The sequence below is a fragment of the Yokenella regensburgei genome (assembly GCF_051486985.1).
In the GTDB taxonomy this organism is placed as follows: Bacteria; Pseudomonadota; Gammaproteobacteria; order Enterobacterales; family Enterobacteriaceae; genus CBFFRJ01.
Map to the genome: position 1 here is coordinate 1 of NZ_JAHVDV010000028.1, position 57671 is coordinate 57671.

The 57671-nt window shown below is 54.0% G+C and carries 46 protein-coding genes, 1 tRNA gene and 7 pseudogenes (1 of these 54 running past the window's edge); 33 read left to right on the forward strand and 21 right to left on the reverse strand.

The features are described 5' to 3' along the window. The 10 genes and pseudogenes from KXR87_RS17745 to ruvX all read left to right on the forward strand — a co-directional run. The coding region (locus KXR87_RS17745) for an RHS repeat-associated core domain-containing protein (protein ID WP_437433537.1) at nt 1-2383 on the forward strand (2383 nt) is incomplete at its 5' end. Beyond that, nucleotides 2380-2961, forward strand: coding sequence for a hypothetical protein (locus KXR87_RS17750; RefSeq protein ID WP_437433538.1), 582 nt, complete (start codon nt 2380-2382; stop codon nt 2959-2961). The genes KXR87_RS17745 and KXR87_RS17750, both read left to right, overlap by 4 nt. Nucleotides 2962-2992: 31 nt before the next feature. After that, a pseudogene (locus KXR87_RS17755) lies at nt 2993-3815 on the forward strand (RHS repeat-associated core domain-containing protein); the annotation flags it as partial. 2 nt (nt 3816-3817) lie between these two features. Then, nucleotides 3818-4336 carry a hypothetical protein gene (locus KXR87_RS17760; protein WP_437433539.1) on the forward strand — a complete coding sequence of 173 codons (519 nt, stop codon included), beginning with the start codon at nt 3818-3820 and terminating at the stop codon, nt 4334-4336. Between the two features lie 671 nt (nt 4337-5007). Continuing rightward, nucleotides 5008-5508 (forward strand): SprT family zinc-dependent metalloprotease, encoded by a 501-nt coding sequence (locus KXR87_RS17765; protein WP_437433540.1) that lies wholly within the window; start codon nt 5008-5010, stop codon nt 5506-5508. A 95-nt stretch (nt 5509-5603) separates the two neighbouring features. Then, on the forward strand, nt 5604-6302 hold the full coding sequence (gene endA, locus KXR87_RS17770) for a deoxyribonuclease I (RefSeq protein WP_437433541.1): 699 nt from the start codon (nt 5604-5606) through the stop codon (nt 6300-6302). A 113-nt stretch (nt 6303-6415) separates the two neighbouring features. Beyond that, entirely contained in the window at nt 6416-7147 is a 732-nt protein-coding gene (rsmE, locus tag KXR87_RS17775; protein WP_437433542.1) for a 16S rRNA (uracil(1498)-N(3))-methyltransferase, read from the forward strand. 13 nt (nt 7148-7160) lie between these two features. Next, nucleotides 7161-8108 (forward strand): glutathione synthase, encoded by a 948-nt coding sequence (gshB, locus tag KXR87_RS17780; protein WP_437433543.1) that lies wholly within the window; start codon nt 7161-7163, stop codon nt 8106-8108. A 300-nt stretch (nt 8109-8408) separates the two neighbouring features. Further along, complete coding sequence (locus KXR87_RS17785; RefSeq protein WP_437433544.1) at nt 8409-8972, forward strand: YqgE/AlgH family protein; 564 nt, start codon at nt 8409-8411, stop codon at nt 8970-8972. Next, nucleotides 8972-9388 (forward strand): Holliday junction resolvase RuvX, encoded by a 417-nt coding sequence (gene ruvX / locus KXR87_RS17790; RefSeq protein ID WP_437433545.1) that lies wholly within the window; start codon nt 8972-8974, stop codon nt 9386-9388. Before KXR87_RS17785 ends, ruvX begins: the two co-directional genes overlap by 1 nt. 137 nt (nt 9389-9525) lie before the next feature. Here the strand turns inward: ruvX and KXR87_RS17795 are convergent, their stop codons facing one another. After that, nucleotides 9526-10218, reverse strand: a complete 693-nt coding sequence (locus tag KXR87_RS17795; RefSeq protein WP_437433546.1) for an IclR family transcriptional regulator domain-containing protein — start codon at nt 10216-10218, stop codon at nt 9526-9528. Between the two features lie 64 nt (nt 10219-10282). Here KXR87_RS17795 and KXR87_RS17800 point away from each other — a divergent pair, with 64 nt between their 5' ends. Then, nucleotides 10283-12541 (forward strand): FAD-dependent oxidoreductase, encoded by a 2259-nt coding sequence (locus KXR87_RS17800; protein WP_437433547.1) that lies wholly within the window; start codon nt 10283-10285, stop codon nt 12539-12541. Here the strand turns inward: KXR87_RS17800 and KXR87_RS17805 are convergent. Further along, on the reverse strand, nt 12538-13518 hold the full coding sequence (locus KXR87_RS17805; RefSeq protein WP_437433548.1) for a type IV pilus twitching motility protein PilT: 981 nt from the start codon (nt 13516-13518) through the stop codon (nt 12538-12540). The two genes, KXR87_RS17800 and KXR87_RS17805, sit on opposite strands and share 4 nt — an antisense overlap. A gap of 17 nt (nt 13519-13535) precedes the next feature. Between KXR87_RS17805 and KXR87_RS17810 the strand changes: the two genes are divergently transcribed. From KXR87_RS17810 to KXR87_RS17835, 6 genes are all read left to right on the forward strand, one after another. Beyond that, nucleotides 13536-14240 (forward strand): YggS family pyridoxal phosphate-dependent enzyme, encoded by a 705-nt coding sequence (locus KXR87_RS17810; protein ID WP_437433549.1) that lies wholly within the window; start codon nt 13536-13538, stop codon nt 14238-14240. Between the two features lie 18 nt (nt 14241-14258). Continuing rightward, a complete protein-coding gene (locus tag KXR87_RS17815) occupies nt 14259-14822 on the forward strand; it encodes a YggT family protein (RefSeq protein ID WP_437433550.1) in 564 nt (187 codons plus the stop codon). After that, the gene (gene yggU / locus KXR87_RS17820) at nt 14819-15109 is read left to right on the forward strand and encodes a DUF167 family protein YggU (protein ID WP_437433551.1); all 291 of its coding nucleotides are present in this window, start codon (nt 14819-14821) and stop codon (nt 15107-15109) included. The genes KXR87_RS17815 and yggU overlap by 4 nt, the downstream gene beginning before the upstream one ends. An 8-nt stretch (nt 15110-15117) precedes the next feature. Beyond that, nucleotides 15118-15711 carry an XTP/dITP diphosphatase gene (locus KXR87_RS17825; protein ID WP_437433552.1) on the forward strand — a complete coding sequence of 198 codons (594 nt, stop codon included), beginning with the start codon at nt 15118-15120 and terminating at the stop codon, nt 15709-15711. Continuing rightward, nucleotides 15704-16846 (forward strand): radical SAM family heme chaperone HemW, encoded by a 1143-nt coding sequence (gene hemW, locus KXR87_RS17830; protein ID WP_437433553.1) that lies wholly within the window; start codon nt 15704-15706, stop codon nt 16844-16846. Before KXR87_RS17825 ends, hemW begins: the two co-directional genes overlap by 8 nt. Nucleotides 16847-16909: 63 nt before the next feature. Next, nucleotides 16910-17272, forward strand: coding sequence for a DUF559 domain-containing protein (locus KXR87_RS17835; RefSeq protein WP_437433554.1), 363 nt, complete (start codon nt 16910-16912; stop codon nt 17270-17272). 258 nt (nt 17273-17530) lie between these two features. On the opposite strand, the gene KXR87_RS17840 is transcribed toward KXR87_RS17835, so the two are convergent. Genes KXR87_RS17840 through trmB form a run of 3 tightly spaced genes read right to left on the reverse strand, consistent with a single transcriptional unit; the run spans nt 17531 to nt 19349 of the window. Beyond that, nucleotides 17531-18250, reverse strand: a complete 720-nt coding sequence (locus KXR87_RS17840) for a DUF2884 domain-containing protein (protein WP_437433555.1) — start codon at nt 18248-18250, stop codon at nt 17531-17533. Between the two features lie 53 nt (nt 18251-18303). Continuing rightward, nucleotides 18304-18630, reverse strand: a complete 327-nt coding sequence (locus KXR87_RS17845; RefSeq protein ID WP_437433556.1) for a YggL family protein — start codon at nt 18628-18630, stop codon at nt 18304-18306. Beyond that, nucleotides 18630-19349: a tRNA (guanosine(46)-N7)-methyltransferase TrmB gene (gene trmB, locus KXR87_RS17850; protein WP_437433557.1), complete on the reverse strand. Its 720-nt coding sequence runs from the start codon at nt 19347-19349 to the stop codon at nt 18630-18632. The genes KXR87_RS17845 and trmB overlap by 1 nt, the downstream gene beginning before the upstream one ends. A 143-nt stretch (nt 19350-19492) precedes the next feature. Between trmB and mutY the strand changes: the two genes are divergently transcribed. The 5 genes from mutY to KXR87_RS17875 all read left to right on the forward strand — a co-directional run bounded on the left by mutY (nt 19493) and on the right by KXR87_RS17875 (nt 24555). Beyond that, entirely contained in the window at nt 19493-20551 is a 1059-nt protein-coding gene (gene mutY / locus KXR87_RS17855) for an A/G-specific adenine glycosylase (protein ID WP_437433558.1), read from the forward strand. A gap of 27 nt (nt 20552-20578) precedes the next feature. After that, a complete protein-coding gene (locus KXR87_RS17860; RefSeq protein ID WP_437433559.1) occupies nt 20579-20854 on the forward strand; it encodes an oxidative damage protection protein in 276 nt (91 codons plus the stop codon). A gap of 88 nt (nt 20855-20942) precedes the next feature. After that, nucleotides 20943-22025 (forward strand): membrane-bound lytic murein transglycosylase MltC, encoded by a 1083-nt coding sequence (gene mltC, locus KXR87_RS17865; RefSeq protein ID WP_437433591.1) that lies wholly within the window; start codon nt 20943-20945, stop codon nt 22023-22025. 436 nt (nt 22026-22461) lie between these two features. Beyond that, the gene (locus tag KXR87_RS17870; protein WP_437433560.1) at nt 22462-23721 is read left to right on the forward strand and encodes a nucleoside permease; all 1260 of its coding nucleotides are present in this window, start codon (nt 22462-22464) and stop codon (nt 23719-23721) included. Nucleotides 23722-23880: 159 nt separating this feature from the next. Then, nucleotides 23881-24555: a class I SAM-dependent methyltransferase gene (locus KXR87_RS17875; protein ID WP_437433561.1), complete on the forward strand. Its 675-nt coding sequence runs from the start codon at nt 23881-23883 to the stop codon at nt 24553-24555. Nucleotides 24556-24594: 39 nt separating this feature from the next. Here the strand turns inward: KXR87_RS17875 and citG are convergent, their stop codons facing one another. From citG to KXR87_RS17915, 8 genes are read right to left on the reverse strand one after another with little or no spacing between them, the layout of a single operon-like run. After that, a complete protein-coding gene (gene citG, locus KXR87_RS17880) occupies nt 24595-25425 on the reverse strand; it encodes a triphosphoribosyl-dephospho-CoA synthase CitG (protein WP_437433562.1) in 831 nt (276 codons plus the stop codon). Continuing rightward, nucleotides 25403-25942 (reverse strand): citrate lyase holo-[acyl-carrier protein] synthase, encoded by a 540-nt coding sequence (citX, locus tag KXR87_RS17885; RefSeq protein WP_437433563.1) that lies wholly within the window; start codon nt 25940-25942, stop codon nt 25403-25405. Before citX ends, citG begins: the two co-directional genes overlap by 23 nt. Next, nucleotides 25939-27465: a citrate lyase subunit alpha gene (citF, locus tag KXR87_RS17890; RefSeq protein ID WP_437433564.1), complete on the reverse strand. Its 1527-nt coding sequence runs from the start codon at nt 27463-27465 to the stop codon at nt 25939-25941. Before citF ends, citX begins: the two co-directional genes overlap by 4 nt. Nucleotides 27466-27475: 10 nt before the next feature. After that, on the reverse strand, nt 27476-28351 hold the full coding sequence (gene citE, locus KXR87_RS17895; RefSeq protein ID WP_437433565.1) for a citrate (pro-3S)-lyase subunit beta: 876 nt from the start codon (nt 28349-28351) through the stop codon (nt 27476-27478). Continuing rightward, complete coding sequence (gene citD / locus KXR87_RS17900) at nt 28348-28641, reverse strand: citrate lyase acyl carrier protein (protein WP_437433566.1); 294 nt, start codon at nt 28639-28641, stop codon at nt 28348-28350. The genes citE and citD overlap by 4 nt, the downstream gene beginning before the upstream one ends. A gap of 19 nt (nt 28642-28660) precedes the next feature. Continuing rightward, nucleotides 28661-29680: a [citrate (pro-3S)-lyase] ligase gene (citC, locus tag KXR87_RS17905; protein ID WP_437433567.1), complete on the reverse strand. Its 1020-nt coding sequence runs from the start codon at nt 29678-29680 to the stop codon at nt 28661-28663. Between the two features lie 16 nt (nt 29681-29696). Continuing rightward, nucleotides 29697-30563 (reverse strand): fumarylacetoacetate hydrolase family protein, encoded by an 867-nt coding sequence (locus KXR87_RS17910; RefSeq protein ID WP_437433568.1) that lies wholly within the window; start codon nt 30561-30563, stop codon nt 29697-29699. 22 nt (nt 30564-30585) lie between these two features. After that, complete coding sequence (locus tag KXR87_RS17915) at nt 30586-31950, reverse strand: 2-hydroxycarboxylate transporter family protein (protein ID WP_437433569.1); 1365 nt, start codon at nt 31948-31950, stop codon at nt 30586-30588. Between the two features lie 330 nt (nt 31951-32280). Here KXR87_RS17915 and KXR87_RS17920 point away from each other — a divergent pair, with 330 nt between their 5' ends. Together KXR87_RS17920 and KXR87_RS17925 are read left to right on the forward strand one after the other, a co-directional pair. After that, nucleotides 32281-33912, forward strand: coding sequence for an ATP-binding protein (locus KXR87_RS17920; protein ID WP_437433592.1), 1632 nt, complete (start codon nt 32281-32283; stop codon nt 33910-33912). A 120-nt stretch (nt 33913-34032) separates the two neighbouring features. Further along, entirely contained in the window at nt 34033-34731 is a 699-nt protein-coding gene (locus KXR87_RS17925; protein ID WP_437433570.1) for a response regulator, read from the forward strand. Between the two features lie 146 nt (nt 34732-34877). On the opposite strand, the gene KXR87_RS17930 is transcribed toward KXR87_RS17925, so the two are convergent. Continuing rightward, on the reverse strand, nt 34878-37028 hold the full coding sequence (locus KXR87_RS17930) for an ornithine decarboxylase (RefSeq protein WP_437433571.1): 2151 nt from the start codon (nt 37026-37028) through the stop codon (nt 34878-34880). A gap of 493 nt (nt 37029-37521) precedes the next feature. Between KXR87_RS17930 and KXR87_RS17935 the strand changes: the two are divergent. The 3 genes and pseudogenes from KXR87_RS17935 (at nt 37522) to KXR87_RS17945 (ending at nt 39748) form a co-directional block, all read left to right on the forward strand. Further along, nucleotides 37522-38240, forward strand: a pseudogene (locus tag KXR87_RS17935) (DUF554 domain-containing protein). A gap of 105 nt (nt 38241-38345) precedes the next feature. Then, nucleotides 38346-38421: transfer RNA gene (locus KXR87_RS17940), tRNA-Phe, on the forward strand. 322 nt (nt 38422-38743) lie between these two features. Then, nucleotides 38744-39748, forward strand: a pseudogene (locus tag KXR87_RS17945) (tyrosine-type recombinase/integrase). Between the two features lie 187 nt (nt 39749-39935). On the opposite strand, the pseudogene KXR87_RS17950 reads toward KXR87_RS17945, so the two are convergent. Together KXR87_RS17950 and KXR87_RS17955 are read right to left on the reverse strand one after the other, a co-directional pair. Continuing rightward, nucleotides 39936-40622: pseudogene (locus KXR87_RS17950) on the reverse strand (integrase domain-containing protein); the annotation flags it as partial. A 1-nt stretch (nt 40623) separates the two neighbouring features. Beyond that, nucleotides 40624-40884: pseudogene (locus KXR87_RS17955) on the reverse strand (hypothetical protein); the annotation flags it as partial. Nucleotides 40885-41425: 541 nt separating this feature from the next. Here KXR87_RS17955 and KXR87_RS17960 point away from each other — a divergent pair. The 4 genes and pseudogenes from KXR87_RS17960 (at nt 41426) to KXR87_RS17975 (ending at nt 49724) form a co-directional block, all read left to right on the forward strand. Then, on the forward strand, nt 41426-43531 hold the full coding sequence (locus tag KXR87_RS17960) for a type VI secretion system Vgr family protein (RefSeq protein ID WP_437433572.1): 2106 nt from the start codon (nt 41426-41428) through the stop codon (nt 43529-43531). Nucleotides 43532-43597: 66 nt separating this feature from the next. After that, nucleotides 43598-47749, forward strand: coding sequence for an RHS element core protein (locus KXR87_RS17965; RefSeq protein ID WP_437433573.1), 4152 nt, complete (start codon nt 43598-43600; stop codon nt 47747-47749). Continuing rightward, the gene (locus KXR87_RS17970) at nt 47749-48429 is read left to right on the forward strand and encodes an ankyrin repeat domain-containing protein (protein WP_437433574.1); all 681 of its coding nucleotides are present in this window, start codon (nt 47749-47751) and stop codon (nt 48427-48429) included. The genes KXR87_RS17965 and KXR87_RS17970 overlap by 1 nt, the downstream gene beginning before the upstream one ends. A gap of 263 nt (nt 48430-48692) precedes the next feature. Then, nucleotides 48693-49724: pseudogene (locus KXR87_RS17975) on the forward strand (IS630 family transposase). Between the two features lie 65 nt (nt 49725-49789). Here the strand turns inward: KXR87_RS17975 and KXR87_RS17980 are convergent. The 3 genes and pseudogenes from KXR87_RS17980 to KXR87_RS17990 all read right to left on the reverse strand — a co-directional run bounded on the left by KXR87_RS17980 (nt 49790) and on the right by KXR87_RS17990 (nt 52168). After that, complete coding sequence (locus KXR87_RS17980) at nt 49790-50932, reverse strand: Fic family protein (protein ID WP_437433575.1); 1143 nt, start codon at nt 50930-50932, stop codon at nt 49790-49792. Between the two features lie 395 nt (nt 50933-51327). Continuing rightward, nucleotides 51328-51837 (reverse strand): annotated as a pseudogene (locus tag KXR87_RS17985) (Wadjet anti-phage system protein JetD domain-containing protein); the annotation flags it as partial. Further along, nucleotides 51803-52168, reverse strand: a complete 366-nt coding sequence (locus KXR87_RS17990) for a hypothetical protein (RefSeq protein ID WP_437433576.1) — start codon at nt 52166-52168, stop codon at nt 51803-51805. The pseudogene KXR87_RS17985 and the gene KXR87_RS17990, both read right to left, overlap by 35 nt. Before the next feature lie 538 nt (nt 52169-52706). Here KXR87_RS17990 and KXR87_RS17995 point away from each other — a divergent pair. Then, nucleotides 52707-54896 carry a TonB-dependent siderophore receptor gene (locus tag KXR87_RS17995; RefSeq protein ID WP_437433577.1) on the forward strand — a complete coding sequence of 730 codons (2190 nt, stop codon included), beginning with the start codon at nt 52707-52709 and terminating at the stop codon, nt 54894-54896. Nucleotides 54897-55792: 896 nt separating this feature from the next. On the opposite strand, the gene KXR87_RS18000 is transcribed toward KXR87_RS17995, so the two are convergent. Then, nucleotides 55793-56377 (reverse strand): NAD(P)H-dependent oxidoreductase, encoded by a 585-nt coding sequence (locus tag KXR87_RS18000; protein ID WP_437433578.1) that lies wholly within the window; start codon nt 56375-56377, stop codon nt 55793-55795. Nucleotides 56378-56491: 114 nt separating this feature from the next. Here KXR87_RS18000 and KXR87_RS18005 point away from each other — a divergent pair, with 114 nt between their 5' ends. Continuing rightward, the gene (locus KXR87_RS18005; RefSeq protein WP_437433579.1) at nt 56492-57085 is read left to right on the forward strand and encodes a TetR/AcrR family transcriptional regulator; all 594 of its coding nucleotides are present in this window, start codon (nt 56492-56494) and stop codon (nt 57083-57085) included. A 207-nt stretch (nt 57086-57292) separates the two neighbouring features. On the opposite strand, the gene KXR87_RS18010 is transcribed toward KXR87_RS18005, so the two are convergent. Next, on the reverse strand, nt 57293-57671 hold the 3' portion of the coding sequence (locus KXR87_RS18010; RefSeq protein ID WP_437433580.1) for a substrate-binding domain-containing protein. The gene runs 656 nt beyond the window's last position; the window shows 379 of its 1035 coding nt (coding positions 657-1035); its start codon lies off the right edge, out of view — the gene reads right to left on this strand; the stop codon is at nt 57293-57295.

Consider the following 57671-nt stretch of genomic DNA (forward strand, 5'->3'; position numbering starts at 1 on the left):
TGCCGCAGGCCATAAGACGCAGTATGACTACAACGCGGCGGGCGACCTCACCACCGTGATTCACCCGGACGGCAGCACACAGACCACGGAGTACGACGCCGCCGGACGCCCGGTCAGCACCACGCAGGGCGGGCTGACGCGGCGGATGGCATACGATGCGGCCGGGCGCGTCAGCGGGCTGGTCAACGAGAACGGCGGCCGCACAACCTTCACGTATGACGCGCTGGACAGGCGGGTGCAGGAGACCGGTTTTGACGGCCGGACGCAGCGTTACCACTACAGCGTCACTGGTCAGCTTATCTGCAGCGAGGATGAGGGCCTTGTGACCCGGTGGCACTATGATGCGTCGGACCGGCTCAGCCACCGCACCGTGGACGGTGAACCGGCAGAGCAGTGGCAGTACGATGAGCGTGGCTGGCTGACGGAAACCAGCCATGTCAGTGAAGGCCATCGCGTTGCCGTGCACTACGACTATCATGAAAACGGTCGCCTGTGCCGCGAGCGACAGACCGTCCATGCCCCGCAGACAGACGCCCTGCTCTGGCAGCACGTCACAAAACACGCCCACCACCACGGGCTGGCGAACCGGACCACCCCGGACCGTCTGCCACCCGTGGAATGGCTCACCTACGGCAGCGGTCATCTGGCCGGCATGAAGCTCGGGGAGACCCCGCTTATCAGCTTCACCCGCGACAGGCTGCACCGGGAAACGCAGCGTGACTTCGGCACTTATGAGCAGAACACGCACTACAGCGCCTCCGGGCAGCTGCTGAGCCACACGCTCAGTGACCCGGTGCTGAACCGGGAATACGGCTATAACGACAACGGGCAGCTGGTACGCATCAGCCAGGAAAACGCGGACCAGCATTACCGGTATGACGGCACGGGGCGACTCGTCGGTACACAGCACCCCGACCTGTTGCAGCGTTACGCCACCGACCCGGCCGGGAACCGTCTGGCTGACCGGGTCGCGCACCCCGCCCTGCCCGCCGTGTGGCCGGACAACCGTATCAGCGGGGATGCGGAGAGTTTTTACCATCATGACGGCCATGGCAGACTCACCGGGCGGGACGAGCGGATAATCCGCGACGGCGGCAGCCACTGCCACCGGTATCACTATGACCACCAGCACCGGCTGGTGCAGTACACCCGCAGCCAGCAGGACCACACTCTGACCACCGCCCGCTACCTGTACGACCCGCTGGGCCGTCGCACCGGCAAAGTGGTACGCGAAACACCCCGTGACGGCCGCCCGGAGCAGGTCAGCCGCGTCTGGTACGGCTGGGACGGCGACCGCCTGACCACCACGCAGACGGACACCACCCGCATCCAGACAGTGTACCTCCCGGGCAGCTTCACACCCCTGCTGCGCATCACAACCACCACGGATGAGCTGAACAAATCCCTGCGCCGCAGCCTGGCCGAAAAACTGCAGCAGGACGGCGGAGTCACCTTCCCGCCAGAGCTGGTCAGCCTGCTCGACCGGCTGGAAGGCGAACTGCGAAGCGGCAACCTCAGCGAACAGAGTCAGCAGTGGCTGGCACAGTGTGGTCTGACGGCAGAGCGGATGCAGAACCAGCTGGAACCGGTGCACACACCGCAGCGCACAATTCACCTGTACCACTGCGACCACCGCGGCCTGCCCCTGGCGCTCATCAACGGTGAGGGAAAAACAGACTGGTCAGCAGAATACGACGCCTGGGGGAATGTGCTCAGTGAAAATAACCCGCACAATCTGGAACAACACCTGCGCCTGCCGGGCCAGCAGTATGATGAAGAAACCGGGCTGCACTATAACCGTCACCGTTATTACGACCCGCGTCAGGGACGGTATATCACGCAGGATCCGATTGGGTTGATGGGAGGATGGAATTTGTATGCGTATCCTTTAAATCCCATTAGCTGGATTGATTCACTTGGGCTTGCATCTAAATATGGTCACTTAAAGAATGGTGGTTATGGAGCGAGACCTACCCCACCACCAAAGCCCAACCCGAGTAAACTGCCTGGCATAGCGGAAAAATTAATGCCGAAATATTCTATTGACCAGGCCAGCAGCGAGCCCAATGTTTTCAAAACATTTTTCACAGCATTCAGCCCTTACGACTACACACCGTATTGTAAAAAGTGGGTGAAACCAAATCTGACCTGTACACAGTGGGATGATCCCAACTATCCAGGGATGGATACAAAAACAGCACGCGACTACCTGTCAAAGGAGGAGTGGCCAATAGATAAATTGCCTGCGGGATATACCTGTGCAGAGCCTTATTTATTCCCAGACCTTGATGACCCCGGAGGACCAGCAACGGCAGGGATAGATGATTTGTCTGAGTTATTTATTAAAGGAATGCAGAGAACAGGAAGAGGAGTAAGGAAATGAAACGCGTTATATTATTGCTGACAGCCCTCATTAATTTTGATTTGCAAGCGTCTTGTGAAATACAGCCTGAAAATCAAGTTTGCCTTACCATGTTTACTAAGAGCAGCATTGCTTCCTCATTTCCCGTTTTAAACGTTAAACCGGTATGGAAATGGTATCAGCGTGAAGATATAGGAGAATACTATTGGCAAACAGAACTGGGTACATGTAAAAATAATAAATTTATGCCAAATAGCGCCAGGATACTAATTCGCCTTGGGTCGCTACGTATTAACGAAACTCCTCCAGCCGAAGGAGCCTTACAGGATTTGCTGGACGCCGCCGATAAAATAGCTTTTTTCGATAACAGGTCTATTAATAAGGATGTGATGAGCCATATAAGAGGGGCATTTGTACAAAAAAAGAGCAGCGACCCGGCACAGTTGCTGGCAATCCTTGATAATTCAATCATGGTAAAATACTTCAAAGCGGAGAAGTCAACTTATGCCCGCATGACAGCACATCTTCCTGAGAAAAATGAGTCTTACGAATGTGTAACGGAAATACAATATGGCGTGCTTCGTAGTGAAAGAAAATAAAATATATAACTGAGGAAATATACGTTAGACGCAGATGTTGCGGCTGGAAGGCGAACTGCGAAGCGGCAACCTCAGCGAACAGAGTCAGCAGTGGCTGGCACAGTGTGGTCTGACGGCAGAGCGGATGCAGAACCAGCTCGAACCGGTGCACACCCCGCAGCGCACTGTCCACCTGTACCACTGCGACCACCGCGGGCTGCCGCTGGCGCTCATCAACGGTGAGGAAAAAACAGACTGGTCAGCGGACTATGACGCCTGGGGGAAGGTGCTCAGTGAAAATAACCCGCATCATCTGGTACAACACCTGCGCCTGCCGGGCCAGCAGTATGACGAAGAAACCGGCCTGCATTACAACCGACACCGTTATTACGACCCCCATCAGAGGCGGTATATCACGCAGGATCCGATTGGGCTGGCGGGGGGGATGGAATTTGTACACGTATCCGCTGGACCCGGTTATGGGGGTGGATCCGCTGGGGTTGTGGGCTTTTGCTATTCCAGCCATACTTGAAGGAATTAACTGGTTATTCTGGGGAAGTGCGGCAGCAGGTGGTGCTGTTTTAGCTACATCTGGGGATTCGGAGCAGTCCAAAACAAATACAGAAAGCCTAACGAAATGTGAGGAGAAAAAAACATGTCCACCATGTATTCCCCCTACAGGAACTATTTGTGTCGGCTCAATTCATACTGAGCATGATCATAAAGGTAAAAAACCACATTTTCACACCTATAAGATGAATCAGAATCCCAAAAACTGTGAATGTAACTGGAATAAAAGAAAAAAAGATGAGCATACTTTAAACTCTCAACCGCCAGGAATTCAACCCTGTATAGCCTATGGGTATAAGGTGTAAAGATGGATGAATTAACTAACTACATATTGCTAGGCTTTGATGTTCGCCTGAATACAGATAGAATAAGAAGTGTAGATATTCTTGTTTGGCCACAAGCAGAAGATGTTATAAATAAACTATACAATCTGGGCTGTAAAGAAAATTTACTTCAACTCCTGGATTGTAGAGAGGATGAAATAGAAAGAGTAGTCGATAAAAATTCAATAGCTGTAGCTATTGCTGTTTCATCCGAAGGGTTAAAGAAAATGGAAGAAGTACTTTTTCACGATATGATAGAATCTCCTGGATCTCCAGTCTATCTACTGAACAGAGGATGGGAGTTTGCTGGTTATGATATCGCTGATGGAAATGGTTATTTCTCAATATTTGGGATTGATTCCTTATCACCTAAAATGAACATTCCTACTAATCTTTTCTCTCTGAAAAAAGATGCCGATTTTTTTATAGAGCCTGCCTCTGAACTATATCCAGAGCATATACCCTTTGTAAACTTTGCGGTTTTTACATACACAAATAGATAGTGTTTCGATAATAACCAGTGGCTTGTCAGGTTCAGATTAGTGCCGGAGCAGATGGAGGGACAATTGGAACTGACGTATGGGTCCCAAAGGAAATCATTCTGGCCCTCACGGTCTGCCGCTGGCGCTGGCGAAGCGGGACAGCAGTGTGATGAGGAAACAGGGCTGTATTATAACCGGCACCGGTATTATGACTGCAGTATGGTAAGTGATTTCTCAACTGAAATTGTGTTGTTCTTAGGCAAGTTAAAACTAACATTAAATCTAATAAGATAACGCCACTCCCGAAGTCATTTAATATTAAAAAATATTTTATGATCATCAATGCAATGGTACATTATAAAAAACATCCCTAAAAAAACTAAAAAGAAAAAGCACATTACCTTCTCGCCGTTAAAGACAATCAAGGTAAATTGTATAATACCTTTTAGGCAAATTTCCCAGTGAAATTAGTTTCAGGGCATTGCTAAGCGCATGTTACATAGAGGATCTGCTCGCAGCCTGCATCGCGCCTGGATTTCGCAGAGAAAAAAAAATTTTAATTCATGATCTTGCCCTACTGACTGCCGTTCCTATTGGTCCATGCTAAAACGCGATGAATCTTAAAAAGCCTCACCCAACCCGGTGAGGCTTTCTCTTGCACTCCCCTGCTCGGCCCCCTATCCTCTGCCGGTATGAAAACCACCCGTCTCCCCATCGCCACTCAGCAGGCCGTTATGCGTAGCCTGCGGGAAAAACTCGCCCTCGCAAACCATAAGCTGGAACGCAACTATCCTGAACCGAAGCTGCTTTACCAACAACGCGGCACGGCGGCGGGTACCGCCTGGCTCAATAGCTGGGAAATTCGCCTTAATCCGGTGCTTTTGCTGGAAAACGAGCAGGCATTTATCGATGAAGTCGTGCCGCATGAGCTGGCGCATCTGCTGGTGTGGAAGCATTTTGGTCGTGTCCCGCCCCACGGTAAAGCGTGGAAATGGATGATGGAGAGCGTGCTCGGCGTGCCCGCCAGGCGCACGCATCAGTTCGAGCTTGAGTCCGTTCAGCGCAATACGTTCCCGTATAAGTGCAAATGCCAACAGCACCAGTTAACCGTCCGCCGACATAACCGTGTGGTCCGTGGTGAAACGACTTATCGCTGCGTGCACTGCGGTGAAACCCTGGTGCCGGAGTGCTAATTACAAGAACCATTAAGAACGTTTTGTGCACCAACTGATTGCATCCCGGAACCGCTTCCGCTACGTTGCGCACTTCATTTGACAGGGAGTGCACCATGTTCCGTATCATCTTCTCTTTATTGTGGGTTCTTGTGGCCGTGCCAGCCTTTGCCGAGGGTATTAACAGCTTTTCTCAGGCCAAAGCGGCGGGCGTTAAAGTGAATGCAGACGTACCCGGCGATTTTTACTGCGGCTGTAAAATCAACTGGCAGGGCAAAAAAGGGGTCGTTGACCTGGCCTCCTGCGGCTATCAGGTGCGTAAAAATGAAAACCGCGCCAGCCGTATTGAGTGGGAGCATGTGGTTCCCGCCTGGCAGTTTGGTCATCAGCGCCAGTGCTGGCAGGACGGTGGGCGTAAGAACTGCGCCAAAGATCCGGTCTATCGCAAAATAGAAAGCGATATGCACAACCTGCAACCGGCGGTGGGTGAAGTGAATGCCGATCGCGGCAACTTTATGTACAGCCAGTGGAACGGCGGTGAAGGGCAATATGGTCGCTGCGAAATGAAGGTCGACTTCAAGGCTAAACTGGCCGAACCGCCTGCCCGCGCTCGTGGTGCAATTGCCCGCATCTACTTCTATATGCGCGATCAGTATCAGCTCACGCTCTCTCGTCAGCAGGCCCAGCTCTTTACCGCCTGGGATAAACTCTACCCGGTGACCGACTGGGAGTGCACCCGTGATGCGCGCATTGCCAACGTCCAGGGCAACCACAACCCGTACGTGCAGCGCGCTTGCATGGCGCGAAAGAGCTAACCTACACTAGCGGCAATTGTTAATCTGGTGCCGCCCTCCCCCTGAAGGCGGGGGGCACGGTCGCGCTACGGGTGAGAAGAAAGCACACCCCATTTCATACGGAACACTGAACTATGCGTATTCCCCGCATCTATCACCCTGAACCTGTTCAGACAGGCGCTGAAATCGCCCTTGACGACGACGCCGCAAACCACGTGGGCCGCGTCCTGCGCATGGTTCAGGGGCAGTCTCTCCAGCTGTTTGATGGCTCAAACCAGGTGTTTGACGCACAAATCCTCCGTGCCGATAAAAAAAACGTTATCGTTAAAATCAGTCACGGTGAAGTCGACGATCGGGAATCGCCGCTGCATATTCACCTGGGGCAGGTCATGTCCAGGGGTGAAAAAATGGAATTCACTATCCAGAAATCGATCGAACTGGGTGTAAGCCTCATTACGCCACTTTTTTCCGAGCGATGTGGCGTTAAACTGGATGCCGAGCGCCTGAATAAGAAGCTCGGGCAGTGGCAGAAAATTGCCATTGCCGCCTGTGAACAGTGTGGTCGTAACCGGGTGCCGGAAATTCGCCCGGCAATGGATCTCGAAGCCTGGTGTGCAGAAGAGGAAAACGGCCTTAAGCTTAACCTTCATCCTCGCGCCAGCCAGAGCATTAATACGCTGCCGTTACCGGTTGAGCGTGTACGCTTGTTGATTGGCCCGGAAGGCGGTCTGACCGCCGATGAGATTGCCATGACCGCACGTTACCAGTTTACTGATATTCTGTTGGGACCCCGCGTATTGCGCACTGAGACAACGGCCCTGACCGCCATCACCGCCCTGCAGGTACGTTTTGGCGATTTAGGTTAAACGGAGAAGCATAATGATTAAGCTCGGCATCGTGATGGACCCCATCGCGCAGATTAATATCAAAAAAGACTCCAGCTTTGCCATGCTGCTCGAAGCGCAGCGTCGCGGCTATGAACTGCACTACATGGAAATGGCAGATCTTTACCTTATCAATGGTGAAGCCCGTGCCCGTACCCGTCTGCTTAGCGTCGAGCAAAATTACGACAAATGGTACGACTTTAGTAGCGAGCAGGAGATTGAGCTCGCCTCGCTGGATGTCGTGCTGATGCGCAAAGACCCGCCGTTTGATACCGAATTTATCTACGCGACTTACATCCTTGAGCGCGCCGAAGAGAAAGGCACGCTGATCGTTAACAAACCGCAGAGCCTGCGCGACTGTAACGAAAAACTCTTCACCGCCTGGTTCCCTGAGCTGACGCCTGAAACCCTGGTCACGCGAAATAAAGCGCAGCTTAAGGCTTTCTGGCAAAAACATACCGATATCATCCTCAAACCGCTGGATGGTATGGGCGGTACCTCTATCTTCCGCGTGAAAGAGGGCGATCCTAACCTCGGCGTGATCGCTGAAACCCTGACCGAACTCGGCACCCGTTACTGTATGGCGCAAAACTACCTGCCAGCCATCAAAGACGGCGACAAACGCGTGTTAGTGGTCGATGGTGAGCCAGTACCGTACTGCCTGGCGCGCATCCCACAGGGCGGCGAAACACGTGGCAATCTGGCAGCCGGTGGCCGCGGTGAGCCGCGCCCCTTGACCGAGAGCGACTGGGCAATTGCCCGCCGTGTTGCACCGACGCTTAAAGCCAAAGGGCTGATTTTCGTGGGTCTGGATATCATTGGCGACCGTCTGACGGAGATTAACGTCACCAGTCCAACCTGCATTCGTGAAATCGAAGCGGAGTTCCCTGTCTCCATCACCGGTATGTTGATGGATGCCATTGAAGCGCGTCTGGCCAAATAATGATTAGGTGCATAACACGCTAAGCTATACCCTGAATAATTCGTCTTGCTGGCAGGCGGTAAGGCAGTGACAACTTCGTCAGATACGAATTTGAACCGCCAGAGGCTGCCGTGGTGAGGCCCTTAAACTCTCAGCCGCGTACTCTGGTAAGCGGCTGAGGTGAGCAAGGCGGGCCAACGCACCGGCAACGTGAAGTAGGACGGGTATATCGCATCCCCTTAAGTCTGGCAGTGACAGCGTGTTGCTTTCCCCGCATACTGGACTGCCGCTTTTTTGAACCAGGAAACAGAACCTCTGACAATGAATTTACAGCATCACTTTCTGATTGCCATGCCTGCTCTCCAGGATCCGCTGTTTCGCCGTTCCGTGGTTTACATCTGCGAATACAACGACGATGGAGCAATGGGGCTTATCATCAATAAACCTCTGGAAAACCTGAAAGTTGAAGGGGTTCTGGACAAACTAAAAATTCACCCGGAGGAGCGCGATCCGGCGATCCGTCTGGATAAACCCGTGCTGTTAGGTGGGCCGCTGGCGGAAGACCGCGGCTTTATACTGCACACGCCGCCGAACAACTTCTCCTCCAGCATCCGCGTGTCTGATAACACCATCATCACCACATCCCGTGATGTACTGGAGACGATGGGCACCGCCAGTCAGCCAAAAGAGGTGCTGGTCGCTCTCGGTTATTCTTCCTGGGAGAAGGGTCAGCTTGAGCAGGAAATTCTCGATAATGCCTGGCTGACGGCCCCGGCAGATTTGAACATTTTGTTTAAAACGCCCATTGCCGAGCGCTGGCGTGAAGCGGCGAAGCTCATCGGGATTGATATTCTGACCATGCCCGGCGTGGCAGGACATGCCTGATGAGTGGCACCTTACTGGCATTTGACTTCGGAACAAAGAGTATTGGCGTTGCTATCGGACAGCGCATTACCGGGACTGCGCGTCCGCTTAGTGCGCTGAAAGCCCAGGACGGCACGCCGGACTGGAATCTCATCGAAAAATTGATAAAAGAGTGGCAGCCGGAAGCGGTGATCGTCGGGCTCCCCTTAAACATGGACGGCACGGAGCAACCGCTTACCGCGCGTGCCCGTAAGTTTGCCAACCGTATTCATGGTCGTTTCGGCGTGACGGTTACCCTGCATGACGAGCGTCTGAGCACCGTTGAAGCCCGTGCGGGGCTGTTCGAACATGGCGGTTTTCGTGCCCTTAACAAAGGCAGCATTGATTCTGCCTCTGCGGTTATTATTCTCGAAAGCTATTTCGAACAGCACCTCTGACAGAACGGGCTGAGCACGCTTCAGCCCTTCTCTTCTCCTCACAACAGCAGCCATGCTCCCTCGATCGCCCTCACAGTTTTGAGGCGACTTTTTTGCATTCCGCTAATTGTTTCTATAAAAGAAACATAAGAAAGAAATTATGGCTGTTGCGTCAGTCGTCGTGCAAGGGTGTGAAGTTCGCTCAGTCGCTCATCGACGACCGTCGCATCGACCTGCCACATTCCGGCAAACGCCAGCGCGGCGGAGTGTGCGCCGAGAGGTTTTGCCATTGAGACTTCGCCGTCGTCGTGATGCCAGACCACGCGCCCTTCGGCCCGCTGTTGGGCAACATGCGGGGCCAGTTGCTGCCACTGTTCCGCAGTGAACCGCTTTTGCAGCGTCTCATCGGTTTCGGCGGCGAGCAGCGCCATACCGATAACCGATTGCCATGCAGGCAACATATGGAAGCCCGCCAGTGCCTGAGTGACCTGAGTACCGGGTTCAGAGTGATAAATGTAGATAACCTGATCCTCCCAGAGTACGCCCATCGCTACTACGATGTCTTTGGGGGCGTAAGTTTCCAGAAGTGGCAGGGCCTGGGAAAAGAGTGAAGAACCGCGAATGGCCTGGGCTGCCAGCGCGTGAATACCCGGCCCCGGCAGGTAGCGACGTTGTTCATCCTGCATGGTCAGCCCTATAGAAGCCATGGTCATCAGCAAACGGTTCACACGTGTCGTGTTGATGCCCATCAGTCTTGCCAGCTCGCGACAGCCAATCGCGCGGCCGCTGGAGACAAGGTACTGCAGGCAGCGAATTCCATCTATCAGGCTTTGGTTCGGTTGTGAGGACATACAGGCTTATCTCGCAGGTGACATTAAGCGTCGATTTTACCGACAGTAAAGAAGGATACAAGGCATGAACATCTATCCGCAAACCGGGACGAGAACCTTTCCGTCACTGCAGTCAAAGGCCGACCTGCTGGTCGCGGGAGGAGGACTGGCCGGGCTATGTGCCGCCCTTGCTGCCGCACGGGATGGGTTGCAGGTGATACTCGTACAGGACAGACCCGTTCTGGGGGGGAATGCCTCAAGCGAAGTGCGCCTGTGGGCTAACGGCGCCACCTCTCATATGGGGAACAATAACCGCTGGGCGCGCGAAGGCGGCATCATGGGTGAGATCCTGGAGGAGAACCTCTGGCGGAATAAAGAGGGTAACCCGGTGATGTTCGATCTGGTGCTGCTCGATCTTGCCAGAAGCCAGCCGGGCCTGACGCTGCTGCTTAACACCACCATTTACGCGCTGGAAAAAACGCAAAATGCCATCACGCAGGTGAGTGCATTTAACGCCATCAATGAGACGTTTTATACCATTGCTGCCGACCAGTTTTGCGATGCGACGGGCGATGGCGTGCTCGGTTTTCTGGCGGGAGCCGAATACCGCGACGGAGCAGAAGAGGTCGATGAGCTGGGAGAGAAAATGGCTCCCGGTGATAACTTCGGCCATAAGCTGGGTCACTCTATTTATTTCTACACCAAACAGACTTCAGGCCCGGTAAATTTCGTCCCACCCTCTTTTGCCCTGCAGGACATCACCACCATTCCCCGCTATAAGCGTCTGACGTCCACGCTCAACGGTTGCGATCTGTGGTGGCTGGAATGGGGCGGACGCCTGGACACCGTGCACGCGAGCGAAGAGATCAAATGGGAGTTGTGGAAAATCGTCTGGGGTGTCTGGGACTACATTAAAAACTCCGGCGACTTTCCGGAAGCCGCTAACATGACCATTGAATGGGTCGGCATGATACCCGGTAAACGCGAAAGCCGACGTTTCGTTGGAGAGCATCTGTTGTGCCAGCAGGATATCATTGAACAACGCGACCACTACGATGCCGTAGCCTACGGAGGCTGGTCGATTGACCTGCACCCCGCCGATGGCGTTTACAGCACCCACGACGGCTGTCGCCAGTTTCACAGCAAAGGCACTTACACCATCCCTTTGCGCAGTCTCTACAGCCGCTCTCTGGATAATCTCTTCCTGACAGGCCGGCTCATTTCTGCCTCCCACGTCGCTTTTGGCAGTGCACGCGTGATGTGCACCTGCGGCCTGCTGGGTGAAGTGGTCGGTCGCGCCGCCGCGCTCTGTAAAATCCACCAGCTCACCCCGGCGCAGCTGGCAGAGCGCGACCAGGTAAAATTATTACAACAGCAGTTGCAGGCCAGCGGCTGTTACATTCCCCGTCAGTGGCTGGATGACCCGGCGCAAGGCGCTACGGTGAGCGCCAGCAGTGAATATGCCCTCACCTCGCTTTTGCCCAGTGGCAACTGGCATTCGCTGAGCGAGCGAATGGCGGTTTTACTGCCGGTAAAAGCGGGCGAGTCGCTGGGCGAAATCAGTGTGCGCCTGCGTTCGCCTTCGCACCAGCCGCTTACCCTCTCTCTGCTGGGTAGTGCCCGTAGCGGGAACTTCACCCCCGATTATCAGTACGACAGCTGCACCCTCGACGTGGATGGCGAGCAGAACTACAGGTTTAGGTTCGCCTGGCAAAGCGATCGTGACCAGTACGTTTTCCTCGCCTTTGACGCCTGCGAAAAGGTGGAGATCGCGCTGACAGATACCCAACTGCCCGGCATTATGACGGTGTTCAACAGCCTGAACGCCCGCGTCGCTAAACACACCCGCCAGGTTGCAGATGGTGATTACGGCGTCGATGAGTTCGATTTCTGGCTGCCGCGCCGTCGCCCGCATCAGGTGATGCCTGCACTCACTTTTAGCCAGCCATTAACCGTTTTTCGGGCGGAGAATGTTCTAAACGGTCGCCTGCGCCCGGAACAGCAAACCAATGCCTGGGTACCTGCTGCGGATGACCCGCACCCGACGTTGCGCTGGCAGTGGAGTGAAGCTATCCCCTTCTCAGCGCTGACGCTTATTCAGGACAACGATTTCGATAACGCGATGGAAACGGTGCAGATGGGCCATCACCAGGCAGTGACTCCGCACTGCATCACCCATTATCGACTCTGGGCTGACGACAGGTTACTTGCAGAAGTGACCAGCAATCACCATTCCGTCTGCGGGCACCGCTTGCCTGAGCCTGTTACCGCGCACGAAGTGCGCCTGGAGATCCTCGCCACCGCGGGTGCGCTCCCCGCCGTCTATTCGCTGAACATCCGTTAAAGCCAGCCCTGGGCCTGCCGCTGTTGCAGACTCTGGGCAAAGGTCTGCATACCGGCCTGCTGCCCGGTTTGCAGCAGGCCGGGTAGCTGGTGGGTTTTTCCCTCACGGATGAGGTTCGCCACCGCCGGAGTATTAATCAGTAATTCAAACAGCGCCACACGACCGCCCTGCTTGTCCGCCTCCAGCCGCTGTGCCAGCACCCCCTGCAAACTGCCGGCAAGCTGGCTGCGTACCGGGTCTTTCTCCTGGGCGGGAAAGGTATCCACAAGGCGCTCTATAGCCTGATGGGCACCCCGGGTATGCAGCGTTGCCAGCACCAGGTGCCCGGTTTCTGCCGCCGTCAGCGCCAGACGAATGGTTTCGCTGTCGCGCAGTTCCCCCAGCAAAATGACATCCGGGTCCTCACGCAGCGCGGCCCGCAAACCTGCTGCGAAAGAGATACAGTGAGGGCCAATCTCCCGCTGCTGGATCAAACAGCGCTCGCTGGAGTGAATAAACTCCACCGGATCCTCGAGCGTCAGAATATGGCCGTCGAGTTGATGATTAAGATGGCTGACCATCGCCGAGAGCGTCGTCGATTTGCCGCTACCCGTCGCACCGGTCACCAGAATCAGTCCATTCTCCCGCGCCAGCAGGTCGGGTAACAGTGGCGGTGCATCGAGGTCGGCCAGCGTCGGGCAACGGGTCGGCAGCAGTCGCAAGGCCAGAGATAGCCCCCTCTCATGGCGAAATGCGCTGGCGCGCAGCCGCTGCTGGTTTTGGGTAGTGAGCGCAAAATCCGCCTGGCCCTCATGCAGCAACTGGCGCTGCTGGCTCTCGCTTAAGCACTGACTCAGCAAGGCGTTGATATCGGGAGAGTCAAAGGGGGCTATCTCAAGCCTTCCCTGCCTGCGCCAGCGCGGCGCGTGACGATCGCACAGGTGTAGATCCGAGACATTATGCTTTACACTAAGCTCCACGATTTTTTCCATATCCATAAAGCCATCCTGGGACTATGAACGATATAGCGCATAACCTGGCACAGGTCCGGGCCAAAATCTCAGCCGCGGCAACAGCTTGCGGCCGTGATCCAGAAGAAATTACGTTGCTTGCGGTCAGTAAAACCAAACCTGCGAGCGCCGTCGCAGAAGCATTTGAGGCAGGCCATCGGGCGTTTGGTGAGAACTACGTGCAGGAAGGCGTTGATAAAATCCTTCATTTTCGCGAACAGGGCGTGAAAGGTCTGCAATGGCACTTTATTGGCCCGCTGCAATCCAACAAAAGCCGCCTGGTGGCGGAACATTTTGACTGGTGCCATACCGTTGACCGGCTCAAAATTGCCACCCGTTTAAGCGAACAGCGCCCGGCCTCGATGCCGCCGCTGAACGTGCTCATTCAGGTCAACATCAGCGACGAGCAGAGTAAATCCGGCATTACGCCAGAGGAACTGGAAGCGCTGGCAGCCCAGGTGGTGGAACTGCCGGGCATACGGTTACGCGGGCTAATGGCGATCCCCGCCCCGGAAACCGATTACGAACGTCAGTTAGCCGTGGCGCGTCAAATGGCTGTCGCATTTGACGCGCTTAAGGTACGTTACCCTGGCGTAGATACCCTTTCTTTAGGGATGTCTGACGATATGGAAGCCGCGATTGCGGCCGGAAGCACCCTTGTGCGCATCGGAACCGCCATTTTTGGCGCGCGCGATTACACAAAAAACTAAGGAAACCTGAGGAACGCCATGAATACGTTGTCCACACTCCTTTCACTGCTCATCCAGGCTTACACCATGGTACTGCTGCTGCGTATCTGGATGCAGTGGGCGCGCTGTGATTTCTACAATCCCTTTTCGCAGTTTATTGTGAAGATAACCCAGCCGATTGTTGGCCCGCTGCGCCGCGTGCTTCCTTCTATGGGGCCAATAGACAGCGCATCACTGCTGATCGCGCTGGTGCTCTGCGTCATTAAGGTATTTTTAAACCCCTATGTCACTATGGACGGCGTGTTTATCGTACTGGCCGCGCTGCTCATCATCCTCAAAACCGTCGGCTCGCTGATTTTCTGGGTACTGCTGGCGATGGCGATCATGAGCTGGGTAAGCCAGGGGCGTAGCCCGGTTGAGTACGTGCTGCTGCAACTGACCGAACCACTGCTGCGTCCGATTCGTCGTCTGCTGCCGTCGATGGGCGGCATTGATTTCTCACCGATGATCCTCGTGCTGCTGATGTATGTCATCAACATGGGCGTGATGGAGTTTCTGGCCAACACTATCGTGCCGCTGGCCTACATCTGGAGCTGGGCGTGAGTGCTGTCACTTCTGGTGACGACGGGCTGGTACTGCGGCTGTATATACAGCCAAAGGCCAGCCGTGACACGATTGTTGGGCTGCATGGCGACGAGTTGAAAGTCGCCATCACCGCCCCGCCGGTGGATGGGCAGGCTAATGCGCATCTGGTGAAATATCTTGCGAAACAGTTTCGGGTAGCTAAAAACCAGGTGCTGATTGAAAAAGGCGAACTGGGCCGCCATAAACAGGTCAAAATTACCCATCCGCAACAGATTCCTTCGGCCATTACGGCCCTGATTAAGTAGGACCCATTATGCAAAAAGTTGTTCTCGCCACCGGTAATGCCGGTAAAGTGCGCGAGCTTGCCTCGCTGCTGAGTGATTTCGGTCTGGATATTGTCGCGCAAACTGAACTGGGCGTGGATTCGGCCGACGAGACCGGGCTGACGTTTATTGAAAACGCCATTTTAAAAGCGCGCCATGCCGCTAAGGTGACCGGCCTGCCAGCCATTGCCGATGATTCCGGGCTGGCCGTTGATGCGCTGGGGGGCGCACCGGGGATCTACTCCGCGCGTTACTCTGGTGTGGACGCCACTGACGAAGCCAATCTGCAAAAACTGCTCATCACCCTGGAGGCGGTGCCGGATGACAAACGTCAGGCTCAGTTCCACTGCGTGCTGGTCTATATGCGCCATGCCGACGACCCGACCCCGCTGGTTTGCCACGGCAGTTGGCCTGGCGTGATTACGCGCGCACCTGCTGGCCAGGGCGGGTTTGGTTACGATCCGATTTTCTATGTTCCGACGGAGGGTAAAACCGCCGCCGAGCTGACTCGCGAAGAGAAGAGCGCCATCTCCCACCGTGGGCAGGCGTTGAAACTGTTACTGGAAGCATTACGTAATGGCTAAGTTGCCACCTCTGAGTCTTTATATTCACATTCCGTGGTGCGTGCAGAAATGCCCCTACTGCGATTTCAATTCCCATGCGCTTAAAGGCGAGGTGCCGCACGACGATTACGTGCAGCATCTGCTTGCCGATCTTGATATCGATGTCCCTTACGCGCAGGGGCGTGAAGTAAAGACCATCTTTATTGGTGGCGGTACGCCGAGCCTGCTCTCCGGCCCGGCGATGCAGACGCTGCTGGACGGCGTGCGTGCGCGCCTGAACCTGGCAGCGGATGCGGAAATTACGATGGAAGCCAACCCCGGAACCGTCGAAGCGGACCGCTTTGTCGATTACCAGCGGGCCGGGGTCAACCGCATCTCCATCGGCGTGCAAAGCTTTAGCGAACAAAAGTTGCAGAAGCTGGGGCGCATTCACGGTCCGGATGAAGCAAAGCGTGCCGCACACCTGGCGACGGGCCTGGGTCTGCGCAGTTTTAACCTGGATTTGATGCACGGCCTGCCGGATCAGTCACTGGAAGAAGCGCTGGATGATTTGCGCCAGGCCATTGCACTGAACCCGCCGCACCTCTCCTGGTACCAGTTAACTATTGAACCTAACACCCTGTTTGGTTCGCGCCCACCCGTGCTGCCGGACGACGATGCCTTATGGGATATCTTCGAGCGTGGTCACCAGTTGCTGACCGCCGCCGGTTATCAGCAGTACGAGACCTCGGCCTATGCGAAACCGGGTTACCAGTGCCAGCATAACCTTAACTACTGGCGCTTTGGTGACTATCTCGGCATCGGCTGCGGCGCGCACGGCAAAGTCACCTTCCCGGACGGACGTATATTGCGCACGGCGAAAACGCGCCATCCGCGCGGTTATATGCAGGGGCGCTATCTGGAACGTCAGCACGACGTAGAGGCTGCAGATAAACCGTTCGAGTTCTTTATGAACCGCTTCCGTTTGCTGGAGGCCGCACCGCGTGAAGAGTTCACTCTGTTCACGGGGCTGGACGAAAGCGTGATTCGCCCGCAGCTTGATGAGGCGCTGGCAAAAGGCTACCTCACCGAGTGCGATAAATACTGGCAAATCACCGAACACGGTAAGCTGTTCCTCAACTCCCTGCTGGAGCTGTTCCTCGCCGAAGAGTCCTGAAGCCTGCTCCAGGTTTTTGCCTCCCGTTCAGCACGCTGTGGATAGAGCTGGCAGAGTGGCGGGATGGAAATCATACGCTCACATGCAAAGCAGCTCAGGCGCGAACTGACACAAGAAGAACGACGGCTTTGGTATCTGTTACGCAGCCGTCGGTTTTCTCGTTACAAGTTTCGTCGCCAACACCCCGTTGGTCATTACATCCTTGATTTCGCTTTCTGCGAAGCGCGACTTGCCATTGAACTGGATGGTGGTCAGCATGATGAAAGGCACGAATATGATGTTCAGCGAACGGTCTGGTTGAACCAAAAAGGCTGGCACATCATTCGTTTCTGGAATAATGAATTCAGGGGAAATGAAGAGGCCGTGCTGGAGAAGATATTTGAGGTGCTGCAAACGCTGTTACCCTCACCCCGGCCCTCTCCCTGAAAGGGAGAGGGAGAAAAGCCGCACTCGCCTCGCTCTGTGCCCGGGCCTGCCTGGAGAGAGAGGGAAACGGCACCTCGAGCAGCCCCCTCGCCTTTTAGGGAGAGGGGGAAAGCGGCACTACTGCCTGACACGCCTCGATCGGTCCCCTCGCCTTTTGGGGAGAGGCGGAAAGCGGCACTACTGCCTGACACGCCTCGATCGGTCCCCTCGCCCCTTTGGGGAGAGGGTTAGGGTGAGGGGAAGAGACAGCGCAAAACTTTATTTCAGCCCTTTAACCAGCGCCTTACGGCTCTCTTCCAGTGACACGACACGGCTACAGACATCCTTACCGAACTGCTGGAAATCGGCTTCCTGATTTTTCCACTCGTTCTGAATGGCAGTCTGCAAACCGCCGAGGCTACCCAGCACGCTCTGGAGCGGGTTACCGCCGCCTTTGAGCACCGCTTTGGCCCCCATCTCATTGATGCTGTCCTGCAAAATGCCGCCCATCGCCTGGTTTACCAGCTGCTGGCCGTTGGCCTGTACTTCATCAATGGCCTTGTAGTGGAACGTCAGGCCATCGCTGCGCCGCTCGATAATCTTGTTCATCTGTTCTTTAAGTTGCGCATCAAGCTTCGTCAGACGGCCGCGCATACTGCTGCTTTCACCCACTTCTTTGACGATGATGTTGTCGAGCGCAATACGGCCTTTTTCCACCCGAGCGCGCGCCCCCTCATCGATCCAGGGCAGTGCGGTACGCAATTCTGACTGATAGTCTTTCGCCTGCTCACGTTGCGCGGCGCTGAGCGAGTATTGTTTGCCGTTAAACATGACGTTGCCGTCCGGCGTCAGCACGAGATTGCCATTTTCACCCTTTACCTGGACGGTCTGGGGACTTAACACCACGTCATCACGAGGGTTAACGCTACACTTGTATTCCGCATTCGCAGCGAAAGTCGTCACCGTAAGTACCACCGCCAGTAGCGTTTTGCGCATCATTTCCACTCCTGTAGAGACAAAACGGGCCGGCAATTGCCGACCCTGATAACAACTTAGTCCCACCAAATATCGAAAAGTTCGCTGACGCTCACCTCTTCGAGTTTGTGGTCTTCAAGCCACTTACGCACAACCGCCTGATGCTCTGCGGTGCACTTGCCTATTTCCTGCTTACAAATCAGACCTTCCCACGCCAGATAGCCGCTGCCGCCAAAAGTCAGTTTTTGCGACTCCACAGCTTCAGCAATAAAGGCATCAACGACGTTGTCGATCTCTTCTTCAGTGGTGCCTTCCGGGAAACGCCAGTTAACGGAAAAACCAATTTCCTGGAATTCTTCGATGTGCATCTTCTTGCGAAGACGACGACTGCGGTTCGTTGCCATTATTTTACCCTCTCGAACATTAAGTCCCATACGCCGTGACCAAGACGATGGCCACGTTGTTCAAATTTGGTGACCGGGCGCGAATCCGGGCGCGGTACGTAATTTTGCGTGGCAGACTGGTTCTGATAGCCATCGATTGAGGACATCACTTCCAGCATGTGTTCAGCATAGGCCTCCCAGTCGGTTGCCATATGGAAGACACCGCCCAGTTTTAATTTGCTTTTCACCAGCTCAGCAAAAGGTACCTGAACAATACGGCGCTTATTATGACGCGCTTTATGCCAGGGGTCAGGGAAAAAGAGCTGCACCATGTTCAGTGAATTGTCAGGAATCATTTTATGCAGTACTTCCACCGCGTCGTGGCACATTACACGCAGGTTTTCGACCCCCTCTTCATGCGCGGATGAGAGACAAGCCCCCACGCCCGGAGAGTGGACTTCAATACCGAGGAAGTTCTGATGAGGGCGGATTTTCGCCATCTCGACCAGTGAGGCCCCCATTCCAAAACCAATCTCCAGCGTCACCGGCCCGGTGTTGCCAAACAGGGCAGCAAAATCCAGCGGCTGCTCAGCAAACTCAACGCCCATCACCGGCCAGTAGTTATCCAGCGCATGCTGTTGACCTTTGGTCAGGCGGCCCTGGCGGCGGACAAAGCTACGGATACGGCGCAGCGGGCGGCCGTTTTCATCAAATTCCGGTGAAATGACGTCGTTATTCATAAAAAAGTCTGCTCGTGAGAGTGTTCAGGAAACGGGCATTATCCAAAGTTAATTCCAGTATGCAAGCTGCAAGCACAGGAAAGTTCCGGTTTACACCCCGCTGGCGCTGTGCTGCAATCTGCCACCTTATTCAAGCGATGTTGGTGACCATGCAAGCGTCTCAATTTTCAGCCCAGGTTCTGGACTGGTACGATAAATACGGGCGCAAAACCCTGCCCTGGCAAATTGACAAGACGCCCTACAAAGTATGGCTGTCTGAAGTGATGTTGCAACAGACGCAGGTGACAACCGTTATCCCCTATTTCGAGCGCTTTATGGCGCGCTTCCCGACCGTGACCGCTCTGGCCGATGCACCGCTGGACGAAGTCCTGCATCTGTGGACCGGACTTGGCTACTACGCCCGCGCGCGCAACCTGCATAAGGCGGCAAAACAGGTGGCGGAAAAACATGGCGGCGAGTTTCCCGAGACCTTTGAGGAAGTAGAAGCGCTGCCGGGTGTCGGGCGCTCTACCGCCGGGGCGATTTTATCCCTTTCGCTCGGCAAACATTTTCCCATTCTCGATGGCAACGTGAAACGTGTGCTGGCCCGCTGTTATGCCGTTGACGGCTGGCCGGGCAAAAAAGAGGTTGAGAAACGGTTGTGGCGCATCGCTGAGGACGTCACCCCGGCAAAGGGCGTGGAGCGTTTCAATCAGGCGATGATGGATCTTGGGGCGATGGTCTGTACCCGATCCAAACCCAAATGTCAGCTCTGCCCGCTGCAGACCGGCTGTCTGGCTTATGCCAGTCACAGCTGGGCGAACTACCCGGGCAAAAAACCGAAGCAGACGCTGCCGGAGCGCACCGCTTATTTCCTGCTGATGCAGCAGGGTGAGCAGGTCTTTGTGCAGCAGCGACCGCCGGTGGGCCTGTGGGGCGGGTTGTACTGTTTCCCGCAGTTTGAAGATGAAGCCGCTTTACGGGACTGGCTGGCGCAACGTCAGATTAAGGCCGATACTCTCTGCCAACTTGTTGCGTTTCGCCATACGTTCAGCCATTTCCATCTGGATATTGTGCCTATGTGGCTAACCGTGTCCTCGGTCAGTTCATGCATGGATGAAGGAAGCGGTCTTTGGTATAACTTAGCGCAGCCGCAATCCGTCGGCCTGGCGGCCCCGGTGGAGCGCCTGTTGCAACAATTACGCGTCGGCGTGGCAGTGTAATGACACGCGGCCTACAGAGGATTTGTTATGAGTAGAACCATTTTTTGTACCTTCCTGCAACGTGACGCAGAAGGCCAGGACTTTCAGCTGTACCCCGGCGAGCTGGGTAAGCGCATTTTCAATGAGATCTCCAAAGAGGCATGGGGACAGTGGCAGAAAAAGCAGACCATGCTTATCAACGAAAAGAAGCTGAACATGATGAACGTTGAGCATCGCAAACTGCTTGAGCAGGAGATGGTCAACTACCTGTTCGAAGGGAAAGATGTGCATATCGAAGGCTATACGCCGGAAGATAAAAAATAAGAGCCTGGCCACACCTCACCCAGCCTGAGTGTGGCCCGCCTCAAGGGCCGGACAGCCCTTATGTGCAACCAACTGCATCCCCGGAATGATGAAAAAAATTTTAGCGCTTGCGATTATTGCGCCGTTGCTGATGTCGTGTTCCAGCTCCAATAAAAGTGGTGAAACTTACAATGAAGCCTGGGTTAAAGACACTAACGGTTTTGACATTCTTATGGGGCAGTTTGCCCACAACATCGAAAATTTATGGGGATTTAACGAAGTCCTGATTGCCGGCCCGAAAGACTACGTAAAATATACCGACCAGTATCAGACCCGTAGCCACATCAACTTTGATGAGGGTACGATCACCATTGAGACTATCGCCGGGACGGATCCGGCAAACCATCTGCGTCGGGCCATTATCACGACGCTCCTGATGGGCGACGATCCTGGCTCCATTGACCTTTACTCGGACGTTGATGACATCCAGATTTCCAAAGAACCGTTCCTGTACGGCCAGGTACTGGATAACACCGGGCAACCTATTCGCTGGGAAGGTCGCGCCACCCATTTTGCCGACTACCTGCTACAAAATCGCCTGAAGAGCCGCGCCAGCGGTCTGAAAATCATCTACAGCGTCACCATTAACCTGGTGCCGAACCACCTTGATAAACGTGCGCACAAATATGTGGGTATGGTGCGCCAGGCGTCACGCCGCTACGGGGTGGACGAAGCGCTGATTCTGGCCATTATGCAAACTGAGTCCTCCTTTAACCCGTATGCGGTAAGCCGTTCCGACGCGCTGGGCCTGATGCAGGTGGTGCAGCACAGCGCCGGGCGCGACGTCTTCCGCGCACAGGGCAAATCCGGTATGCCAAGCCGTAGCTTCCTCTTTGATCCTGAAAGCAACATTGATACCGGCACCGCCTATCTGGCGATGCTGAATAATATCTACCTTTCCGGTATCTCTAACCCGACCTCACGTCGCTATGCGGTGATCACTGCTTATAACGGTGGGGCAGGCAGCGTACTGCGCGTCTTCTCGGCAGATAAAGTGCAGGCCGCGAATATTATTAATACGATGTCGCCGGGTGATGTCTATTCAACCCTGACCAGCCGCCACCCGTCTGCGGAGTCCCGCCGCTACCTTTATAAAGTGAATACGGCGCAAAAAAGTTACCGTCGTAACTGAGTCAACGGCTTATCCTCTTTCGCCACTGGCGCGAAAGGGGATAAGCAATGCTTTTGGACGCAGGGTAGACGCCTCTCAAAATGTGACCAATATCACCGTATTTGACTGCAACCATACCAAGTTTGCATTTTTATGTCGGATGTAACAATTTCGCCTCAGCTTCGATGATAGAATCGCCACACATAACAACAGTAATTGTCTTAATTCCAACATCTATACCCCAACTAGGTCGAGTTGCAGGCAGGTGGTAACGCAGCGAATCCCCAAAAGCTTACTCTGGTAAGTGACTGAGGTGAGCGAGGACAAACTGGCGTAGCCCGTTTGAACAGCGCTTACGCTGGCCCCAAAGGGGCGAGGCCAAAAGCCGAGTAAAGCCAACGCACATGCAGCTTGAAGTATGACGGGTTTATCAGACTCCTTCGGTGAGGAAACTAACATGAATCTTAAGCTGCAGCTTAAAGTGATTATCTTCCTGCAGTTCTGCCTGTGGGGGAGCTGGCTGACTACGCTTGGCTCTTATATGTTCGTTACCCTGAAATTCCAGGGTGCAGAGATTGGCGCGGTCTACAGCTCTCTGGGTATCGCCTCTGTCTTTATGCCAGCCCTGCTCGGCATCGTGGCGGATAAGTGGCTTAGTGCAAAATGGGTTTACGCGATTTGCCACCTGATTGGTGCCATCACCCTGTGTATTGCGGCAACCGTGACCACCCCTGGCGCGATGTTTGCCATTATCCTGCTCAACTCCCTGGCATACATGCCAACCCTGGGTCTGGTAAACACCATCTCTTATGCCCGTCTGCAAAACGCCGGCTACGATATCGTTAAGGATTTCCCGCCGATCCGTATCTGGGGTACCATTGGCTTTATCCTGGCCATGTGGGCGGTGAGCTTCTCTGGCTTCGAACTGAGCCATATGCAGCTTTACATCGGTGCTGCACTCTCTCTGGCGCTGAGCCTCTTCTCTCTGACGCTGCCGCATATGCCGGTGAGCAATACGCAGAAGAACCAGACCTGGGTGGAAATGCTGGGCCTGAACGCCTTTGCGCTGTTCAAAAACAAACGCATGGCGATTTTCTTTATTTTCTCCATGCTGCTTGGCGCTGAACTGCAGATTACCAATATGTTTGGTAACACCTTCCTGCACAGCTTTGACGCTAACCCGCTGTTCGCGGACAGCTTTATCGTCACCCACGCCTCAGTGCTGATGTCTATTTCGCAGATCTCTGAAACCGTCTTCATCCTGGCGATTCCGTTCTTCCTTGGCCGCTACGGTATTAAGAACGTGATGCTGATGAGTATCGTTGCCTGGATGCTGCGTTTTGGCCTGTTCGCTTACGGCGACCCGACACCGTTTGGCACCGTGCTGCTGGTGCTCTCCATGATCGTATACGGTTGTGCGTTCGACTTCTTCAACATCTCCGGTTCCGTCTTCGTGGAGAAAGAGGTGAACCCGGCTATCCGCGCCAGCGCGCAGGGTATGCTGCTGATGATGACCAACGGCTTCGGTTGTATCCTTGGCGGTATGGCGAGCGGTAAAGTGGTGGAGATGTATACCGTTGCGGGTGTTACCGACTGGAAAACCGTGTGGCTGATTTTCGCAGCTTACTCCGTGGTACTGGCCTTCGCTTTCATGGCGCTGTTTAAATATAAACATGTGCCGCAGGCGACAGGTGCGCAGCAAACCGTCGCGCATTAATCCCTTCAGCCCTCTTCTCCGGAGGAGGGCTATTCCCCTTCAATCCCCACAAATAGGTCACAAAACCCGGCATATTTGCCCTCTTGTTCTGACCCCACAGTGCTAGATTCTTACCCTATCGCCATTCCGATATTTCGATTCCACAGAGAAGGTAAAACGATGTTAGAGATCGCCGACTTACGGGTTTTCTTTGAAGCACCTGAGATTAAGCACGTCATTGATACCACCTGGGACAAGGTGGGCGAAGCGCTCAGGCAGGCTCAGGCTGAACTGCCCGCCGAGTTAGCGATGCCACGTCGCGAGCTCTCTTTTCACGATCAGGTAAAAAGCCTGGGCTACCTTTGCTGGCTGCTTGAGCACAACAAGGTAGCGGGCGATATCATTGAAATCGGCGTCTGGAAGGGCAAATCCACCGCCTTTATGAACGAGATCTGCCAGCATAAGCGCCGGATTATCAGCGTTGATCCGATGGAGTTGCCGAATCAGGAAAACGAACTCCGTTTCTACCATGAGCGTATGTTCCCGCAGGTGAACCTGGTGCGTGGGTATTCGGAACTGAGTATTGAACGCGTGCTGGCCTTCAAACCACAGACCGTGCTGCTGCATATTGATGGTGGTCATGAGGGTCGCCATGTGCTGGTGGACTTCCTGCTCTATTCTCCGACCGTTGTCTCAGGCGGCTTTATCGTCTTTGACGATTACCGTGACTGGCAGTATTCACCGGAAGTCGGCCCGGCAGTCGATCTGCTGCGGGCGGGCGGTTATTTCAAGGATTTCGATGTTATCGGCAGCCTGCCTGGGTTCGAAAACAGCTATCTGCTGCAAAAGCGATAAACTCATTACAGCGGGGCCTCTGCGGCCCCTGTTTATGCCCTACCCCAGGGTCGCCAGCACATAAGAGACCGCCAGCAAATCGGCGCTGCCGCCTGGACTCAGGTTTCGGCTCATGAGCGCCCTGTCCATCGCGTGCAACCGTTCATTATCCCAGCCGTTTTTCAAAAGCGAGGCTGCATAGCGCTGTACAAAGTACAATCCATCAATGCCGCCGCGAGAGACCAGGTTACTGTCAAGATTTCCGGCCATCAGGCGCAGTAAGGCATGATGAAAACGCCGCTCGCCGGACTCTTTAAACCAGTACGGCAGCACGTGCTGTCGCACGGTCGGAAACCCGTTTTCAACCTCACCGCGCGCCCCCGTCAGGCCATACTGCTGGTACTGTATTTCCCCCGCCGTCACCGCATGGGTACGTGAGGCCAGCTCGCGCGCCACCAGCCCCTTACAGATTTCACTGACCTGCTGGCAGACGGATTCGGCACAGACGAGACGGTTTTGTCCGCGCAGACGGCCTGCGGCAAAACAGATAAGCCCAAGGGAAAAGATGCCGCCTTTATGGGTGTTCACGCCGTCGGTCGCTTCAAACATAGCCTGTTCACAGGCCATGCCCGCCGGGCGCAGCAGGCGCAATTGTTCACTGGCGGGTTTGAGCGCATGTTCATAACCGGCCTTTTCGAAGCGGCGAAACCAGGGGGCGATGGCCGCAATACTGCGTAAAAATAACGCATGATCCATATCGCTGTGCGAACCGTTATTCGCCAGATCCACTAGCCCCGGTTTGGGGGTGAGATTGAGTTCAAGACGTAACGCCATCACCGCCAGGGCAGCAACGTCAAAGCGGGCGAGTTTAGTCGCGAGCGAACCAGACATCGATCATCTTCTCCACGCGTCCCACCACCTCGTCGAGGGAATGACGGCGCGAGCGGGCGCAACCGTGACCCGGCTCGTCGCACACCAGACAGCGGCGGGTGGCGAGATCCAGCGACTGACGGCCAATCTGACCATTTTTCGGGCACAGGACGTCAAAGTCCCAGAGCCTGCCGAGCGGATGCGATTGTTCCATCTCCACGCACCGGGCTTTGATTTCCACCGCGGTATGGTCAACGCACCACAAGGCTTCGGGACCGGTCGGAAGCCACAATACCTGGCGGTCCAGTACCGACCAGTGATGTTGCCACAACAGCTGATCGCAGGCCTGCAGGGCAACACCCATCGTATTACGATAACGAATGCTGTCTTTATGGGCGCCCGGTGTCACCAGCGTCAGGGAGATAACCGGGTGTCGATAGTGAGTGAGCCAGTCAGCCTGGCGCGCTGCACGAGCCTCTTTTGAGGCCAGCAGCGCATCAAGGCTGACGCCCGGGCGTTCGGGCGTCAGTACGGTCATGCATTGTTCTCCTTCACCTGGCGAACAACATCAATCACGCTACCATCACGGTAGCGAATCACGCCGACAATACGGTCAGTGAATTCAATGGGTTTCGGTGTGCCGGTAAGGGAAATCGCGCGCTGATAAAGTACATCGATATCCACTACTTTAAGGCCCGCCGCCACCAGGCGCTCGCGAATTTCCGGCCGTGCGGGGTTGACCGCGATACCGTGGTCGGTGACCAGCACATCAATGCTCTCCCCCGGTGTCAGCAGCGTGGTCACACGCTTAACCACTGTCGGAATGCGGGTGCGCAGCAGCGGCGCCACTACAATGGTCAGGTTAGCAGACGCCGCCACGTCGCAGTGTCCACCGGACGCGCCGCGCATCACGCCGTCAGAGCCGGTAATGACGTTGACGTTAAAATCGACATCAATTTCCAGCGCGCTGAGGATAACCACATCCAGCTGGTCGCAACTGGCGGCTTTACTGCCGGGGTTAGCGTAGACGTTGGTGGAGATTTCCACGTGATTCGGATTACGCGCCAGCGAAGCCGCCGCTTCGCTGTCGAAGCACTGGGTGTCGAGCAGCTTCGCCACCAGCCCTTTTTCATGCAGCGAAACCAGACCCCCGGTGATGCCGCCCAGCGCAAAGTTTGCCTTTATGCCGCTGCGCTCCATCTTCTCTTCCATAAAGCGTGTGCAGGCCGTGGCCGCCGCGCCGGAACCGGTCTGCATGGAAAAACCGTTTTTGAAGTAGCCGGAGTGTTCGATAACGTCCGCCGCGTAGCGGGCTATCATCAGTTCACGCGGATTGCTGGTGACACGGGCCGCGCCAACGCTGATTTTCGCCGGGTCGCCCACGCTCTCTACCTGCACGATGTAGTCTACCTGATCCTGCACCAGGCTTGCCGGCATGTTGGGGAACGGCACCAGCTCTTCGGTCAGCAGTACCACGTTGCGGGCGAACTGCGCATCCACCATCGCATACCCCAGCGACCCGCAGGCGGATTTGCCGTGCGTGCCGTTGGCGTTGCCAAACTCATCGCTGCACGGCACCCCGAGAAATGCGACGTCAATGTTCAGCTCACCGTCCTGCAATAGCTTAACGCGACCGCCGTGAGAGTGAATTTGCACCGGCTCTTGCATCAGGCCGTGAGAGATAGCGTCGGCCAGCTTGCCGCGCATCCCGGAGGTATAAATCCGGCTAATTACGCCATTCTGAATATGCTCAATCAGGCTGTCGTTGCAGGTCATCAGCGAACTGGAGGCCAGGGTCAGGTGTTTAAAACCCAGGCGCGCCAGGGTCGCCACGACCGTGTTAATCACCCGGTCGCCTTCACGAAACGCATGATGGAACGAAATGGTCATCCCATCCTTCAGGCCGCTACGGGCAATGGCCTCTTCGAGCGTGGCGCACAGTTTACGGTGATGTTTACTCTCAACATCCGCAAGCCACGGCGTCGCCGTGTGGGCCGTATCAAAGGGTTTTAAGTCGCGCAGGTGCGGAAAATTAACGTGGAGAAGCTCTGTCTGATTCATTGTTCTGTCCTTACCGACGCACGCCGGACGCGGCGGCACGTTCGAGTACAACCTGCGCGTGGTTAATGATAGGGCCGTCGATCATTTTGCCGTTCAGGGAGACCACGCCAAGCCCGTTACGTTCGCCCTCCTGTGCCGCTTCGATCACGCGTTTCGCGTGATCGACTTCCTGCTGGGTAGGCGCATAGGCATTGTGCAGCAGATCGATCTGTCGGGGGTTGATCAAGGATTTACCGTTGAAGCCCATTTTGCGGATCAGCTCGACCTCTCGCAGGAAGCCCGCTTCGTCGTTCAAATCTGACCACACCACGTCAAAGGCATCGATGCCTGCGGCGCGCGCGGCATGCAGTACGGCACAACGGGCGTAGAACAGCTCAGTGCCGTCACCGCGTTCGGTCTGCATGTCCATCACATAGTCGAATGCCGCCAGCGCAATGCCGATCAGACGCTGAGAGCTACGGGCAATGGCCACCGCATTGATCACGCCAATTGCCGACTCGATAGCCGCCATCACACGCGTGGAGCCGATTTCACGGCCACATTCCAGTTCGATGCGTTCCAGGTGGCGTTCCAGTTCGTAGATATCGTCCGGCGTATCGGTCTTCGGCAGACGCACCACGTCCACCCCGGCGCGTACCACGGCTTCCAGATCTTGCAGGCCAAACGGGGTATTGAGCGGGTTAATGCGCACCACGGTTTCGATATCTTTGTACATCGGGTGTTGCAGGGCGTGGAATACCAGCACACGGGCAGTGTCTTTCTCACGCAGGGCTACCGCATCTTCCAGGTCGAACATAATCGAGTCCGGGCGGTAGATAAACGCCGTGGAGAGCATGGCGGCATTGGCACCGGGGAGGAACAGCATACTACGACGAAGTTTTTTCATAGCAGTTTCTCCCAGTTGATCTGGTCACTGTCGCTGGCACGCAGAAGAGCGCTTTGCAGACGGGCACGGATAACGCAGTCCAGCGCACCTTTATCTTCGATAATTACCACTCCCTGGTGGACGTCCAGATTACGCAGCGTGGTGACCACCACCTCACGAATCTGGTCGCCGAACTGCTTAATCACTTCACTGTGGATGACGATGTCCAGCTCCCCTTCGGCGGGGGCTATTTTCACCATCAGGTCGCTGGATTCCAGGGTCCCGGCCAGCGCCTCCCTAACAATTTTCATATTTTATGTCCTGAGTTTTTTAAGCGACTTCCGCGCTGTAGTACATTTCAAGGTGCGCGAAAGTGGTATCCGGTACGATTTCCCGAATACGGGAAAACTGCTGCGTTTTCAGTAAACGCCGAACTTCCGAGGCTGAAATGGCATTGCCCGTCGCTTTGATGCGCGGGATCTCAATTACCTCTACCGCGCCCGCCAGCAGACTGTGCATGGTCTGGTTGTACTGACGGGTGATATCGCAAAACGGCTCGGATCCGATAAAGCGATGGGTAATACCCAGCGCCGGGGCAATGTGGTTGCGGAAAATCAGCAGATCGATCTCGCTCCATGCCTGCTGCACTTTCCCGCTCTCTTTAAGAAAATAGGCCGGGAAGGTGGCGCGGGAGATGATGTACGCCGACCCTTCGTGCACGGTGACGTTGGGCAGATGGGCCACCCCGGCTCTCACCATCTTCATACGCGCGGTAAACGGGAAAAAGGAGGCATCCTCCTGCACCACGAACAGGTGTAAGTGATCACAGGATTTAGCGGCCTGTTCCACCAGGTGACGGTGTCCGAGCGTGAAGGGGTTCGCGTTCATGACGATCGCGCCGATTCGCGCGCCAGCCACGTGCGCACGCTGCAACGAACGGCAATAGCGGCTGATGCCAGACGGTGTGTTTTCCATTAACACGGCGTTATTGCCGCTCTGGGCAATCGGCCAGAATCCACTGCGCGCAAAGCGCTCCCGGTTACAGGGGCGTGTGCAGAGAAACAGATGAAAATGGCCTCTGGCGAGCGCCAGGTGCTCGACTTCCGCCAGCAACCGGGCGCTGAGATTTTCTCCACGCAGGGCTTCATCTACCGCCACACACTTGATGACGTTAGCGGTCAGACCCGCACAACCCACCAGCCGCGTACCGGACCAGGCTTCAACGAAGGTGGTGATATCGCTGTCCAGACCTAAGCCGCTGTCGGCGAGCAGTGAACGGATCTGCATAAAGCGCTGCGATCCGCTTGCCACGTCTGCCACGCGAAAATCGATGGGGAGTTGTGTTTGCATGATGCTGCCTGCTTCCTTAGTGCGCCGCCGCCAGGGTTTGCTGCATGGGTGCATCGGCGATCACATTGCTGAGGTGACCGATGTTTTCGATCTCCACTTCAATGCGATCCCCGGCATGCATGAACAGCGGAGGCGTGCGTTTTTTACCCACGCCGCCCGGAGAGCCCGTAATGATCACGTCGCCAGCGTTCAGGCGGGTAAAGGTACTGATGTACTCGATAAGCTCTGCCACCTTGTGGATCATGCTGGCGGTGTTGTCTTCCTGCACCATGCGACCATTCAGCCAGGTGCGGATGGCAAGACTATGCGGATCAGGGATCTCATCCGCCGTGGCCATCCAGGGGCCAAAGGCACCGGTCTGACGCCAGTTTTTACCGGCGGTAAACCAGGTGTGCTGCCAGTCGCGGGCGGAACCGTCCATGTAGCAGCTGTAGCCTGCGACAAAGTTCAGCGCCTCGTCGCGGGAGATGTCTTCTCCGCTTTTGCCGATGATCACCGCCAGCTCGCCCTCATAGTCAAACTCCCTGGAGTGGCGCGGCTTGAGGACGGGCGTCTGGTGTCCGGTTTGTGAATCAGCGAAGCGGATAAACAGCGTCGGCGCCGGATTGTGCTGGTCAAACTCTTTGCGTTTTTCGGCGTAGTTCATGCCAACGCAGAGAATTTTTCCTGGGTTATCAATCACCGGTAAAAATTCCAGTGCATCGAAGTGCAGATCCGCCTGGTCACCGGCAAACTGCCGGGCTTCGCTTAACGCGTCGGCGGCGAGCAGCGATTTCAAATCACTGTAACGGCTCCCCAGACGGCGTCCCAGATCGACCACACCATCCGCTTTCACGATCCCGTAACTGCGGATCCCCTGATGGACAAAGCTTGCGAGTTTCATATCAGTTCCTGTAACACATGAATCAAACGAGGAAGTTGCCAAGGACCAGCAGCGATACCGAGACATTGATTGCGCCGCCAATACGGGTGGCAATCTGCGCGAACGGCATCAGACTCATACGGTTACCCGCAGTGAGGATGGCAACATCCCCGGTGCCACCCTGCCCGCTCTGACAGCAGGAGACGATGGCAACATCAATCGGATGCATACCGATTTTTTCACCGACGAAGAAGCCGGTCGCGACAAGGGCAGACACGGTGCTGACGATAACCAGCAGGTTCGTCAGGGTGAAAGCGTGAACCAGCTCCTGCCACGGCGTGATAGCTACACCAACGGCAAAAAGGATGGGATAGGTCACGGAGGTCTGGAAGAATTTGTAAACGACCTGCGAGCCTTCAAGGATTTTCGGCGACACGCCGTGCACCAGCTTGACCAGCACCGCCATGAACAGCATGCCAACCGGTGCAGGCAGACCAATCAGCTTGTGGCCCAGCATACCCAGCATATAGAGCAGTACCGCCAGCAGCGCGCCGGAGGCAATGGTCGTGACGTCCGCTTTGCCGCTGAATGCCGGTGCAGGCGTTGACTTCTCAGCGCTGTTCGGTTGGTCAGGCATCAACTGGCCTTCGCCAGTCAGGTGCGGGAAGCGTTTACCCAGCTGGTTCAGGCAGCCGGAGATGATGATGGCGGTCAGCCCACCCAGCATCACCATCGGCAACACGCGACCGAGCGCAACACCCTGATCCATATGCAGAATAGTGGCGTAACCGATGGAGAGCGGAATAGCCCCTTCACCCACGCCGCCGGCCATAATAGGCAGAATAATAAAGAAGAAGATCTGGAAGGGTTCAAGACCGAGCAGCATACCGACGCTCATTCCCACGATCATGCCGACAATCTCGCCGCACAGCATCGGGAAGAAAATGCGCAGAAAGCCCTGAATCAGCGTGGTGCGGTTCATGCTCATGATACTGCCCACGATAATGCAGCAGATATAGAGATAGAGAATGTTGGTGGACTTGTAGAATTTGGTGGTGGACTCCACTACCACGTCGGGCAGCAGGCCATAATAGACCATTGCGGACGGGATAAAGGTGGCGCAAATTGCCGCCGCACCGAGTTTACCGATAATCGGCAGGCGTTTGCCAAATTCGCCGCAGGCGAAGCCGAAAAACGCGAGGGTAGCGACCATCACCACGATATCGCTCGGCAATTTCCCACCCAGACAGTCAACTGCTATCAATGCACCAGCGAGAACAAATAATGGCAATGGAATAATCCCGACCTTCCAGGTATCCATGATGTGCCACCATCTGTCTTTTAAAGATGTTTTTTGAATCGAGAGCGATTCAGAGGTAATAGAAAAAGAATCATCAGTTGTGCTCATAATTAAGCCCCTTGGTTATTTTGCAGCGTAAGAGTAAAGGGACAAGCGTTTACAATATGTGAGGGGTCGCATAATAAAACCAGAGTTTTAATGGCATCTATGGTTTTTATGGTTTCTATTTTTTAATGTGATTAACGCCGTAATTATTCCCGTGGTTTTTATGGTTTCTTTATATTAAAAAACAATTTAATAACATTTTCAGAAAATCTCTGTTTCTTTATCAGTATCACTGCCTGCCTGATGTGCAAAGGATCACAAGTTTCCGGTAAACTCGCCACCGCAGCGCTGAAAGATGTTACATTGCTGTTTTTCTCGCTCGCGCGTGGCCTCATGAAACTGTCGTTCCAGATTAAGCTGTTTATATCGCTGGTTCTTTTTTTCTCCGGTTTGTTTATCTTACTGGGTAGTTATTATTATATCGATGTGGGCCGCCAGCTTTATCAGGAAATGAGTGTCAGGGCAAAAATACAAGCAGAAGAAATAGCCATTATCCCAAGCTTACGCAAGTCGGTTGCTGAAAAAGATACGTCGGCTATTGCTAATTTTATGCAGAAGGTCGTCAAGCGCAGCGATGCCAGCTTTATTGTTATTGGTGATAATAAAGGCATTCATCTTTTTCATTCTGTTTACCAAGACAGAGTCGGCACATTATTGGTCGGCGGGGATAATCAGGAAGTGTTACAGGGGAAAAGCCTGACGACTATTCGTAAGGGCGGACTGGGTATTTCTTTACGCAGTAAAGCACCGATATTTAACGACGCAGGCCAGGTCATCGGCATTGTCTCGGTGGGCTATCTCACAAGCTACCTCGACACCATCACGCTTGGTAAAGCGATCAACATCTTTATTGCTGCCGTACTACTGCTGGCGGCGCTGTTTATCTTTTCGTGGTTCTTCACCCGCAGTATTAAAAAGCAGATCTTTTCTCTGGAGCCACGGGAAATTGGCCTGCTGGTACGCCAGCAAAAAGCGATGATGGAGTCAATTTATGAAGGGGTGATCGCTATCGACAGCAATCTGCGTATTGAAGTGATCAACCAGGCCGCCAGGAAACTGCTGAGTCTGAGCCAGCCGACGCGGGCGCTGCGCGGGCAGTTGATTACCGAATTGATCCCAGGCGTCCCCTTTTTCTCCCGTGAGCTGATGCTTGAAAAAGATACTCATGATGAGATTTGCCGCTTTAATCAGGTGACGGTGATCGCGAGCCGGGTACGCATCATGCTGGAAGACAAATTACAGGGCTGGGTTATCACCTTTCGCGATCGCAATGAGATAGACAGCCTCAGCGCCCAGCTCAGCCAGGTAAAACGCTACGTCGATAACCTGCGCATCATGCGCCACGAGCAGCTTAACCGGATGACGACCCTTTCCGGCCTGCTGCATATGGAGCGTTATGACGACGCCATACGCTACATACAGGCGCAGTCGGAACATGCCCAGGAGCTGCTCGACTTTATCTCGTCCCGTTTTCACTCGCCGACGCTGTGCGGTTTGCTGCTGGGCAAAGCAGCCCGCGCGCGGGAAAAGGGGGTTGAGCTGGCATTCGATCCTGGTTGCCAGATGGCAAGACCAGCCCACTCACTGGCCGAAGCCGAACTTATCTCGATCATTGGCAATTTGCTGGATAACGCCATCGAAGCAACCCAACGCGCAGCGCTGCCGCACGATCCGGTTGATGTGCTGATCCTGCAAAATGAACGCGAGCTTATCATCGAAGTGGCCGATCGCGGTGTGGGGATCGCCCCGGATCTACGGCATCACATTTTTGAACGCGGGATGACCACCAAGCGCAGTGGCGATCATGGCATTGGCCTCTATCTGATCGCAAGCTATGTCACCCAGGCAGGCGGCACGATCGAAGTGTCTGATAACACCCCGCGCGGCACGATTTTCTCTTTATTTATTCCTGAAACGGGCCACGTATACACAAAATCATTCAAGATGCATCAAGGCGGCAACTGAATGAATCCCCAGGAGCTTACATGAGTAAGTGACTGGGGTGAATAAAGGCAGCCAACGAAGAGGCAGTTTGAAGGATGAAGTGTATACAATGCCCCGCTACGACGCTGGAAAACCAGACTTATGCGACATGAACAGATAGGTGTACTGATAGTAGAAGATGAAAACGAGCTGGCGCAGCTCCATGCTGAACTTATCGGTAAACATCCGCGCTTGCGGCTGGTAGGCATTGCCACGTCTCTGACAGAGGCGAAGGCGCTGCTCACCAGTAAACAGCCACAGCTGGTGCTGCTGGATAACTATCTGCCGGATGGCAAGGGCATCACCCTGATTAGCGATCCGATGATTATCCGCGCTAACTGTTCGGTGATTTTTATCACCGCCGCCAGCGACATGGACACCTGTAGTCAGGCGATTCGCAACGGCGCCTTCGATTATATTCTCAAGCCGGTGTCGTGGAAGCGGCTTAGCCAGTCGCTGGAGCGTTTTGTGCAGTTCACCGAGCAGCAGCGGGTGTGGAAGATTGTCGACCAGCAGAACGTGGATTCGCTCTACCAGCTACAGGCGAAAAATTACAAGCTGGATAACGGCAGCAAAGGGATTGAGGAGAACACCTTGTCTCGCGTGCAGACGCTGTTTGCCGATGCCGGTGAGCGCTGTTTTTCGGTGGATGAGGTGGTGGTGGAGACGGGGTTAAGTAAAACCACCGCCCGCCGTTACCTGGAGCACGGCGTGGAGTCGGGCTTTTTAGCGGTGGAGATGCAGTACGGCAAGATTGGGCATCCAAGAAGGATGTACCGCCGGACGGCGGAGAGTGCATAGGGATTGTGCCCAGTTTTCCCCCTCACCCTCTCCCCAAAGGGGCGAGGGGACTGTTCAGTGCGATCTGGTAGACCTCACACTCCGCTTTTCTCCCTCTCCTCGTGGGAGAGGGCCGGGGTGAGGGCATCAGGCCGCAGAGGAAAGCATCAGGCCGCAGAGGACTGCTTCAGCACGTTCCCGTATAACCGCTTAATCCCGTCGGCATCCGTCTCGGAGTAGACCCCCTGCAACTCCGGTGAGAAGCCCGGTAGGAGGTTGACGCCCTCTTCCAGTGCCAGGAAGTAGCGCTGTACCGCTCCCCCCCACACTTCGCCGGGCACCACGCACAGCACACCCGGCGGATAGGGCAACGCGCCTTCGGCGGCAATGCGCCCTTCCGCTTCGCTGATACGAACCAGATCCACGTTGCCGCGAATATACTCCTGATGCGCGTCCTGGGGGTTAACCACCACTGCCGGGAAGCTCGCCTTGCGGAACATCTCTTTTTGCAGATCCTTCACATCAAAACTCACGTAAAGGTCGTGCATCTCCTGGCAAAGCTGGCGAAGTGTGTAATCGCGATAGCGTACCGGGTACTTGTTGTAGATGGTCGGTAGCACCGCGGCCAGTGGCGTGTCGTCTTCAATATGACGTTCAAACTGGGCAAGCATCGCCACCAGATGGGCCATTTTTGCCGTGCTCTCGGCCGGTGTCAGCAGGAACAGAATTGAATTGAGATCGCATTTTTCCGGCACGATGCCGTTCTCACGCAGGTAGTTCGCCAGGATCGTTGCCGGGATCCCAAATTCCGTGTACTCCCCCGTTTGCGCATCGATCCCAGGCGTGGTCAGCAGCAACTTGCAGGGATCGACAAAGTATTGATCCTGAGCATAGCCTTCAAAACCATGCCAGCGGGCACCCGGCTCAAAGCTGAAGAAGCGGCGCTCACGGGCAATCACCTCAGTTGGATGATCCTGCCACGGGCGACCGGCGATTTCCGGCGGCACGAACGGCTGGATCATTTTACAGTTGGCGATAATCGACTTGCGGGCTTCAATGCCCACCTCAACACACTCGGCCCACAGACGCCGCCCGCTCTCACCCTGATGGATTTTGGCGTTCACATCGAGTGCCGCGAAGAGCGGATAGAACGGGCTGGTCGAGGCATGCAGCATAAAGGCATTATTCAGCCGTTTGTGCGGGCAGAAACGGGCCTGTCCACGCAGGTGGTTATCCTTTTTATGGATCTGCGACGTCTGCGAGAAACCGGCCTGCTGTTTATGAACGGACTGGGTAACAAAGATCCCCGGATCGTTTTCGTTCAGATCCAGCAGCAGCGGCGAGGTGTCGGCCATCATCGGGATGAACTGTTCATAGCCTACCCAGGCAGAGTCAAACAGGATGTAGTCGCAGAGCGTGCCGATCTTGTCGATCACCTGCCGGGCGTTGTAAATCGTGCCGTCGTAAGTGCCGAGCTGAATAATCGCCAGGCGGAACGGGCGCGGCTGGTTGGCTTTTTCCGGCGCCACGTCGCGGATCAGTTCACGCAGGTATGCCTCATCAAAGCAGTGATCGTCAATGCCGCCAATAAAACCGAACGGGTTACGTGAGGCTTCCAGATAGACCGGCGTGGCTCCGGCCTGGATCAACGCGCCGTGGTGATTAGATTTATGGTTGTTGCGGTCAAACAGCACCAGATCGCCCCGGGTCAGCAGCGCATTGGTCACCACTTTATTGGCGGCAGACGTACCGTTCAGCACAAAGTAGGTTTTATCGGCGTTAAAGACTTTTGCCGCAAACTTCTGTGCGTGCTTCGCAGAGCCTTCGTGGATAAGCAGGTCGCCCAGCTTAACGTCGGCGTTGCACATGTCGGCACGAAAGACATTCTCGCCGAAGAAGTCGTAGAACTGCCTGCCAGCCGGGTGTTTCTTGAAGAATTCCCCGTGCTGATGGCCCGGACAGGCGAAGGTTTCGTTTTTCATCTCAACGTACTGGCGCAGGGTATCAAAAAAGGGCGGCAGCAGATCCTCTTCATAGGCGCAGGCGGCGGTTTCAATCTCCAGCCAGTCCTGATCCTGACCGTTAATAATCGCGGTAACCCCGTCCGGCAGCGCCTCGGTTTCATTGTCGAATAAAAACACCGGCAGGTTAAAGCCTGTCCGTTTGAGCAACGCCAGAATACCGCTACGGCTCTCTGCCAGGGTAATGACGACTGCCGCCACATCCGTGAAGTCGGTACTGTCCAGCGTCACCTTTTCGCGGTGCGTAGACAGGGTGGATATCAGCTCGCGGCTGACGGCAATTTTCATTGTTTTCATAAGCACACATACCCGTTACAGGGGGAAAAAGGCCCCGGATGAAGCGTTTGCCTCACCCCACGAAGGTGTCTGACTGGAACCCGCTCCGACCGCCAGACATCAGTAAAATCAGACAAGATCTGGTTTTAATGTTGTCCTGAAGTGAGCGTACGGTAGCCTCACCGCATGGTGAGTGAAGTATGGGATAAAATTGAACGGGTGAACATGCGCACGGGTGTGCGATGCTGATGTCTGAGTGAGGAGAGTCGCGTCATCCCAGGCCGTCCCGTGTGGTTGAGAGGAAAATCCGCGCAATCATGTCATCATTTATTAACAGCTGCAACCAACGAGACAACGGCAAACTTTAGCCTCATGCAGACGCATTTTCATTGGTTCACATAAGTAACTATATTCAAAAGATTAATACTCACCAGCACCGCATTATTCGGGCATAATAATGTGCATTACAGCGCCATACTATGCAGTTGCTCACGCCAGGTATCAGGAGAAAAACGTGTTTACTGGACCCTTTATCAATGCTGCCGCCGTTCTTTTAGGCGGCGTTCTGGGGGCGGTCCTTAGCCAGCGCTTGCCGGAACGTATTCGCGCCAATATGCCGTCGATTTTTGGCCTCGCATCCCTGGGGATCGGCATTCTGCTGGTGATTAAATGCGTCAATCTCCCCGTGATGGTGCTCTCTACTCTTGTCGGCACGCTAATTGGTGAACTCTGCTACGTGGAGCGCGGCATCAGCGGTAGCGTAAATGGCCTGCGCAACGTGCTGCAAAAGCGTCGTGGCGGTGAACACGCCCTCACTGGGCATGAGGCGTTTATTCAGAGTCTGGTGGCGATCATTATTCTGTTTTGTGCGAGCGGACCGGTATCTTCGGCGCGATGCGTGAAGGCATGACCGGGGATAACAGTATCCTCATTGCAAAAGCCTTTCTCGATTTCTTTACTGCATTAATTTTTGCCACCTCGCTGGGCATTGCCGTCGCCGCGATCAGCGTGCCAATGCTGGCGATTCAGCTCACCCTCGCTTACAGCGCCACGCTGATTATGCCGTTAACCACGCCTGCGATGATGGGCGATTTTACCGCCGTGGGCGGTGTGCTCCTGTTAGCTACGGGCTTAAGAATTTGTGGCATCAAGATGTTTGCAGTAGCGAACATGCTGCCTGCCCTCGTTCTGGCCATGCCGCTTTCCGCCCTGTGGACCGCCTTTTTTGCCTGAAGATACGTGCATCTCCTCTTTTCTGGTGATAGATTGTGCAGTCTGCAACGATTTGAAGAAATTTCGTTGACGAGGCGAGGCGAATCGGTTTTAATGCCCGCCGTTGCCCGGATAGCTCAGTCGGTAGAGCAGGGGATTGAAAATCCCCGTGTCCTTGGTTCGATTCCGAGTCCGGGCACCACTTATTCAGAGAACCCAGCCTATGGCTGGGTTTTTGCTTTTAGAGATGTGGACTCTCCATCGAACTTCGTTCGATTATTCGCCGCACGCGGCTCACCCCTTTGGGGCCAGCGCGACAAGCGCGCTGTTCAACGCCTGCGGCGTTAGTCCGAGCCCGGGCACCACCTTTCCTTTTTTATGCTTCCTTATGAATTCCTATGTGTATGCAATTCAATTAGTTAGCGTAAAAATCTTTCCGGATACGTTTTGATTTATCCCTGTGTATCCGGAAAATTGTGAGTCAGATTGAGGGTTCATTCAGTTCGATGAACGGAGAGACCCTCATGCTAACTGACAGTAAAATTCGCGCCGCGAACCCCCTCGCAAAGTCCTACAAAATCACCGATTCACGAGGTCTGTACCTGACGGTATCCACCAGCGGCGCTAAGTTATGGTATTTCCGCTATCGCTTCGATGACAAAGAAAATTGTCTAGCCTTTGGCGCTTATCCTCTGGTGACGCTGGCGGAAGCCCGCGAAAAACGCGATGCAGCGCGTAAGCTGCTGGCGTCCGGTATTTGTCCTTCGCAGATCCGCAAGGCGGATAACGCCGCCGTGGGTACATCCCGCACGTTTACCTTTATCGCCACCGCGTGGCACACCAGTTGCCTTAAGCTCTGGTCGGAAGGCCACGCCGATAACATCCTCACCTGTCTTCATCGCTACGTCTTTCCCGATATTGGCACGATGGATATCGCCAAAATTGAAACCCGCCATCTGGCGCTGGAGCTGAGCCTGCACGTCTTTCTGCGCTCCAGTGAGCTGCGCCTCGCCCACTGGGATGAGTTCAACCTGAAAGCCCATATCTGGACGGTGCCAGCACAGCGGGAAGCGGTTAAGGGCGTGAGATTTTCATCGCGTGGCGCAAAGATGAAAGATGAGCATCTGGTGCCGTTATCCGCACAGGCCGTCGCTCTGCTGGAGCAGATAAAGGAAATTACTGGAGAGTCGGTATTTGTCTTTGCGGGTGCGCATTCGATGAACAAGCCGATGAGTGAAAACACCATCAACAAAGCGCTACGGGTGATTGGCTACGACACCAAAACCGAGGTTTGCGGTCATGGTTTCAGAACAATGGCCTGTAGCGCCCTGAACGAGTCCGCACTGTGGTCGCAGGACGCCATCGAGCGCCAGATGAGCCACAAAGAGCGCAACGGCGTGCGATGTGCATAAGGCGGAGCATCTGGAAGCCGTATGGAGATGATGGAGTGGTGGTCGAATTATCTCGACGTGAGCCGCGAAGGGTACGTTGCGCCGTATATTTATGCGCGACAGCATAAGGCGGCCTGAGTCAGCGGCAATATAATTTGTTGAAAATGAAAACGCTGATCCTGATTGAGTCGGATCTGCGTTTCTGTATTAAAAGGTTTTGTATTTAATATCCCGGTGATTAATCGGAAAGCATACAAAAAATTTTGTCCTCAAAATTTTTTGTATGAAAACCAATCAATAATTCAATTTTTCAAGGTAGTAGCTATCAACCAGTCTTTTCCTGTCGCCCGTAAACCTGCGCCACATACCGTCCGCGCCCATCGCCGTGGCCCAAATCCATTGCCGTCAACGCCAGCGCTTCCTTCTCGCTGAATCCCTGCGCCAGGTAATGACGAATGGCATCCTGCGCCCACGCATAACGCAACGAGTGTGGGGAATAGGCGCCAGTTAAGTCAAGACCCGACGCCTGGCTGTGGCAGTATTTCATCGCGCTTTTCAGGTCAGGCTTATCGATCAGCCTGCCGTGGCGATCTTCTGCCACCGCCAGCGCATTATCCAGCGCTTTTCTGACAGCTATAGCATCAAGAATAACGGTTTCACGCGGACGGCCGTCTTTGGTGCCGAATACCACAGTCAGCCGGGACTCCTCCCGCTCCAGCGACTGTTTCCACGTTCTTAATGACTGCGCACTCTGTACCGCTTCCTGCGAGCGTAATCCCATCAGCCTTGCAAGTTCCAGCGTTGCCGCCAGCCCCGGCTCTCTGACTCTGGCGGTTTCCAGCCCCTGTCGGTAATGCTCCGGCGTGATGGCCCGTTTCGTACCGCTACGGGATGCGCCGGACAACCCCAGTGAATGGTTGTTTATCCGGTCACCGTCTGCCAGTTTTGCACGCCCGGCCTGTTTCAGGATACAGCGCACCGCCGCCATCTCATTTTGCAGGGAACGCTTTGTGGTGCGGTGGGATCGGATCGAATAATCCCGGTCTCAGCAGGGTGAGCGCAGCGGCCAGTCGTCCGCAGAATGCCATGCGCAGTGCCGGATCGTTGCATTCCGCCAGGGCAAGCGCGAGTTTGTCGCAGGGGGTGGCGAGGACGGTAAAATCGGTGTCGGCGCTGAAAGGGATGGAAAGTAACGGGTGTGTCGGGCTGAGGATTGTCGCCGTAAGGCAGCCTCCAGTGAGTAGCGAGTTACGCCCACCACCAGAGGTTCCAATCTCATGGGTGGTGGAACCGGACAGGGTTGGAACTACCAGCCTCACTGACACTGGCGCATCTTACGATGCCCCCGCCCGGCCCCACCATTGATATGTAGCAAAGCGCACGACACAAAAAAAGCGCAGACGCGCCTCGTGTCGTCAGTGAAGTCATTCAGGGTTCCAATCCCGGCACCTGATTTTGCAGATGCCAGTAAAAGATACGGCGATTGATGAACGCCGACAAGGGGGCAGAAACGCAGGCAAGATGCTCCCCACTGCCCGACAGCATTTCAGTAGCTCACCGGATGTAAAATAATACAGGCCATATATTCATGTGACGGATATAAATATAAAATACATTTTTAATAAAAATAAAACACAATTCACCATTCATTGACAGAAATCATAAAACAGGACAGGGAGTCGTTTTTAAATGGGACATTATTTATCAGTGATGCTAATCATTTCCCCGGTTATTCGCAGATAAGTCAGAAGACCAGATAACGCCTGTTGCGATGCCTGCGGAAATGCCCCGTTTTATTGATTCAGGGAGGCACTTATGTCGACAGGTTTACGTTTCACACTGGACGTGGATGGTCTGGGGTCAAAAACCTTCGCCGTGGTGAGCTTTCTGCTGAAACAGCGTTATTCATCCCCGTTTACTCTGGACATTGAAGTCGCCAGTGACGCTTTCGGACAGGCAGCGGAAAACGTACTGGAAAAGAACGCCACCCTGACTGTCTGGCAGGGAGATACACCACAGCGCCATATCAGCGGCATTGTCACCCGCTTCGGGATGAAAGAGTACAACGGCTGGCAGATGTGCTACAGCCTGACCATCAACCCTCCCCTGTGGCGCGCCGGGCTGCGACAAAATTTCCGTATCTTCCAGCAGCAGGATATTCAGACCATTTCCACCACGCTGCTGGAAGAAAACGGTATCACAGGCTGGGAATCGCTGTTTTATGAAGATCACCCGGCGCGGGAATTTTGCGTGCAGTATGGCGAGACCGACCTGGCGTTTCTCATCCGCCTGTGGTCGGAGGAAGGGATTTTCTTTTTTGACCGGCACGTTGCCGACACGCAAACATTAACGTTGTGCGATGACATGGCCGGGCTGTCCCGCACGGATGAAATCCCCTTTAACCCCAACCCCGCGACCACTCTTTTGCCCCTGACTGTCAGTACATTCAGTTACCAGGCGCAGATACGCCCCTCTTCGGTGGAAACCAAGGACTACACCTTTAAGGTGCCGGGATGGCCGGCGTATTACGGACGCGATGGCGAGCACCTTAACGGCCAGCGCACGCAGTATGAAGTTTTCGATTATCCGGGACGATTTAAGGATGAGCAACATGGGCAGGATTTCGCCCGCTATCAGATGGAGGGCTGGCGCAACAATGCGGAGACAGCCTCCTGCGTCAGCAATTCACCGACATTATGGCCGGGCGTCATTTTTACGCTTACCGGGCATCCGGTCAGAGAGCTTAACCGGCAATGGCAGGTTGTCAGCAGCGTTCTGACGGGCAAACAGCCGCAGGCGCTGAAAGGCAGTCAGGGGCCGGGCACCACGCTGGATAACCAGTTTGAGGTTATCCCCACTGACCGGACCTGGCGACCGCAGCCCCTGCTGAAACCGAAGGTGGATGGTCCGCAGAGCGCAATTGTGATGGGGCCGCCGGGAGAGGAAATCTTCTGCGATGAGCATGGCCGGGTGCGGGTGCGGTTTCACTGGGACCGTTACTGTCCGGGGAATGAGGACAGCTCCTGCTGGGTGCGGGTATCGCAGGCATGGGCAGGTGCCGGATTCGGCAATCTCGCCATTCCGCGCGTGGGTCAGGAGGTTATCGTGGACTTCCTCAATGGTGACCCTGACCAGCCCATCATCATGGGACGCACCTATCACCAGGACAACCGCTCTCCCGGCAGTCTGCCGGGAACGAAGACGCAGATGACCATCCGCTCAAAAACCTACAAAGGGGATGGTTTTAATGAGCTGCGCTTTGAGGATGCGACGGGGCAGGAGCAGGTTTATATCCATGCGCAGAAGGATATGGATACCGATGTGCTGAATAACCGCACCACCGATGTGACGGCAAACCACCGCGAAACCATCGGCGGCAATCAGCTCATCACCGTGAAGCAGAACCAGATACAGACGGTGGTACAGAATCAGAAAGAGACCGTGGGCCAGAACCAGAGCATTACCGTCGGCCAGAATCAGGCAGAAACGGTGGGCGTGGCGCGGGCGCTGACGGTCGGGGTGGCGTACCAGACCACGGTGGGCGGCGTGATGAATACCTCGGTGGCGCTGACGCAGTCCTCGCAGGTCGGTATTTATAAATCCCTGCTGGTTGGCAAAGGCTATGACGTCAGCGTGGGGGAAAACGTCACCTTCACGGTGGGCAAAAGCAAAACCGAAAACACAGGAAAGGTGGCGGTCTATTCCGCCGGGGAACATCTGGAACTGCGCTGCGGGCAGGCACGGCTGGTGCTGACGCAGGACGGAAAAATATTCCTTAACGGCACCGCCATTAACCTCCAGGGCGTCCAGACCCTCAGCGGCGATGCGCTGATGATTAACTGGAATTGCGGCGTAGCGGAAGATCCGCCGAAAGCACCGGAGGAAGACAGCAGCCAGCCGCCGGATATGCGGCAGTACTGAGCAATGTCACCGCAGCAACAGGGCAGTATGTTAAAGGAAAATAAAAATTTATAAAAGGACGGGAATATGAGCGGAAAACCGGCGGCGCGTCAGGGCGACGGCACCTTGAAGGGTGGCCCGATAATCCAGGGGTCGGCGGGTGTAATGATTGGCGCGCCCACCGGTGTCGCCTGTTCAGTATGCCCCGGTGGCATGACCTCCGGCAACCCGGTCAACCCATTGCTGGGGGCGAAAGTGCAGCCCGGCGAAACGGATTTTGCCCTGCCCGGCCCGATGCCGTTTGTGCTCTCTCGTTCTTACAGCAGTTACCGGACGAAAACGCCTGCGCCGGTGGGTATCTTTGGCCCCGGCTGGAAAGCGCCTTTTGATATCCGCTTACAGATTCGTGAAGATGAACTGATACTCAATGACAATGGCGGGCGCAGCATTCACTTTGACCCGTTGCTTCCCGGTGAAACGGCGTTCAGCCGCAGCGAATCGTTCTGGCTGGCGCGGGGCGGCGTTCCGGCGCTGCATGAAAGTAATCCGCTGCATACTCTCTGGCAGTCACTGCCCGAATCGCTCCGCGCCAGTCCACATATTTACTTCGCCACCAACAGCGTACAGGGGCCGTGGTGGATACTCGGCTGGTCTGAGCGCGTTCCTGAACCTGATGAAGCACTGCCCGCCCCGCTACCGCCGTACCGGGTGCTGACCGGGATTGTCGACAGATTCGGACACGCGCTGGCATTTCACCGGGATGTGTCAGGCGATTTTGCCGGAGATATCAACGGGGTGACAGATGGCGCAGGTCGCCGCTTCCGGCTGGTGCTGACCACCCAGGCACAGCGGGCAGAGCAGGTCCGCAAACAGGCCGCATCCGCAAAACAGCCCCCGGTGCCGGAGGTGCTGCCTGCCACGGAGTACGGCGCAGATGACGGTGTTCGCCTGGCAGAAGTGTGGCTTACCCGTGACCCGGCATACCCGGATAATTTGCCTGCTGCACCGCTGGCGCGTTATACCTACTCCCCGCGTGGCGAACTGGTGGCGGTATACGACCGCAGCAATACCGTGGTGCGTGATTTTGTTTATGACGCAAAACATCCGGGGCGAATGGTGGCGCACCACCACACCGGGCGTCCGCAGACTACATATCACTATGATGCCACAGGTCGGGTGACAGCGCAGCACAACCCGGCAGGCTTAAGCTACACCTATGCATACAAAAAAAACAGTATCACCATCACCGACAGTCTGAACCGCCGTGAAGTGCTGCACACTGAAGGTGACGGTGGACTGAAGCGGGTGGTGAAGCTGGAGCGCGCAGACGGCAGTGTCACGCAAAGCGAATATGACCCCGCAGGCAGGCTTATTGCGCAGACAGATGCGGCGGGCCGTAAAACGGAATATCGCCTGAGTCCCGGCTCCGGCCTGCTGAAAGAAATTATCACACCGGACGGCAGGCGCACCGAACTTTACCACAACAGCCAGCGCCAGCTGACCAGCACGCTGTACCCGGACGGGCTGAAAACCCGGCAGGAATACGATGACCTGGGCAGACTGATTGCCGAAACGACGCGCAACGGCGGTACAACCCGTTACTTTTATGCTGACTCGCGCAGTGAACATCCCTGCGCTACCGAAGACGCCACTGGCAGCAAAAAACAGATGGTGTGGAGCCGCTACGGGCAGTTGCTGACCTTCACCGACTGCTCTGGCTATGAAACCCGTTATGAATACGACCGTTTCGGGCAACTGACAGCCACACACCAGGAGGAAGGTATCAGCCTGTACCGCGCTTATGATAACCGTGGCAGGCTGGTCGGCCAGCGGAATACCGCAGAGCAGGAAACCCGTTACGAATACAATGTGGCGGGCGACCTGGCGGCAGTCATTTTTCCTGACGGTAGCCGCAGCGAAACCACCCACGATAACCGGGGCAACGCTATCAGCACCACGCAAGGCGGCCTGACGCGCCGGATGGAATACGACGCCGCAGGCCGGGTGACGCAACTCACCAGTGAAAACGGCAGCCATACGGCATTCACTTACGATGTGCTGGACAGGCTGACGCAGGAAACCGGTTTTGACGGCAGGGTGAAGCGTTACCGTTACAGCGCGACCGGACAGCTTGTGCGCAGCGAGGATGAAAGCCTTGTCACGGCGTGGCATTACGATGAATCTGACCGGCTGACATACAGAACCGTGAACGACGAACCGGCAGAACAGTGGTTCTACAACGAACGTGGCTGGCTGACAGACATCAGCCACCTCAGTGACGGACGGCGCGTCGCCGTGCATTACGGTCATGATAACCGGGGCCGCCTCATCAGCGAGCGCCAGACGGTACATCACCCGGAAACCGGTGAACTGCTGTGGCAGCATGAAACAAAGCAGGACTACAGCGATAAGGGACTGGCGACCATCACCACACCCGACCAACTGTCGCCGGTGGAATGGCTCACCTACGGCTCCGGCTATATTGCCGGAATGAAGCTCGGTGACGAACCGCTGGTTGATTTCATCCGCGACCGCCTGCACCGTGAAACGCTGCTCAGCTTTGGTCAGTATGAAAGAACCACAGCATACGCTGTCGCCGGGCAACCAGAGAGTTACCACTTTAACAAACCGCAGCTTAACCGCGACTATACCTGGAACGAAGCCGGGCAGCTTATCCGAATCAACGGCCCGCATGAACAGCGCGATTATCAGTACAGCGACGCCGGACGGCTGGTCAGCACGCACATCAAATCTCCACACCATGAGCTTACGCAGTGGGCACTCACCGACCCGGCGGGCAACCGGATAGCAGAGCGGGATAAATACCCGATGCTGTCGGAGGTCTGGCGCGACAACCGCATCGCCCTGGACACAGACTACTTTTACCACCACGACCAACACGGCAGGCTGACGGAAAAGGATGAGCGACGTGTCAGGAATGGCGGCAGCTATACGCATCACTACAGCTATGATGGCCAGCACCGACTCACGCATTACCGCCTGATGCAGCAGGGAGACACCCTGACGGAGAGTCGCTATGCCTATGATCCGCTGGGCCGCCGTATTGGTAAACGGGTATGGAAAAGCCGGACGGAGCATGACTCAAACGGGGACAGTTATCTGTGGCTGGATCCCGAGCCGGAAGTGACCTGGTACGGCTGGGATGGCGACCGCCTGACCACCACGCAGACGGGCACTACCCGCATCCAGACGGTGTACCAGCCAGGGAGCTTTACACCGTTAATCCGCATTGAAACGGCAACACCAGAGCTGAGCAGAACCGTCCGTCGCACGCTGGCGGAGAAACTGCAGCAGGACGCGGGGATGGCGTTTGCGCCGGAGCTGGTGGCAATGCTGGATAATCTGGAGCAGGAACTGAAAACAAATCAGATAAGCGAACAAAATCAGCAATGGCTGGCGATGTGCGGGCTGACCGTGGAGCAGATGAAAAATCAGGTGGAGCCGGAGTACACGCCGCAGCGGACAATCCACCTGTACCACTGCGACCACCGGGGACTGCCACTGGCGCTGATTAATACGGACGGCAATATCGCGTGGAGCGCAGAGTATGACGAGTGGGGAAATATGCTGCGTGAGGATAATCCGCATCATCTGCAACAGCTTATCCGGCTGCCAGGACAACAGTGGGATAAAGAGACGGGGCTGTACTATAATCGTCACCGGTATCTCGAGCCGTTGCAGGGGAGGTATATTACTCAGGATCCGATTGGATGGCGTGGAGAATGGAATCAATATATATATCCATTAAATCCAATTGAAAAAATTGATTCACTTGGTCTGGATATACAAAACGCATTAGGGCCATTTGTAAATTCCCCGGGTATTCAATCTGAATTAACAAAATCAATGGCAGAATATTTTGAAGCCGCAAAACCAGTATCGATGCGTCCTGATGGTAATCCTTGGGGTTATGGCTGTGGTGATAAAGATTCAGACTGGTATGTTCCTGATAGTTTATTTGGTGCTGACTTTATGCCAGCCTGTAGAACCCATGATATATGTTATGGTACGTTAGAAAGTAATAAAGCATATTGCGACACCCAATTAGGAAAAAATATAGTTTTAGCATGTAATAAAAGTTTGAAAGACATTCCCGGCCTTGAGGATACATTATCTAATTGTTATGCTGCTGCTGGTATCTATCAACTCGCAGTGGAACAACTTGGTGGCGATGCATATCTTGCTGCACAAGAAGATGCAAAAATGAGAGGGAAGTAATGATAATTTTAAATAAAGTGAGATTATTACTATTTTTTTTATTACCAGCAATCATATGTTCGTGTGATTCATATGAATATAAAAGAAATTTTTCTTTGAGTTCTGTAGCCAGTTTTCCATCAACGATACGTGAATTAAAAAACAGATGGTTTTTTTGTGAAAAATGCCTAAACAGTACGCAATGTAATTTAAATGATGTTAAGCAATGCAAAACAATTACGTTACCAGACAGGAATGAGGCCTTAAGTTTAGCTGTAGGAAGAGCCAACACTGAAGCAGTCCATTTTTTGGTCAGCACCACTAAAGCAGACGTCAATAGTGCCATTGGAGAATATAAGGAAACACCATTAATCGTTGCCGCATACTATGGAACAGAAAAACACAGAGAAATAGCAAACTTTTTGATCTCACATGGCGCAGATATTAATGCAACTGCACACGCCCCTACAGATACTGCATTAGTTACTGCTCTCTGGAAAAATAATATTGAATTCTCAATATTTCTACTCAAAAACGGGGCTGATCCCACAGTGACAGCATCAGGGAAAAAAGATGGCTATATTTGCTTGTATGCGATAGAAAAAAAGCAAGCTGAAATTATCCCATACATCCCCGACTGTTGTTCAACAGTCAAACAGGATTCACATTGGCTTCGTGAAGCTGGATATTTATGCCCATGACATAATATCGTCTACTTATAGGGAGATATAAACATCTGTCGATATTTCTCTCAACTAAAATAAGCTTCCAGATAAACAACTCTCATGATCTGACTATTAGGATAAGGACAGCAGCATGAATATCAAAAATACTTTATCTAATATACCGAATATGCATTCCTAAATAGCTGCGCGGAATAGTAGATCACTTTGAGGGAACTCAGCCCGGATTGTGCGATCTGATCAATCGCCAAATCAAAACAAATCACCAACCGGACTGAGCGATGCCGATCATAGCACCAATTCCCCGTGACGAACGACGCCTGATGCAGAAAGCAATCCATAAAACGCACGATAAAAATTATGCCCGCAGGCTGACGGCCATGCTGATGCTGCATCGGGGCGACCGCGTCAGCGATGTTGCAAGAACTCTCTGCTGCGCCCGTTCCTCCGTCGGACGCTGGATTAACTGGTTCACGCTGTCGGGTGTTGAAGGGCTGAAATAATTACCTGCCGGACGAACCCGTCGCTGGCCGTTTGAGCATATCTGCACGTTATTACGTGAGCTGGTAAAACATGCTCCCGGCGATTTTGGCTACCAGCGTTCACGCTGGAGTACAGAACTGCTGGCAATAAAAATCAACGAGATAACCGGATGCCAGTTACATGCAGGAACTGTACGTCGCTGGTTGCCTTCAGCGGGACTTGTGTGGCGCAGGGCTGCGCCAACCCTGCGTATCCGTGACCCGCATAAAGATGAAAAGATGGCGGCAATCCATAAAGCCCTGGACGAATACAGCGCAGAGCATCCGGTCTTTTATGAAGATGAAGTGGATATCCATCTTAATCCCAAAATTGGTGCGGACTGGCAGCTACGCGGACAGCAAAAACGTGTGGTCACGCCGGGACAGAATGAAAAATATTATCTGGCTGGCGCGCTGCATAGCGGAACAGGTAAAGTCAGTTATGTGGGTGGAAACAGTAAAAGTTCAGCATTATTTATCAGTCTGTTAAAGCATCTGAAAGCGACATACCGACGGGCAAAAACGATAACGCTCATCGTGGACAACTATATTATCCACAAAAGCCGGGAAACACCGCGCTGGCTGAAGCAGAATCCGAAGTTCAGGTTGATTTATCAGCCAGTGTACTCGCCATGGGTAAATCATGTTGAACAGCTATGGCAGGCGCTTCATGACACGATAACACGCAATCATCAGTGCCGTTCAATGTGGCAACTACTGAAAAAGGTTCATCATTTTATGGAAACCGTCAGCCCATTCCCAGGAGGCAAACATGGGCTGGCAAAAGTGTAGCGGTATTAGGCGCAGCTATTTAGTCTGCTCTTAAACTTAAATTGTCAGTCAATGATATTTTGACATCACAAATCAGGAATAAACCCTTCTTCCCGAAGAACCTTAATCACCCCACGAATCAGATACGAATTAGAAAACTTCGCCGTATAGGTACGCGCCCCTTCTTCTACTGGCTGGAGCAGTCCCCGCTCAATCAGCTTACCAAGCTGATAAGTCACCTGCGTCGGCTTCAGGTCCGGTAAAACAGCGCGTAGGTCGCCCGCTTTTATCGTTCCTAACTCAACAGAACGTTTCAGAACCTTCGATTCCAGCGGATTTATCAGCCCCCTCTCCGACGAAAAATCGATAGCCGGATACAGAATTTTTTCGCTCAGGAAAGCGTGATTTGTCAGTTGATCGACTTTCTTCAGCTCAGAGGAGATCCCTGAAAGCACATATAAACACCATTCTTCCAGCCCCTGCTCTGTTCCCTTATCGGCTAACGAAAGCATGGCGTAATAGCGTTCACGATCGTTACAGAATACCGCTGTCGGATTGAGAACCCGACCACCTGCCTGAACATTAAAACCATACTTTATAAGCAACGCGTAGGTCAGCAATCTGACGGTTCTGCCATTACCGTTGCCAAAAGGATGTATCCAGCCAAAGCGATGATGTACCAGAGCAATCTTCATCAGATCGTACTTTGGCTTATCGGCACGGTTAATAAAGGCGGTCAGTTCCGCCATATAATCAGGAACGCGGATGTGGTCCGGCGGTAAATGGTCAGACTGAGCAATGCTGACGTTATGTTGCCGATATGCACCGGGCGTTCTGTCGCCTTCCTGTTGCAGCCCGGCGACCGCCAGACTATGCAACTCGCGGATAAAATATTCCGTTATGTCATCGCCATTGCTCAGATATTCATCGATGAACTCCATCGCGGCTTCAATGTTGTTAATTTCTTTGAGCTGGTCCGTCGAACTTTGTGTTCCTTCCACTTTGCTTTCAACATAGTCAGCAAGTGTAGTGTGGTTTCCTTCAATCCTTGCAGAGCCAAGGCTCTCCAGCATGTGGAAAACGGCCTTCATCTGCGCAAAAAGGATGGGATGAACGTCGGTTTCCAGCCGCAGATGCCGGAGGATCTCTAGTTCCGTCAGCGCGTCGACCAAAGGGGAGTCAAAGCTGGGGTTCAGAAGCGAGAGTTCAAAGTGATTAAATTGAGCCATAATGTTTAGTTATCTCAACTGGTGCATGACGATATCTCAAAAGTATAGCAAAAATACTAATAGAATCTATCAATTAGAAAATACACCAATTTTAATTATCTCAAAAATCATTGTTCAAACATATCAAATGTATGTTTGGAAGATATTCAACACAAAGGGGGATGGGGTTTTTTCTGCATCATGCATTATGGAATCGTTATGTGTGGAGTTCTGACCGTGATATGTGGACCTCAGACCGTTATGTGTGGAGTTCCATCCACTATATGTGGACCTCAGACCGTTATGTGTGGACCTGACTCCACACATAACGAAACCATTATCCATTTCTGCACCGATTTTTGCGACAACCATGAGAAAATACCGCGTAAACTGCCCCCGCAGCCAGCATGATCTCCTTAGTTCTCTTTTCCCCACCTGACCAGCGCCTCTTCAACTAGCCCCGCAGGCAAAAATTCCTGCTCCAGACGACCACGCGGTAAGCAGGTTAAGTAGCGATAAAAATCGATCTCTTCATTAAGCAAGCCATCAGGTATTGCTTGCTGCGCTTTTACCGGTTCAGGAACGGCGCTATAGCTGGCATATTGCTCAAACAATTCACGGTTCATGAGCAGAACATCAAGCGTCGGACGACAGCGCCTGGCTCTCGCCAGCATCAGTAGCCCCCAGCTATCCATGTCCCCCCAATAGGCAACGTGTTTTTCATCCAGAACTGAGCTGGATAACCATTGCACGTCAAGGCCACACCCTAAAATCGCGATAGTGTTAGATAACGCTGGGAGCTGGTGCAGACACTGTTCATTTTCAATCACCAGAATCCGCGACGCGGGCAATGTCGTTTCCGCCAGTTCCGCCGTCGTCACCCGGCATTTTTTAAAAGGGAGCAATCCTGGCGACTTCAATACCCAACGGATTAGTTTTGACGTTAACGCAGTTTGGTTTAATTTCACCAGTACCCGCAGCAGGGGTAAGATCAACAAGTTGTCTTGCTGTCATGAAACCATAAGGTTTACCCGGACTGATTTCCTCCTTCACCTCCACAACACCAGCATAATATATTTCTTTCACCCCAAATTCGTATTTTCTACCCGATTCTGCAAAAGGTGGGAGAAGTGTACTCAAAATACTATTTGAATAAACGCTCTCCTCCCCGTTATATTTTGCAAGTTGCTGGAAGAAAAAAATTTCTTTTTGCTTCGAGGATTTATTAGTTACTACAATTTTAATTTCAGTAGGCATAAGTCATCTTTCCATATGAAAAATATCGACTAACAATGCTCTATTTACATGAGGAGAAGTTTCTACTGGGTAAATGAAACATTCCATAAGCAAGTTAAAAATGCTTTTTTAATAATTAACTTGCCTGCTTATTAATATGGGCGTGAAGCTCGCTTAATTTTGTGAAGATAGTCACATAAACCAACCATAGATCGATTTTAACGATCAATAACAAGTTAACAATAGGATTTATGAATCAATATTCAACATACATATCTTTAGATATATAAAATATCCAAATAGCGGATTAAGCGTTACTCGAACACTTCTGTATCAGCCTAAGAGTTAGCGATCGGTGACAGAAAATCAGAGATACCCTGCCCATCCAAAAACCACATAAAAATCATGGTATTGCATTAACATTTTTTAACATTAACTATTTACATGGTAACGATAATTCATATCATCTTGATAATTACTATCACCTGCGAAGGTGATGTTGGCGTAATGCGGGGCATCCATGCCGCCGAAACCTCGATAAATCAGGACGATCCTAATAATGAAATCCCGTTGCTCCTGGGCATTAAGCCCTTGTTTACTAATGATGCTCGCTGCAAATGCATCGGCTGAAGAACAAAAAGAAGAGACCCTGGTGGTGGCCGCCAGCCGTGCGAATCACAGCGTTGCTGATATGGCGCAGACCACCTGGGTTATTGAACAGGCTGAAATTGAACAGCAGGTTCAGGGCGGGAAAGAGTTCAAAGAGGTGCTGGCTCAGCTGATTCCCGGAATGGACGTCAGCAGTCAGGGGCGTACCAACTACGGCATGAACATGCGCGGGCGTTCGATGATGGTGATGGTTGACGGCGTGCGCTTAAACTCCTCACGCAGCGACAGCCGTCAGTTGGACGCCATCGATCCGTTTAACATTGCCCGCGTCGAAGTCATCTCCGGTGCCACTTCCCTCTACGGCGGGGGGAGTACCGGCGGCTTAATCAATATCGTTACCAAAAAAGGTCAGCCGGAAACCGAAGCGGAGTTTCAGACCGGCCTCAAAACCGGCTTCAACAGCCATAACGATAATGATGAAAACGTGGCGGCGGCGGTCAGCGGCGGAAACGATAACGCGTCGGGCCGTCTGTCGGTGGCGTATCAGCGCTTCGGCGGCTGGTATGACGGCAAAGGCAACGAGGTCAACATCGATAATACCCAGACCGGTCTGCAATATTCTGACCGTCTGGACGTGATGGGCACCGGCACGCTGAACATTGACGATCGTCAGCAACTGCAGCTCACCACCCAGTATTACAAAAGCGAATCCGACGGTAAGCATGGCCTGTACCTTGGCGAGAACTTCTCGGCGGTGACCGGTTCCGGCAACGCGTACAACAAGAACAATCTCGACGCTGACCGCATCCCCGGCACCGAGCGCCACCTGATCAACCTGCAATATTCCAACACCGATTTCTGGGGCCAGGATCTCGTCGCACAGATTTATTATCGTGATGAGAGCCTGACGTTTTACCCCTTCCCGACCCTGGCCGGCGGCCGGGTGACCAGCATTGGCGCGTCGCAGCAAAAAACCGACTTCTATGGCGGCAAACTTACTGTTAACAGCAAACCGCTGGAGGATTTGACCCTGACGTGGGGTGTCGATGCCGAACACGAAGAATTCGATGCCAACCAGCAATTTTTCGACCTCAACAAAGCGGCGGCCAGTGGCGGCATGAAGCTCGACAACGCCTGGAACGTTGACCGCTATCCGGGCTACAGCATCACAAACCTCGCCCCCTTCCTGCAGAGCAGTTACGACATCTCCGCCGTCACTTTGAGCGCTGGGGTGCGCTACCAGTACACGGAAAATAAGGTCGATGACTTCATTGGTTATAGTCAGCAGCAGGCCATCGCCACGGGTAAGGCGACATCCGCAGACGCCGTGCCGGGCGGAAAAACGGACTACAACAACCTGCTGTTTAATGCCGGGATTCTGGGCCATCTGACCGAGCGTCAGCAGCTGTGGTTTAACTTCTCACAAGGGTTTGAGATCCCGGATCTGGCGAAATATTACGGATCTGGTACCTATCAGCTGCAAAATGGCCACTATCGTCTGGTCAACAGCGTAAACGTCAATGACTCGAAACTCGACGGCATCAAAGTCGATGCCTACGAACTGGGCTGGCGTTTCACCGGCGATAATCTGCGCACGCAGATTGCTGGCTATTACTCGCTTTCTGACAAGACCATCAACATCAACAAGACCGACATGACCATCAATATTGAAGATGATAAGCGCCGCATCTATGGTGTTGAAGGTCAAGTGGATTACTTCTTTACCGACAGCGAGTGGAGTACCGGTGCGAACTTTAACGCCATCAGGTCGCAAACCCGCGTCGACGGGAAATGGGAAAAGCTGACGGTAGACAGCGCCAGCCCATCAAAAATGAGCGCCTGGGTAACCTGGGCTCCGGGCGACTGGACGCTGCGCCTGCAAAGCACGCAGACGTTTGACCTCTCTGACGAAGCCGGTAAGCACATTGACGGCTATAACACTGTCGATCTGTTAGGCAGCTACCTGCTGCCGGTGGGCAAGCTGAGCTTCAGTGTGGAAAACCTGCTGGATGAAGATTACACCACCGCCTGGGGACAGCGCGCACCGGGCCTCTACAGCCCCACCTACGGTGCTGAGAACCTCTATACCTACAAAGGTCGTGGCCGTACCTTTGGCCTGAATTACTCGGTATTGTTCTGATAATCCGTGCCGCCTGCAATGTGGGCGGCAGTTTTTTACTCTGAACAGCGTCACTCCCCCGGCCGTACGCAGCCAGCGCGGGGCTTTCATTCCCGCCGCAAAGAACATCACCAGGTCATACAGCAAGCCTCGTATCTCTTTCTTAACATCTGCGAGATGCCCTTCCCTGCGAACACGTTGGTCAGCGCCTGGCAGTAGCGGCAAAGCCCGGTGCGTTCAGGTTCGAAACGGGGGCGCTTTCAGGGCGAACATCGGCCGTCAGGCTGGCAACAAGATGAGCAGGAATGGGCTCCAGCAAGATGGGTCCGGGCAGGTTCAGGCAGGAACGGAGCCTGCTATAAAGCGCTTTTTCAACCTGGAGATCGTCGTTATCTATCAGGGCTTCGGCGATGGGTTGTATTAAAAGATCCCGACGTTCAGTTATGGGACACGCTGTTTGATGCAGTTGGTCAGTTTATGAAGTAGAAATCACCCGGATCAATTATTCATCCTTAGGTGCCATGAAAAATGTTACGCCGATAACCAACGGTAAGTGACCACATGCAGAGATCATTTTTTATCCTCCCATAGATCTGACGCCATCATGATTTTACACAACGCTGCATTGGGCGCAGGTGGCCTATTCAGACGATCGATACATGCCTGATACTTAACTGGATCATCTACGAAAATTCGCTGTTCAAATAGTACACTTTCGGCGGGGCTGCCATCGATAGGCTGATTCTCATCAGTAGAGACGAACAAATCCAGCAGGTCGTGAATGTTCGGGTTATTTTTTGATAAAGGCATAACCAATCGCTTTCTCAGGTGGGGAAAATTCATTATGCACACTGCAGAAACCTGATGTTATTACTGGACCTTCGACTAACCCGCCTTCCGGCGGGTCATCACTTCCCTCAGCCAAACACCCTCTCCCCCAGCGTCCGTCCTTTGTCCAGATACCCCTCCCCGCTTCCCAGTTCCGGCAGCAACAAAAGTTCAGAGGCTTTGACCTGGGCGCCGCAGTAATCAAAAATGCCGTGAGCGATCTGCGCATTAAAGGCGGCTGTATAACCGTGGCGGTCGTAAGCGCCCTGGCTGGCGGCCCCGAGGCCGATAATGTGTACGGGCAGGTGGCCGAGCTTTTTGACTACCTCACCTTCGGCGGTCTCTTCATATGCCCAACCGTGGGTAAACACGCGGTCAATCCAGCCTTTGAGCAGTGCAGGCATTGACCACCAGTAGACCGGGAACACCAGCACCAGCGCATCGGCCTTATCAATTCGCGCCTGCTCTGCCACAATCTCTGCAGGCAATGAACCGGAAAGTTTAAATGCCGCGAAGTCCTGGGCGGTAAAGGTGGGGTTAAAACCTTCGGCGGTCAGATCAACAATATCGGCGGTGTGCTGCGCACTGGCGGTGATCCCTTTCGCCACGGCCGCAGCCACGTGATGGGTTAACGCGTCTTTGTCAGGATGAGAAACAACGATTAAAGCATGCATAAGGCGACTCCTGGTTGCGGGATGGCGTAAGCAAACGTACTCTATATACCAAAGGTAAGTTATGCTCATTAAGTTACCTTTGGTATATAAACATGTCAATGGAGAATCTGTTTGATGACAAATCCGCCCACCCGCCAGCGTTTATCGCGCGAAGATCGCTATGCTCAACTGGTCGATGTGGCCTGGCAGATTGTGCGTGAAGAGGGCACTGAAGCGCTGACGCTGGGACATCTGGCCGAGCGTGCCGGGATCACCAAGCCAGTGGTTTATGACCATTTCACCAGCCGCTCTGGTCTGTTCGCCGCACTTTATCGGGAATACGATCTTCGCTCGACGGCACGCATGGACGAACAGATAAGCCGCACGGAACCTGCGCTGGATAAGCTGGCCGCGGTGATCGCCGACGCTTACATTGAGTGTGTGCTGCTCTCAGGGCGCGAAATGCCCGCGGTCATTGCCGCGCTCAGCGGCACGCCGGAGCTTGAGCAAATGCGTCAGGAGTACGCCACGACCTTCACTGAAAAATGCCGGACGTTGTTCAACCCTTTCTGCACGGGTAAAACGCTACAAACCCCCGCCCTGTGGGCGATGCTCGGGGCTGCGGAAGGGTTAGCCTGGGCGGTAGTGATAGGCAAAATCAGCGCGCAACAGGCGAAGGACGAGCTGGTGGAGAGCATCATTTGCATGGTGCGCGGCGGCGCTGAATAAACCAAAATGGCCGGTTGCCCGGCCATTCACATTTTTTGTCATCGATAACGTTAAGGAGCGCTCCGTTACCCCCTTCGGTGATGACGTAAAGGCGAAACAGAAGCCTGCCTGTTTTAAACGAGCCTCATGTTTAAAAGCAGGGAATCTCAGGTGAGGAGTACCCACATTGGCGTCACTGCATCTGGACTGTGGGCACTGATAATCAGATTAAGGAATGCGATCGGCTTGTTTCAGTTGCGCGTTACGCAGGCGCAGGGTCGCGGGCAAAATACGTTGCTGTTCGGCCGGCTCATTACCCTCAATCAGGCCGGTGATAAGGTCGAAACAGTCATACGCCAGGCGCGGAATGTTCTGCTCAACGGTATCAATACTCAGCGACAGCGAGTCATAAAGATAGTGGTCATCAAAGCTGGCAATGTGGATATCGCTTTCCAGCAGATGGTGCTGGCTCATATAACGCAGTACCCCTTCCAGCAGTCCGCATGCCGCAGTAAACAGGGCTTTTGGCGGGCGTCCCAGCTTCGCGCAGAGGGCGGCAAACATTTCGTAGCCGCTGCTCGGATGATAATTGCCATGAATAATCCAC

Excerpts from the sequence above, each read along its gene's own strand:
- KXR87_RS17750 (WP_437433538.1), top strand. The coding sequence starts at position 2,380 with ATGAAACGCGTTATATTATTGCTGACAGCCCTCATTAATTTTGATTTG.
- KXR87_RS17760 (WP_437433539.1), top strand. The coding sequence starts at position 3,818 with ATGGATGAATTAACTAACTACATATTGCTAGGCTTTGATGTTCGCCTG.
- KXR87_RS17765 (WP_437433540.1), top strand. The coding sequence starts at position 5,008 with ATGAAAACCACCCGTCTCCCCATCGCCACTCAGCAGGCCGTTATGCGT.
- endA (WP_437433541.1), top strand. The coding sequence starts at position 5,604 with ATGTTCCGTATCATCTTCTCTTTATTGTGGGTTCTTGTGGCCGTGCCA.
- rsmE (WP_437433542.1), top strand. The coding sequence starts at position 6,416 with ATGCGTATTCCCCGCATCTATCACCCTGAACCTGTTCAGACAGGCGCT.
- gshB (WP_437433543.1), top strand. The coding sequence starts at position 7,161 with ATGATTAAGCTCGGCATCGTGATGGACCCCATCGCGCAGATTAATATC.
- KXR87_RS17785 (WP_437433544.1), top strand. The coding sequence starts at position 8,409 with ATGAATTTACAGCATCACTTTCTGATTGCCATGCCTGCTCTCCAGGAT.
- ruvX (WP_437433545.1), top strand. The coding sequence starts at position 8,972 with ATGAGTGGCACCTTACTGGCATTTGACTTCGGAACAAAGAGTATTGGC.
- KXR87_RS17795 (WP_437433546.1), bottom strand. The coding sequence starts at position 10,218 with ATGTCCTCACAACCGAACCAAAGCCTGATAGATGGAATTCGCTGCCTG.
- KXR87_RS17800 (WP_437433547.1), top strand. The coding sequence starts at position 10,283 with ATGAACATCTATCCGCAAACCGGGACGAGAACCTTTCCGTCACTGCAG.
- KXR87_RS17805 (WP_437433548.1), bottom strand. The coding sequence starts at position 13,518 with ATGGATATGGAAAAAATCGTGGAGCTTAGTGTAAAGCATAATGTCTCG.
- KXR87_RS17810 (WP_437433549.1), top strand. The coding sequence starts at position 13,536 with ATGAACGATATAGCGCATAACCTGGCACAGGTCCGGGCCAAAATCTCA.
- KXR87_RS17815 (WP_437433550.1), top strand. The coding sequence starts at position 14,259 with ATGAATACGTTGTCCACACTCCTTTCACTGCTCATCCAGGCTTACACC.
- KXR87_RS17825 (WP_437433552.1), top strand. The coding sequence starts at position 15,118 with ATGCAAAAAGTTGTTCTCGCCACCGGTAATGCCGGTAAAGTGCGCGAG.
- hemW (WP_437433553.1), top strand. The coding sequence starts at position 15,704 with ATGGCTAAGTTGCCACCTCTGAGTCTTTATATTCACATTCCGTGGTGC.
- KXR87_RS17835 (WP_437433554.1), top strand. The coding sequence starts at position 16,910 with ATGGAAATCATACGCTCACATGCAAAGCAGCTCAGGCGCGAACTGACA.
- KXR87_RS17840 (WP_437433555.1), bottom strand. The coding sequence starts at position 18,250 with ATGATGCGCAAAACGCTACTGGCGGTGGTACTTACGGTGACGACTTTC.
- KXR87_RS17845 (WP_437433556.1), bottom strand. The coding sequence starts at position 18,630 with ATGGCAACGAACCGCAGTCGTCGTCTTCGCAAGAAGATGCACATCGAA.
- trmB (WP_437433557.1), bottom strand. The coding sequence starts at position 19,349 with ATGAATAACGACGTCATTTCACCGGAATTTGATGAAAACGGCCGCCCG.
- KXR87_RS17860 (WP_437433559.1), top strand. The coding sequence starts at position 20,579 with ATGAGTAGAACCATTTTTTGTACCTTCCTGCAACGTGACGCAGAAGGC.
- mltC (WP_437433591.1), top strand. The coding sequence starts at position 20,943 with ATGAAAAAAATTTTAGCGCTTGCGATTATTGCGCCGTTGCTGATGTCG.
- KXR87_RS17870 (WP_437433560.1), top strand. The coding sequence starts at position 22,462 with ATGAATCTTAAGCTGCAGCTTAAAGTGATTATCTTCCTGCAGTTCTGC.
- KXR87_RS17875 (WP_437433561.1), top strand. The coding sequence starts at position 23,881 with ATGTTAGAGATCGCCGACTTACGGGTTTTCTTTGAAGCACCTGAGATT.
- citG (WP_437433562.1), bottom strand. The coding sequence starts at position 25,425 with ATGTCTGGTTCGCTCGCGACTAAACTCGCCCGCTTTGACGTTGCTGCC.
- citX (WP_437433563.1), bottom strand. The coding sequence starts at position 25,942 with ATGACCGTACTGACGCCCGAACGCCCGGGCGTCAGCCTTGATGCGCTG.
- citF (WP_437433564.1), bottom strand. The coding sequence starts at position 27,465 with ATGAATCAGACAGAGCTTCTCCACGTTAATTTTCCGCACCTGCGCGAC.
- citE (WP_437433565.1), bottom strand. The coding sequence starts at position 28,351 with ATGAAAAAACTTCGTCGTAGTATGCTGTTCCTCCCCGGTGCCAATGCC.
- citD (WP_437433566.1), bottom strand. The coding sequence starts at position 28,641 with ATGAAAATTGTTAGGGAGGCGCTGGCCGGGACCCTGGAATCCAGCGAC.
- citC (WP_437433567.1), bottom strand. The coding sequence starts at position 29,680 with ATGCAAACACAACTCCCCATCGATTTTCGCGTGGCAGACGTGGCAAGC.
- KXR87_RS17910 (WP_437433568.1), bottom strand. The coding sequence starts at position 30,563 with ATGAAACTCGCAAGCTTTGTCCATCAGGGGATCCGCAGTTACGGGATC.
- KXR87_RS17915 (WP_437433569.1), bottom strand. The coding sequence starts at position 31,950 with ATGAGCACAACTGATGATTCTTTTTCTATTACCTCTGAATCGCTCTCG.
- KXR87_RS17920 (WP_437433592.1), top strand. The coding sequence starts at position 32,281 with ATGAAACTGTCGTTCCAGATTAAGCTGTTTATATCGCTGGTTCTTTTT.
- KXR87_RS17925 (WP_437433570.1), top strand. The coding sequence starts at position 34,033 with ATGCGACATGAACAGATAGGTGTACTGATAGTAGAAGATGAAAACGAG.
- KXR87_RS17930 (WP_437433571.1), bottom strand. The coding sequence starts at position 37,028 with ATGAAAACAATGAAAATTGCCGTCAGCCGCGAGCTGATATCCACCCTG.
- KXR87_RS17960 (WP_437433572.1), top strand. The coding sequence starts at position 41,426 with ATGTCGACAGGTTTACGTTTCACACTGGACGTGGATGGTCTGGGGTCA.
- KXR87_RS17965 (WP_437433573.1), top strand. The coding sequence starts at position 43,598 with ATGAGCGGAAAACCGGCGGCGCGTCAGGGCGACGGCACCTTGAAGGGT.
- KXR87_RS17970 (WP_437433574.1), top strand. The coding sequence starts at position 47,749 with ATGATAATTTTAAATAAAGTGAGATTATTACTATTTTTTTTATTACCA.
- KXR87_RS17980 (WP_437433575.1), bottom strand. The coding sequence starts at position 50,932 with ATGGCTCAATTTAATCACTTTGAACTCTCGCTTCTGAACCCCAGCTTT.
- KXR87_RS17990 (WP_437433576.1), bottom strand. The coding sequence starts at position 52,168 with ATGCCTACTGAAATTAAAATTGTAGTAACTAATAAATCCTCGAAGCAA.
- KXR87_RS17995 (WP_437433577.1), top strand. The coding sequence starts at position 52,707 with ATGAAATCCCGTTGCTCCTGGGCATTAAGCCCTTGTTTACTAATGATG.
- KXR87_RS18000 (WP_437433578.1), bottom strand. The coding sequence starts at position 56,377 with ATGCATGCTTTAATCGTTGTTTCTCATCCTGACAAAGACGCGTTAACC.
- KXR87_RS18005 (WP_437433579.1), top strand. The coding sequence starts at position 56,492 with ATGACAAATCCGCCCACCCGCCAGCGTTTATCGCGCGAAGATCGCTAT.